We start from the raw sequence: 57,671 nt of genomic DNA on the forward strand, positions 1-57,671 counted from the left end.
AAGCGCACAAGTAATACCTAGCTCTTCTTTATCACCTAATAGACCATCCGGGTCGCGCATCTTAAACGCCAGACCAAGTACAGTCGCAACAGGTGCTAAAGTAATATAACGTTTGTTCCACGTTAGGCTAATACCTAATACTTCTTCACCTTCCCATTCACCTTTACATACCACACCAAAGTCAGGGATAGATGAAGCATCAGAGCCCGCTTCTGGTGACGTTAATGCAAAACAAGGGATTTCATCACCCACTGCTAGACGAGGTAAGTAGTGTTCTTTTTGCTCGTCAGTACCGTAGTGCTGAAGTAGTTCACCTGGGCCTAACGAGTTAGGTACGCCCACGATAGACGAAAGTAAAGTTGATTTACTGGTAAGCTTTTGTAGTACACAAGATTGCGCGTAAGCTGAAAACTCAAGACCACCGTATTGCTTTTTGATGATCATCGCAAAGAACTTGTTGTCTTTTAAGTATTGCCACACGTCTTGCGGTAAGTCAGTCAGCTCGTGTGTTGCTTCCCAATCGTTAAGCATGGCACACACTTCTTCCACTGGGCCATCCAAAAACGCTTGCTCTTCAACGCTCAAGCGTGGCTTTGGAAACTGATGAAGTTTATCCCAGTTTGGGTTACCACAAAATAGATCGGCTTCCCACCAAGTCGTACCTGCATCAATCGCTGACTTTTCGGTTTCTGACATTGTCGGCGTAACTTTTTTGAACGCTTTAAATGCTGGAGCCACGATGTACTGCTGACGCAGGTTCGTTACTGAAAGCGGAATAACAATCGCTAAGAAAATTAACCAAGAGATAATGCCAAACGCACCAGCAAAGGTGCCAACTAGCATTGTAACTGCTGCAATACCTAGAGCGGTATTCCAGCTTGCGCGATGATAGCTTGCTGCACTGAGCAAGGCTAACAACGCGAGAACAAATATAAGTGTCATGTTGTTCTTCCTTATAAGAGGTCTGACCACCCAGTTAGACTAGCTGGTTAACGCTGATATTTCAAGCGTCTTCATACCCTCTATGCGAATTAGTTGATGCCTTGTTGTGACATATTATTTACGTTTGTACTTAATCTGAGTGTTAAATGACTCATGCCTCTCTTGTTGTTAATTTGAAGGTTACTTTGACTAAACCCCATCTACAACCTAAGAGGATTTTCAACGTTATTAATTACTGAACGATATTTAAGTGTAATGAACATAGTGCAATGTGGCGAAACTGCACATGAATTTTCTTTCAGCGAAGTGCCTAATATGTGCATTATAATTGCCAAAACTTCATGTCTGATTTGCATTGAAATACACGTTAATGTTTCTACAATTGGGTTAAGCATAGCGATAAAATGGTGCTTTAAGAATTGCTAAGGAGTAGCAAATGCAGTCCATTTTCTTGGTAGCTATGTGAGTTAGGATTTACCGCCACAACCTAGTGTAGCGGTTGATATTGCTGTCCATGTTAAGGAGAAACAAGATGCAGCAGAGTATTTTTTATCTAGTCACTATTTTGGCCTTTGCGGCTATGTTGTCGGCCTTTCATCTCTTTCCTGAAGCGGTAATTTTTAATGTTTTTAGCAGTTTGTTTGCCGCATTACTTGGCTACCGAGCTTATACCCGTTGGGCTTTATTATTGTGTTGTATTAACGTGTTGGCCATGACGTTTTGTCCTTTGCTTGATTCAGGTGGCTGGTTAAGCCTCAAGGGAGCGGTCGTTTTTGTATGCTGTGTGATGTTTTTTGCAATAGCGCTTGGTTGCAATAAAGCGGTGACACAAAATAAAAGGTTTTATTATTAGTCGCCTACCTTGCCATGTTAAACTCGACTCAGGCGATGTGTTATCGCTTGAGTACTCGAGACAATAGGTGACAGGAAACCCGCATGCGAATATTAGCCGATCAAAATATGCCCTTAGTTGAGTCATTCTTCTGCGAAATTGGTGAGGTAACACGATTTGATGGCCGTAACCTTCAACCTGACGAGCTGAAAAACGTCGATATTCTATTGACTCGCTCAGTCACTAAGGTCAATGAGGCCCTGTTAGCACAAGCCGATAGACTGAAGTTTGTGGGGACTGCGACAATAGGGATTGATCATATTGATAGCTCATTGTTGGCCAGCGCCAATATCTCGTTCAGCAGCGCACCAGGCTGTAATGCGATAGCTGTTGCCGAATACGTGATAAGCGCTCTACTTGCATACGCACAAGAAACCTCCACGGCACTTAAAGATAAAACGATTGCCATCATTGGTGTTGGTAATATTGGCGCGTGTTTAGCATCAAAGCTTAAAGGGCTTGGTCTTACGATATTATTGTGTGACCCAGTCAGGCAGCAAGCAGGGACATTGGATTCACATGTAGCTTTAGATGAAGCCTTGGCTCGCGCGGATATCGTGACATTTCACGTTCCATTAGTTAAGCAGGGCCCGCATAAAACGGTTCATTTACTTGATGCATCGCGGATAGCGGCATTAAAGCCGGGCACGGTGATAATCAATGCAAGCCGTGGAGATGTTATCGATAATCAAGCACTTTTGCATGCGGTAGAGGGTGGGCAAACGCTTGAGCTGATCTTAGACGTTTGGGAAAATGAGCCGAATATTTTGCAGCCATTATTGCAATATACTCGCTTTGCATCTGTGCATATTGCCGGCCATACGCTAGAGGGTAAGGCGCGAGGCACGCAAATGTTATACGAAGCCGTATGCCGAGAATTCGATATACCAGCCAGCAAAACGATTAGTGATTTTCTCCCTAAACCAAGTGTCACTGGCTGTCAGTTGCAAAGCACTGCCAATGAGCAAGATATTGTCAATTTAGCGCATCTTGTTTATGACATTCGTCGTGATGATGGCATCATGAGAAAACAGCTAAACACATTGGGCTTTGATACCTTGCGTAAAGCATATCCCGTGCGTCGAGAATTTAGTACAATTGCAGTCAATAATGACTCACCAATCAGTGAAAAGCTTTACCAACTTGGCTTTTCTGAGCACAAGAGTTAAGTGCTATGGTTGGTATATTACAGAATGAGGAAAAATAATGTCGCAAAAATATAATGTTGCGGTACTTGGCGCAACAGGTCTTGTTGGCAAGCAAATTATCGAATTACTAGCGGAACGAAAATTTCCTGTAGACACATTGTACCCACTCGCGAGTAGCCGAAGCGCGGGTGAAGAGATTGATTTTATGGGTGAAAAAATCGAAGTTCTGGATGTTGAAGAGTTTGATTTTTCTAATGCCCATATCGGTTTGTTTTCAGCGGGTGGTTCCGTGTCGGAGAAATATGCACCAATCGCCGCTGAAGCTGGCTGCATTGTGATAGATAACACCTCACATTTTAGATACGACTTTGATATTCCATTAGTCGTTCCTGAGGTGAATAAAGACAGCCTTGCAGATTTTAGAAATCGTAACATCATTGCTAACCCAAACTGCTCTACAATCCAAATGCTAGTGGCGCTTAAACCAATTTATGATGCCTATGGCATTGACAGAATTAATGTTTCAACATACCAAGCGGTATCTGGCGCAGGTAAAGAAGCGGTAGACGAGTTGGCTAAGCAAACTGCAAACTTAATGAATGCAAGACCGATGGAAAACGAAGTGTTTAGCAAACAAATCGCTTTTAACGTCATTCCTCAAATTGATGCGTTCCAAGAAAATGGTTACACCAAAGAAGAAATGAAGATGGTGTGGGAAACGCAAAAAATCTTGGGCGATTCGAGTGTTTTGGTTAACCCGACTGCGGTTCGAGTTCCCGTGTTTTTCGGTCATGCTGAAGCCATTCATCTTGAAACGCGCATGCCTTATGATCTTGAACATGTTAAGCAGTTACTTGCTGATGCGCCGGGTGTTGAGCTAATTGAAGACGAAAACGATTACCCAACACCGGTAAGTGATGCAAGTGGTAACGATACCGTTTATGTAGGCCGTGTAAGGCAAGATATTTCACATCCATTGGGCTTAAACTTATGGGTGGTATCAGACAACACCAGAAAAGGTGCAGCAACAAATAGCATTCAAATTGCAGAAGCCCTTATAGAAAGCTATCTATAAGCACCCTTTGATATCGCAAAGTAAGCAAAATTTTGCTTACTATTCTGCGTTATAACGGCAAACTTCTGCCAAGAAGTTTGCCGTTAGGTCAAATACTTGACTATTCTTCACCTATATCAACTATTCCAGAATCAGTAAAAAGCATTATAACCATGTTAACTTTCAATACGTTGCAATGGATATTCCAACATATCTGGTTTATAGTTTGCATTTGGAATAGAGCTTGCTTCAAAGCCATAATAATAAAATGTCGTTTAACGGGTGTTAAACATTTGAGTAAAGGATCGGCATGCGCGGTTTAGCCTTATTTAGTATCTTTGTATTCGCACTGATTGCCACACCAGTATATACCCAAGAGGGGGTAGTGCTAAAAGGCCCTAAAGGGGTTGATTATGGGGCTCAAGGTCGGTCAATAGGGCCTATCAGACCCACGGATACATTGTGGCGTATAGCACAAAAAGTGCGACCAGATGACTCGGTCACCATTTATCAGGTGATGAAGGCGCTTTACGATAAAAATCCTAATTCATTTCTAGATAAAAACCTCAACCATATGCAGGATGGGGCGTATTTACGTATTCCTACCATCAATGAAATTCGCAGTGTAAACCCTGAGTTGGCAAAGCAGAAGTCAGATCAAGATGACAAACTTTGGGAAATGAAGCGTAAGGGATTATTGAATCCAAATGCAATAAACGAAGCTGAAAAAAAGGTTACACAAGCTCGTAAAGTCGATGTAGAAGAAGCTAAAGAAGACCTAACTAATCAACTGCGTTCTTTAAAGATGGAACAGGACATGCGCCTGATGGACTTACAAAAAGAGTTCAAATCCTCGGTGCGTAATGTTGAAGAAATCCTATCCGAAAACAATAAATTAAAACAGCAGCTCGGCGCTATTTCTACTGAACTTCAAACGGTTCGTACCCAACTTGGTAAAGACAGCGAAATCCAGCAACAGCTTAAGGCTGTTATTGACTTACAAAATGAAATGATTGACCAGCAGGCAGCTCAGGCAAAAGCGCAAGAAAGTAGCGAGTTAAGCACATTCTTTAGCTCACCAGCTGGCATTGCATTACTTGCCACATTACCAGCGCTACTGGCAATTGCTGGATTAGTAATGTACCTACGCCGAAGAAACCAATCTCAAACGTCGACAGATGACGACGATTTTCTTCCGCAAACACCATCGGTGGCTGCAGGCACTGCGGCGGCGGGAGCTGCAACCGCTGCGACTGCATTTGACCCTGAGCCAGACCCACTTGATATCGGAATGGGCGACGATGAAGACGCACTGGGCGCAAGCGTACAGTTAGATGACGATATCTTACCTGAAGACGATGAGATTACCTTTGACTCACTTGATGACGACTTCGATGAAGGAAGTGATACGTTAGACCAAGATGAATTGGATAGCTTACTAAACGAAGATATTTCGTTTGATGATGATCATGACGAAGACTTTATGCAACAGAGCTTTGACGAGGCTGGTGATGAAGTTTCGCTTGATCTTGATGATGGCCAAGATATTTTAAGTGACAGCGATCTTGATGATTTGTTCAATGAGTCTCAAGATGAAGAAATTGATGTTAGCGATGATGCCCTTGCCGCTCTGAGCGAGGAACTCGCAGATGAGCAAGCGGATGCTGGTGCAAACGATGATGATATCGATTCAATTCTTGATGGTGCGCTAGATGAAGAGCCCGAATTTAGCGGTAATTTTGATAGTGAGAGCTTAGTCGATGCTGATGATATCGATGCGCTACTTGATGCCTCTCAAGATGCTGACGATGATGCATTGCCTGATTTTGAGGAACCAAGCACTGAGCTTGCGGGTGATGATATTGATGCCCTGTTAAATGAAGTGCAAGACGATGCGTTAGCTGAAATTGACGAAGAGTCAGATACGCTCGACGGTGATGATATCGATGCTTTATTGGATGAAGCGCAGGAAGATACGTTGCCGGAATTAGAAGAAGAGTCAGATGCTCTCGCTGGTGACGACATCGATGCTTTATTGGATGAAGCACAGGAAGATACGTTGCCGGAATTAGAAGAAGAGTCCGACGATCTAGCTGGTGACGATATTGATGCTTTATTGGATGAAGCGCAGGAAGATACGTTGCCGGAATTAGAAGAAGAGTCTGATGAGCTCGCTGGTGACGATATCGATGCTTTATTGGATGAAGCGCAGGAAGATACGTTGCCGGAATTAGAAGAAGAGTCTGATGAGCTCGCTGGTGATGATATCGATGCTTTATTGGATGAAGCGCAAGAAGATACATTGCCGGAATTAGAAGAAGAGCCTAGTGATCTTGCTGGTGACGTTACTGATGCTTTATTGGATGAATCGCAAGAAGATACGTTGCCGGAATTAGAAGAAGAGCCTAGTGATCTAGCTGGTGACGATATCGATGCTTTATTGGATGAAGCGCAAGAAGATACGTTGCCGGAATTAGAAGAAGAGTCCGATGATTTAGCTGGTGATGATATCGATGCTCTATTAGATGAAGCGCAAGAAGATACGTTGCCGGAATTAGAAGAAGAGTCCGACGATCTAGCTGGTGATGATATCGATGCTTTATTAGATGAAGCACAGGAAGATACAGTACCTGAGCTGGAAGAAGAATCTGATGAACTGACCAATGACGATCTCGATGCATTAGTTGACGAAACACCAGAAGATGTTTTGCCAGAGCTGGAAGAAGAATCTGATGAACTGGCCGAGGACGAACTCGATGTATTAGTTGACGAAACACCAGAAGATGTTTTGCCAGAGCTGGAAGAAGAATCTGATGAACTGGCCGAGGACGAACTCGATGCATTAGTTGACGAAACGCCAGAAGATATTTTGCCAGAGCTGGAAGAAGAATCTGATGAACTGGCAAATGACGAACTCGATACATTAGTTGACGAAACACCAGAAGATGTTTTGCCAGAGCTGGAAGAAGAATCTGATGAACTGGCAAATAACGAACTCGATACATTAGTTGACGAAACACCAGAAGATGTTTTGCCAGAGCTGGAAGAAGAATCTGATGAACTGACCGATGACGGTCTCGATACATTAGTTGACGAAACATCAGAAGATGTTTTGCCAGAGCTGGAAGAAGAATCTGATGAACTGGCCGATGACGATCTCGATGCATTAGTTGATGAAACACCAGAAGATGATTTTCCGGAGCTGGAAGAAGAATCTGATGAACTGGCAAATAAGGAACTCGATACATTAGTTGACGAAACATCAGAAGATGTTTTGCCAGAGCTGGAAGAAGAATCTGATGAACTGGCCGATGACGATCTCGATGCATTACTAGACGAAACACCAGAAGATGTTTTGCCAGAGCTGGAAGAAGAATCTGATGAACTGGTAAATAACGAACTAGATACATTAGTTGACGAAACATCAGAAGATGTTTTGCCAGAGCTGGAAGAAGAATCTGACAAGTCTGAACTGGAGTCTAAACAGCCTTTAGCTGAGTCTGAGCAAACGGAGTCAGGACACTTGTCGGGTATGTTGGATGAAGAGGATGCTATTCCGGAATCATCTGAAGAACCGGTGGAAGATACATTACAGTCCGATCTAGCCAATGAAGCAGATTTTAGTGATGAAAATGTTCAAGCTGACGAAGACAGCGAATTTGAAGATCCTGATTTAAAAAGTGTTGATGAGCTATTACAGGAGCTTCAAGCCGAAGAACAGTTTGAGTTGGATGCTGAACTTGAAGACGACTTCTCGGATGAAGAAGTTGAAATTGAGCTGGGAGATGATCCACTTAATGACGAAGTGGATTTACTGGCAGAAGAAGAGTTTCTTGACGAAGAAGATCTGCAACCAAGCGCAGAGCTAGAGAGTTACCCTGAGCTGGAGCTCGGCGAAGAACTTGAAACTACTGACTCGCAAAGCGAAACCGAAAAGGCATTATCAGAAGCATTATCCAATGACGCTCAATTTGATATAGAGGACGGGCTTGATGACGATCCTCTCGACGATGAAATCTCTGGCTTTGATGAAGATGATTTGCCTGAATTTAGTGCAGATTTCGACGAAGAGACTTTGCTTGAAGACGAACCAGAAGCACCACTCGACGAAGCTGAAAGTGATGCGCTTGAGTCTGAACCTGAACTGGAAATCGAAGATGAGCTGCCAGAGTTAACTGCAGATTTCGATGAAGAAACTTTGCTTGAAGACGAACCTGAAGCACCGCTCGACGAAGCTGAAAGTGATGCGCTTGAGTCTGAACCTGAGCTTGAAATCGAAGACGAGCTGCCAGAGTTAAACGCAGATTTCGATGAAGAGACTTTGCTTGAAGACGAGCCTGAAGTATCAATCGAAGCAGCGGAAGGTGATACGCTTGAGTCTGAACCTGAACTGGAAATCGAAGACGAGCTGCCAGAGCTAAACGCAGATTTCGATGAAGAGACTTTGCTTGAAGATGAACCTGAAGCGCCAGTCGAAGCCGCAGAAAGCGACACGCTTGAGTCTGAACCTGAGCTTGAAATCGAAGACGAGCTGCCAGAGTTAAACGCAGATTTCGATGAAGAGACTTTGCTTGCTGATGAGCCTGAAGCACCAGTCGAAGCAGCAGAAAGCGATATGCTTGAGTCTGAACCTGAACTGGAGATCGAAGACGAGCTGCCAGAATTAAACGCAGATTTCGATGAAGAGACTTTGCTTGAAGGTGAACCTGAAGCGCCAGTCGAAGCCGCAGAAAGCGACACGCTTGAGTCTGAACCTGAGCTTGAAATCGAAGACGAGCTGCCAGAATTAACTGCAGATTTCGATGAAGAAACTTTGCTTGAAGACGAACCTGAAGCACCGCTCGACGAAGCTGAAAGTGATGCGCTTGAGTCTGAACCTGAGCTTGAAATCGAAGACGAGCTGCCAGAGTTAACAGCAGATTTTGATGAAGAGACTTTGCTTGAAGACGAACCTGAAGCGCCGCTCGACGAAGCTGAAAGTAATACGCTTGAGTCTGAACCTGAGCTTGAAATCGAAGACGAGCTGCCAGAATTAAATGCAGATTTTGATGAAGAGGCTTTGCTTGCTGATGAGCCTGAAGCACCAGTCGAAGCAGCAGAAAGTGATACGCTTGAGTCTGAACCTGAACTGGAAATCGAAGACGAGCTGCCAGAGCTAAACGCTGATTTCGATGAAGAGACTTTGCTTGAAGACGAGCCTGAGCTTGAAATTGAAGAGGCTCTGCCAGAATTAAACGATGAAGATGACTTGGAAACTCTACTTTCTGAGCCACAAACTGAATCTGAATTACCAGAGGTCAATGAAGCCGAGATTGAAAAAGAATTTATGGCTGACTTTACCCAAGCAGACTTCGATGCTCTACTTAGCGAACTGGACGATCCCAGTGACTTTGACGCCGGAAATGCAGAAGATTTTGAAGTCGATTTCGATAGCTTGCTACAAGACGAATTGGTCGCAGGGGAAGCCCAAGCGCTACCTACGGACACCGAAGGTTCAGAAGACTACTTAGAAATTGAAGACCTACTTGAACAAAGCGACGATCTTGATAGCGATGTTGAACCTTACGTTGGCGCAAATATGGACGTTGGGCTTGGCGATTTTGAAGAGCTATTAGCGGGTGAAAATACCACGGATGTTGATTTAGAGGATGAAGGATTCGCCGCTAAATTAGATCTAGCAAAAGCTTACATTGAAATTCAAGATTATGACTCGGCTATATCAACGCTCAACGATGTTATTGAGAACGGCCCAGATTCGGTGCAAGCTGAGGCTAAGTCGCTTAAATCAAGTCTTACAGAGTCTTAATACTCACATCAACGATACCGGCCGAACAAAGTAATTGCCTTGTTTGGCCGGTATCATCATCTACTTCTTAGCTTAAGCGCTTTAATTCACATCGCCAATCGCATAAAATGACGTTTTTGTTATGGGTTGCGATAGAAAAAGTATGCGAGTAGCGTTAGGCATTGAATATAATGGTGCAAATTATAGTGGTTGGCAGAGGCAAAATCATGTCAGCAGTGTCCAAGAAGAAATAGAAAAAGCGCTATCGAATATCTGTAATCATCCCGTTGAGATAACTTGTGCAGGGCGCACTGATGCGGGGGTTCATGCAACGGGTCAACTCGTGCATTTTGACACGGATTCTGCTCGCGATATGAGCGCTTTTACATTAGGAATGAACTCTCAGCTTCCCGACGACATTGCGGTACGATTTGCTAAAGAAGTCGACCCTGAGTTTCATGCTCGTTTTTCTGCGACAGCTCGTCGATACCGCTACGTTATTTATAATCACACCTACAGACCGGGCATTTTACGCAGTGGCGTAACGCATTTTCACCACGAGCTTGATGTTGAAAGAATGAAAGCTGCATGCCCTGTGATGATAGGGGAGCAAGATTTCACTTCTTTCAGGGCGGTGCATTGTCAGTCTAATACACCCTTTCGTAATATCCATCACTTAGAGGTGAAACGCATTGGCAAATATATTGTCATCGATATTAAAGCAAACGCGTTTTTGCATCATATGGTGCGCAATATTACAGGTTGTTTACTTGATATTGGTGTTGGCAAGCAAGAGCCTGAGTGGATGGCGGAACTGCTTGTTGCCAAAGACCGCACCTTAGCAAGTGCTACGGCAAAACCTAACGGATTGTATTTAGTTGATGTGGACTACCCTGAACAATGGCAAATAGAAAAGATGCCGCTTGGGCCTTTATTCTTGCCTGAGGAATTAGTGTAACGGTCATATTTATGTAGTACCTTATACTCTTAAGACCAGTTTTTTATATCACCTATAGCTAAATCATGATTTAATTGGGAAAAGATGTCTGTCTTTGCTGACGGAACAGAATAAAGCACGATAGAGAGTTGCAAATGAGTTGGTTAGAAAAGATCTTACCTAAAACCACTAAATCTTCTGGTAAAAAAGAGATCCCAGAAGGGGTTTGGGCAAAGTGTACAGATTGTGATTCAATCCTATACAAAGCGGAATTAGAAAAGTCCTTAAACGTATGTCCTAAGTGTGATCATCACATGCGTATTACGGCACGTAAACGTCTTGAAAGTTTCTTAGATGATGCAGATCGTCAAGAGCTTGGCACAGAGCATGAGCCACAAGACGTACTAAAGTTTAAAGACTCTAAAAAGTACTCGGATCGTATCGTTCAAGCGCAAAAAGCAAGCGGTGAGAAAGACGCTTTAGTTGCAATGAAAGGTCGCGTAAAGGGTATTCCTGTTGCTGCTGTTGCTTTTGAATTCTCCTTTATGGGTGGTTCAATGGCGTCAGTTGTTGGTGCGAGATTTGTTGATGCAGTTAACGTTTGTTTAGAACATAACATGCCGTTAATTTGTTTCTCTGCATCTGGTGGTGCACGTATGCAAGAGGCACTTATGTCATTGATGCAAATGGCGAAAACAAGTGCTGCATTGGCAAAAATGAGTGACAAAGGCTTGCCATTTATCTCTGTATTGACCGATCCAACAATGGGTGGTGTTTCTGCATCATTGGCGATGCTTGGTGATATCAATGTGGCAGAGCCAAAAGCACTTATCGGTTTTGCGGGTCCACGTGTTATCGAACAAACTGTACGTGAAACTCTACCTGATGGTTTCCAGCGCAGTGAGTTCTTATTAGAACACGGTGCGATTGACATGATCGTCGACCGTCGTGAAATGCGCGATACGTTAGCACGTATTTTGGCGAAGTTTATGGACTTGCCTTCCACTGAACAAGAGCATAGAGTAGCGTAAATTTTTCAAATTGAGCTACTCAACTTATGACGGTTAAACAGCCTAGCCAATCATCAAGCCTTGATGATTGGCTTTGTTATTTAGAAGCAATTCATCCAGCCACCATTGAAATGGGACTTGAGCGTGTAGCACAAGTTGCCGAGCAAGCCGGATTACTTGAGCCTTTCAGTAAAATAATTCTAATTGGCGGTACCAATGGTAAAGGCACAACGGCTAGGTGCTTGGAGTCGTTGTTGCTCGCACAAGGGTTGTCGGTTGGCACCTACGCTTCACCACATTTAGTACGCTACAACGAACGCGTCCGCGTGAATGGGGTTGAGCTCGAAGATCAGTACCATATCGATGCATTTAAATTCCTCGACGACATCCGCAAAGACACTCAGCTAACTTATTTTGAGTTTGGTACGCTTGGTGCGCTCAGTATTTTCAAGCGCTGTAAGGTTGATTATATTTTGCTTGAAGTTGGTTTAGGCGGGCGGTTTGATGCGACAAATATAGTCTCGCCATTTGCCTCTGTTATCACGACTGTCGACTTAGATCATAAAGAGTATCTGGGTGATACTAGAGAACTGGTAGGCTATGACAAAGCTGGCATTTTCCGCAGTGGTAAGCCTGCAATCGTTGGTGATTTAAATATTCCACATACGGTTACGGACTATGGCGACGAAATTGCCGCAGATATGGTGTTATCAAAGCGCGATTTTTATTTTACCCCGCTAGATTCTCAGTTTAGATGGCAATATCTTGATTTTGATTGGCACTTCGACAAACCAGCCATTCCAGCACAAAATGCTGCGACAGCGTTAACGGTATTAGCTAAACTTGAGTTGCTACCTAGCTATGATGCCGTGAAGACTTGTTTGGCAAATTTGCAAGTAGAGGGTCGCTTTCAGCAACTCAATGCCACGCCGTTAGTGTATACAGATGTTGCTCATAATCCAGAGTCTGCAAGATATTTGGCAACTAAGTTACAAGAACTCAAGCAAAAAGGGTTTAAAATTCATGCCTTAGTCGCTATGCTTGCGGATAAAGACAAAGCCAGTGTGCTGAAAGAAGTCACCCAATATGTAGATAGCTGGTGCTTAGCTTCGCTTTCTGGACCTCGTGGAGAGCGTGCGGAAAACCTTAAGCCATTGCTTGACTCAAGTTGCAATGTCACCTTATTCGATAGCGTTACAGCAGCACTTGATACTCAGCTCGATACACTTGCGAGCGAGCAGGTACTAGTGATATTTGGTTCGTTCTTTACCGTTGCTGAGGCAATGGAGTACTGGCGAAAATAGTTATAGATGATTTAATGTAAAGTAGAGAGTAAAGTTGTGAACTCAGTATTTATAAATCGCCTTGTTGGAACAAGTATCGTCGTCGTAGCTGCGGTGATCTTTATTCCAAATATCCTTGATGGTGAAAAGGTCCACTACAAGGAAGGGTTTCAAGCGATCCCTGAAAGACCTGAGTTCAAAACAATTGATCTGCAAGAAAAAGTGGATGCGCAAGCCAAGCTTGCGCCTGAGTTGCCCTCTGAGCCGCTGGAAGATATTGACGCCGATGATGCTAAGCTAGAAGGCACAGAAGAGACAACGCTAGCCAATACGCAGCAATCAGATACGTCACCTACACACGTTGAGGCGAAACCCGTCGCAACGACCGACAAAGTTGAGGTGGCGAAATTAACGCGTCCTGAGACTGCTAACTTTTCAAAAATGGCCTATGTCATTCAGCTTGGTAGCTTTTCGCATAAGTCGAACGTCGATGCACTGACGAAGAAGCTTGCAGATAATGGCTTTAAAACTTTTACTAAACCCGTTAAAACGCCCAATGGTACACTGACAAAAGTGTTTGTCGGACCAGCTTTAAATAAAGCTGAACTTGAAGCTAAGTTACCAGAATTAAAGAAATTAACTAAGTTAAATGGTCGTTTGACACAATTTGAAGTGACAAAATGATCTGGCATTTAGATGCCAAACCTTTTAGAATGCGCCCCACATTAACGACTTATTGGTTACTATGATCTGGGTTGATTACGCCATTCTTGGTATTGTTGGTTTATCGACTATCTTTGGCTTGCTTCGAGGCTTTGTCAAAGAAGCGATGTCACTTGTCGTATGGATCGGCGCTTTTTTCATCTCTAGTATTTTTTACCAATATCTCGCAACCTTCCTAACATTCATTTCAGAACCCCTTTTAAGAAATGCAGCCGCAATTGCCATACTCTTTTTTGCGACCTTGATGTTAGGTGGGCTTGTTAATTATGTCTTGAGTGAACTGGTTCAAAGAACTGGGCTCTCAGGCACCGATAGGATCTTTGGGATTGTATTCGGTGGACTTCGAGGTGTGTTGGTCGTTAGCGCCTTACTCTTTTTCCTTGATGCGTTTACCAGTGCACCAGACACGCAGTGGTGGAAAACATCAAACTTAATTCCTGAATTTGGCTTTGTGATAGAGTGGTTTTTCTCCTATCTTGAACATAACTCGAGCTTTTTAGATTCAGTAAACCGTTAATCGGCGAGGAAATTTTTAATGTGTGGTATCGTTGGGATAGTCGGAACGTCTCCTGTTAATCAGGCGATTTATGACGGCTTAACTGTTTTGCAACACCGCGGCCAAGATGCGGCTGGCATTATTACCATTGACAACAATACGTTTAGCTTACGAAAAGCAAACGGTCTAGTGAAAGACGTATTTCATACAAGACACATGAAACGCCTACAGGGCAACATTGGTCTTGGTCATGTACGTTATCCTACTGCTGGTTCTTCAAGCTCAGCAGAAGCTCAACCTTTCTACGTAAACTCTCCATTTGGTATTGCCCTTGCGCACAACGGCAACTTAACCAATGCAGAAAAATTAAAAGAGCGTTTGTTTACTCAAGCGCGTCGCCACGTTAATACTACGTCTGATTCAGAGATCTTGCTGAATATCTTAGCTCACGAGCTTGGCAAAACAGACAAGATGAAATTAGACGCGGAAGATATGTTTACGGCAGTAACTGAGGTTGTGTCTATTGTTTCTGGTGGTTACGCGAGTATAGCGATGATCATCGGCCATGGTATTTTGGCATTTAGAGACCCTCACGGTATTCGTCCGCTTGTTTTCGGTAAGAAAGAAACTGAGCGTGGCATGGAATACATGTTCGCTTCAGAGAGTGTTGCATTGGCAACGGATGGCTTTGAGTTTGTGCGAGATGTTGCACCAGGTGAAGCTATTTACGTAACCGAAAAAGGTGAGTTTTTCTCTCAGATCTGCGCTGCTAAAACGACGCTTGCACCTTGTATCTTCGAGTTTGTATATTTTGCTCGTCCAGATTCAAACATTGATAAAATGTCTGTTTATGCGACTCGCGTGAATATGGGTACCAAGCTCGGTGAGAAAATCGCAACTGAGTGGGGCGATAAAGATATCGACGTGGTTATCCCAATCCCTGAAACATCATGTGATATCGCACTTGAAATTGCTTCCGTGCTAGGACTTCCTTATCGTCAAGGGTTTGTTAAGAACCGCTACATTGGCCGTACATTTATCATGCCGGGCCAAGAGCTGCGTAAGAAGTCTGTACGTCGTAAACTTAACGCAATTGACAGAGAGTTTGCTGGTAAGAACGTGCTACTTGTCGATGATTCTATTGTGCGGGGCACTACATCAGCGCAAATCGTTGAGATGGCGCGTGAAGCGGGTGCGAAGAACGTGTACTTTGCATCAGCAGCACCAGAGGTAAGATTCCCGAACGTATATGGCATCGATATGCCTTCTGCATCAGAGCTAATCGCTCATGGTCGTGAAGTGGAAGATATCAATGCGAGTATTGGCTCGGACGGTTTGATCTACCAATCCCTAAGCGACTTGATTGCAGCCGTTGGTCAAGAAAACCCAGAGATCGCTCGCTTTGAGACTTCGGTATTTGATGGTCAATACATCACAGGTGATGTTGATCAAAACTACCTCAATCACATTGATGAACTGCGCAATGATTCGGCAAAGTCTAATCGTGAAGCTGCGATGTCTGCAAGCCTTGAGCTACATAATCAAGAAGCGGAAAGCGCCGAAAGCGATTAAACTATTTGATGATGTGCATAAGCATTAAGATAAAAAACCCAAGTTTAACTTGGGTTTTTTATTTAATTTTAACCCGGGCAACAGCCTAAAATTGATAGACTAGGCCAACATAAGCGAGGTCACTGGTGTCTCTGTCTAGCAAAGGACTATTGGCAATTACATCATCGAGCTTAGTTCGTGTTATCCCACCAACCAAACTGAGTTGTGTTTTTAACTGATAATGTGCGGTAAACCCTGCCGAATAATTCACGGCGTCATCAGCAGTTAAATAGCCCACTCGACCACGGCTTATATCGATGTTTTTCCCGCTCACCCCGTAAATATAATTGACGTAATCTGATTGCTGCCACTCTACGTTACCTACTGCCGAGATTTTAAATCCTCGGCCATCGTTGTACAGTGGGATTGATACCGAAAAAGTAGCCGTGGTTGAATCTGAATTATCGGAAATATCACTGTGACCAGCGAGCGTAAACCACAGATAGGTGACGCCATAGTTAACGGTAACATCGCCATCCGGTGCGTCATATCCTTCAAAAACCTCGTCCTCAGATTTCGCATCTCTGAACACGCCGTCATAGCCGTCTTGACGATAGCCCAATCCGGAGTAGACAGATAAATCTTCGGTAATAGGAAAGCGATAGCCAATTAAGCTGTCTTTGTTGATAAACCAGTTTCCTTTTTGGATATCGATAATAGGAATTGAGATCAGCTCACTTTCAATGCCTTTCCACGGCAAATCTGCAGCGGCAGCTCCTCCTCCTAAACGAACTTGCCATTCGTCAGATGACGTTTCAATGGCGTGGCTACAAGAAGCAAAAGCGAGAGTGAAGATGGCAGCAGACGTAAGTGCTGACTTGATGAGATACATACAGAATTCCTTTCGTAAGTTAAAGGTTGCGAGAATTTAGAATGTAAGAAGTTTGTTACAAGACTTGGGAAAGTGCTGTTAGAAAGTGTAATAAATTGTCGGGAAGCGTTGCCTGGTGTGTTAGGAGCTATGTGCCACACTTCCTATCTATTCGCTATTCTATGGTTGTTTGCATAGAAAGTAGCGAATAGAAGAGTGTGAACATAAAGGTCAGCTGGATTGTGTGGGCTCGGAATCAGAAAGCAATAAAGTGAGTCCATCAACCAGCTCAAATAGTTCAGGTTCGATATCACTGAGTGGTTTTTCTTGTTTTAATCCGGTTTCAATGGTTTCAGCCAATTTCTTCAGGGTTGGTACGCCAGTGTAACAACATGCCCCGTGAAACTTATGCACTACTTTGAGCAGCGTTGGGAGATCCTCTGCGTCTTGCGCAGACTCCAACTGCTGCAACGTTTCGGGTACGCTAGAAAGCAGCATGTTGAGCATCTCCAATGCTAAATCAGGTTTATTACCCGCTCGCTGTAACGCTAACCCCCAATCTAACATTTGGCTATTAAATGGCGGCACACTGTGCTGATGACTCTCGATATTTTTTTGTCTCGCGACTGGTGAAGATGCGCTATGGTCGCAAATAATTTGCTTGAGCATATCTTCATCTATGGGTTTAGTCATATAGTTACTAAAGCCATCTTTAAGCAGTTGCTCTTTTTCGCCAGCAAGTGCATGTGCGGTGACGGCGATAATAGGGGTATCCTCATTTAAGGACGAATCTCTTATGCTTCTACAGGCGCTTATACCATCCATTATGGGCATTTGAATATCCATAAATATCAGGTCGTATTTCCTTGATTTACATAAACTGACTGCTTGAGCACCATTGTGTGCGGTATCTATTGCCTCAACCTGTTCATCTAACAAAGTACAGATCAACTTTAAGTTAGCGTCGTTATCGTCCGCAACAAGCACTTTTAGTGGTAAACTTGTGGCTTCTATTTCGTTGGCACTCATGTCTGGGTGGTCTAAACGATAAGGGGCTGCAAGCATTTCGCATAACTTTCTGTGATTAAGTGGTTTGCTTAAACAAGCGTCAGCACCACTGCCAATAAGCGCCTCACGCATATTATGAGACACGGTATTAACCATCAAGTATAAGTAGTCTGCGGAGCCGCGAGCTTGCTTGATGTAACTCTTAACCGTCTGCATTTGATCGACGCTTGCCATAGAGCCGATTAGACAGATATCGTAATTAAAATCCTGCGCCAAGGCTGAATCAAACTCTTCTTCGGTGAGGCAACGAGTCACTTGCATATCCCATGCCTGTAGCTGGGCCATTACAGCGTAATGAGTATGCTCTTGCGGTTCGAAGTAAAGCACGCGCTTATTTTCCAGCGGCTTGCTTGGCAAATCGTCGTTGTAGAGACGATTTGGCAGGGCAAAGACGGCATTAAATGAGAAACAGGTACCATTTCCAGGTGCCGAGTTCAGAGTGATACGGCCATTCATCGCTTCAACAATATGCTTAGTGATGATAAGACCCAGACCTGTGCCGCCAAATTTACGGGTGATACTGGTATCGGCTTGAGCAAACGGCGTAAATAGCGCGTCTTGCTTATCCTGCGCAATACCGACCCCAGTATCGCTGACAGACACTAACAATGAGGATTGAGATTCATCCATCAAGCGATGGTTAATATCCACTTTGACTGAGCCTTTTTCCGTGAACTTGATGGCATTACTAATTAGATTGGTCAATACCTGTTTAAATCGTGTTGGGTCGCCAATTAAGTTGTCCGGCACCTGGCGATTAACAGAAATCGAAAACTCTAGCTGCTTGTCGTGGGCACTTGGCGCTAATAAGGTCATGACTTCATTAACTGCGTCGCGTAATTCAAACTGGATATTCTCCAGCTCCATAGCACCGGCTTCTAGTTTTGAGAAATCCAAGATGTCACTAATGATGGTAAGCAGGCTATTTGCGGATAGCTCTATGGTATCTAAATAATCTTTTTGGTGCTTATTTAATGGTGTTTTATAAAGTTGACGAGTAAAGCCAATGACCCCATTGAGCGGCGTTCTAAGTTCGTGACTCATCTTAGCCAAGAAATCCGATTTTACGCGGTTAGCGTCTTGTGCTTCTTTTTTGGCAATATTGAGCTGAATATTCTGCGTTTCATACTGCTCTAGGGTTTCGCGATAATCACTAGTTGCCTGATCAATGTGCTTTTGCATTTCGTCTTTTTGATTGGCCATCTTTCTGCCAATAACAATCAAGCCTTGGCGCAACAGCTCAAACTCACCCCGCATCGGCTCATTGATAGCGATGTCTTGTTTACCTTCGTTGAGTTTGTCTGTGGCTAAAATCAAACTGGCAATCGGTTTGGTCAGCATACGTGATAATCGCATGGCCAACATAACACTAAGTAAAAAGGAGAAAATAATAACAATAGCACTCAAGATCAGCGCGCGCTGCTGCGATATCAACGCTTGGTCTTTACTGATCTCTACAACTAAAACCGCGAGCGTAGCTGGCTCAGCACTATGCCAATCGGTTTTTTTGGCTAAATGGTTTTTAACTGGTGAATAAAACACAAAGGTATTTTTTAGTGTAGTAACTTCGGTGGTTTGTAGCTTTTGCACTTCACCAAAATAATGTAATTTGTCGAATTCACTATGATAATTACTGGTAAGAATAAGCTGATTTTGGTTATCAAACAGCGCGATACTTTTTACCAGAGGTGCGTGTTTATTGTGTGCTTGGCTTAAAATGCGGTGTAAATGCGCTTTATCTTGTTTTTCTATTGGGTATTCTACTGACATAGCCAGAGAATCTGCAATGCGATTTCCCTGACTTATCAGAATTTCCTCAAGCTCTACGTAGCGATTTATAGTAAAATAACCACCAAGTAGCAAGCCAACCAAAAGGGTTGGCAAAAGAGTGAGTAGTAAAATACTGTCACGCAGGTTTAATTTTGTCATAGGGTCAAAAAAGTGCAGAGAAATCTGTAACTAAGATTATCTTTTACCGACGTGATAAGCAAACAAATGAGGAACCCAATGGCACAGATTTTTCGTGCTAAGAAAGCTGCTAAGCCGTCAAAGCAAATAGAATTAAACATAGAGTCAATGGATCATCAGGGGCGAGGTGTTGCTCGTCATGAAGGTAAGGTCTGTTTTGTGGCTGGTGCCTTGACTGGTGAGCGAGTGAGAGTACAGGTTGTACAGGCCAAGTCTAAACTGTTGGAAGCGAAGATGACCAAAGTACTTAATGCCTCTAATGAGCGTGTTAAGCCGTTTTGCCCGCATTACCAGCAGTGTGGTGGTTGTAGCTTGCAGCATCAAAGTGTTGATGGTCAGCTCAATGAAAAGCAACATGCAGTTGAAAAACTTTTTGCGCGTTTTGCCAACATTAAACACTTACCTTGGCAAGCACCGATCACCTCTATGCCGCTTCATTATCGTCGTGCAGCTCGTTTGGCATGTATTTTTGATAAACAAAGCAAAAGCATGAAGTTAGGCTTTAGAGCAAGTCAGTCGAAGCAGATTATCGAAATAGCGCAGTGTGATGTATTGGTGTCGCCTTTTGATCGTATTGTTAACACGTTAAGTGCGCTTGCACAGTCGCTAAGTGAGTTTAGGCTGATCAGTCATATTCAGCTTTGTCAGGCCGACAACCATAACTATGTGTTGTGTCGTCATACGAAGCCACTGTCCGCTTCGACTCGCGAAACATTACAGAACGCGCTGGAAAATTGTCAGGTCCTGTTTGACGATGGCGAGACGCCAGTTGTGTACTCTCAGTTGCCTTTCTATCACCTTAATGAATTTGGCTTAACACTTGAGTTTAAATTGAACAACTTTATTCAAGTAAATCAATCTGTAAACGAAGCAATGCTGCGCCAAGCGACAGACTGGCTACAGCTGAGTAACGATGAAAGTGTGCTCGACCTTTTCTGTGGGGTGGGGAATTTCTCTTTGGTGCTCGCAAAACAAGCAAAAAATGTGATTGGTGTAGAAGGTGAAGCGCAATCGGTTGCAATGGCTCAGCAAAATGCGCAAACTAATCAAATCAGTAATGTTCAGTTTCACTGTTTTGATCTAACTCAGTCGATTACAGAAGCTGCTTGGTTCGACGCAAATCTGGATGTGTTGGTACTTGACCCATCAAGGCCTGGTGCACTTGAGGTTCTACAACAATTACCGTTGACGCAGTTTACCCGTATTTTATACGTGTCATGTGATCCTGTGACACTGGCGCGTGATGCTTTGGTAATAGCACAGGCAGGCTTTGAATTAGAGAAGCTTGGCTTAATGAATATGTTTGTCCACACGGGGCATATCGAAACCATGGCGCTGTTTAAAAAACAGTGTAAATAACCTGAGCTTTGAGGCCGTTATTGCCCGAGCATTAGGCTAGATAATTTACCCGAAAATGAGGCGGGTAAGTAATTTTAAGGAGGTATCAAAACATGGTTGCTACTCGGCAGTCGCATCAAACCACTTTGCCACTAGAGTTTGATGCGCGACTCACTATCTTAAACTTGTCAGAGGATCAAAGGGACTGGCTGCAAAAGGCCTATGAACTTTGTCCCGCGGATGAGTCAACGGAACATCTCAATAATGCCATCGAAATGGTAGAGATCCTTGCAGACTTAAATTTTGATAGCGAATCTTTAGCAACTGCGTTTTTAACTCCTTATTTTGTTGCTGGAAAGTTGTCCCTTGAGCAAGTAGAGGAAGCGCTTGGCAAAAATATCTCTCTGCTTTTAAGAGGGGTGGAGAATATGGACACCATTAGCACTTTGGCACACCAAAGCTCGGGTAAGGTACAAGTCGACAACATCCGCCGTATGTTACTCGCTATGGTGGAAGATGTGCGTGCCGTGGTGATTAAGCTTGCTGAGCAAATCTGCCATTTACGTGCGGTTAAGAAAGCATCGGAAGAAGAAAGAGTCGTTGCAGCAAAAGCCGCAGCCAATATTTTTGCGCCACTTGCGAACCGTTTGGGGATTGGCCAATTAAAATGGGAACTTGAAGATCTCTCGTTCCGTTATTTGCACCCGGATACGTATAAGTCTATTGCCAAGAAGCTTTCTGATAAACGCCTAGACCGCGAAGCTTATATGGAAAATATGGTTAATTCGGTGGCACAAAAACTTGCGGATGCAGGCATTAAAGCGCAGGTCTACGGTCGCCCTAAGCATATTTACAGCATTTATAAAAAAATGGCGCAGAAAAGCTATGAATTCGAACAGTTGTTCGACATTCGCGCGATGCGTGTGGTGGTAGATGAAATTCAAGATTGCTATGCCGCTTTGGGTATTGTGCACACCAGTTGGCGGCATTTAAACAAAGAGTTTGACGACTATATTGCTACGCCTAAGCAAAACGGCTATCAGTCTATCCACACCGTGGTATTTGGTCCTGAGGGCAAAACGGTAGAAATCCAAATTCGCACTGAGGCCATGCATCGAGATGCAGAGCTTGGAGTGGCGGCACATTGGATGTACAAAGAAGGTGCATTGCCGGGCAGAAACTCAGGATACGAGCAAAAAATTAGCTGGCTACGAAAACTGTTGCAGTGGCAAGAAGAAGTGGTAGATGGCAGTGAAATAGCAGATGAGCTGAAGAATCAGGTTGTCGAAGACCGTGTTTATGTATTCACGCCCAAGGGCGATATCTTTGATTTGCCGCTAGGCTCGACGCCACTCGACTTCGCATACTACATTCATTCCAATGTTGGACATCGCTGCATTGGTGCAAAAGTGTTTGGTAAAATAGTGCCTTTCACTTACACATTGCGCACAGGCGATCAGGTAGAAATTCTTACCCAGAAAAATGCTTCACCAAGTCGAGACTGGTTAAACCCGTCGCTGGGATATATTCATTCTTCAAGAGCGCGCAGTAAGATCCATCACTGGTTTAAGCAGCAAGATAGAGACAAAAATCTTCAAGCGGGTAAGGAAATTTTAGATAGTCATCTGCAAAAACTAGATATTACCTATAAAGATTTAGAACCCGCGATTGACCGTTTTAACTTTAAAGAGCTCGACGATTTAATGGTGGCGATTGGTGCCGGTGATATTCGTATCAACCAATTCCTGAACTATGTACAAGATAAACCTGATGATACACCTAAGTTAAAAATCTCCTCGCCAAAACACACTAAAGGCGACAAAAACGCCGTGGTCGTTGATGGGGTTGGCAGCTTGATGAGTCATATGGCGAAATGCTGTGAGCCGGTACCGGGCGATGAAATTGTGGGTTACATCACGCAAGGGCGAGGTATTGCTGTGCATCGCTCTGATTGTGAGTCGTTTGCTCATATTACGGATGTACATCCAGAGCGTGAGATTGCGGTCAGTTGGTCAGATGATGTTAAAGCGTCGTACGCCATTACATTAAAAATTGAAGCACACGACCGCCAAGGGCTGATCCGAGACATTAGCTCTGTGCTTGCCAATGAAAAAGTCAATGTGCTCAATATGAACGTACAAACACAAGACGATAAAAACGTAGCAGTATTTATGATGAAGGTAGAGGTGGACGACCTTTCTGCTATGCATCGCTTGCTGACTAAATTGATGCAAATCGAAGGTGTTTTTGATGCCAAACGACTCTAAGCCTTCTACAGCAACGGGGATAGAGCAGCTGCTAGAGATTATGTCGCAGCTGCGCGACCCAAGCACTGGATGCGACTGGGATAAAAAGCAAACCTTTAAAACCATTGTCCCTCATACGTTAGAAGAAGCACACGAAGTTGCCGATGCTATCGAGCAAGGCGACTTTGCTCACTTAAAAGAAGAGTTGGGGGACTTGCTGTTCCAAGTGATTTTTTATGCTCAGCTTGGAAAAGAGCAGGGGTTGTTTGATTTTGCTGACATAGTGCAAACTCTCAATAATAAATTGGTGAGACGTCACCCTCATGTATTTGAAAAGCAGAAAAGCTTAAGCGAAGCAGAGCTTGAGCAGCAATGGCACGCCATTAAACAGCAAGAAAAACAGGCACAAAAACAAGGGGCGTTCGCGGCAGATATTCCAAGCAGCTTGCCTGCATTATCAAAAGCCTACAAAATTCAAAAGCAAGCAGCCAAACTCGGATTTGACTGGCCAAGTTACCACGGCGCGTGGGATAAAGTACAAGAGGAAGTCGCAGAGGTGAGCGAGGCGCTGCAAGTTGATCCACGCTCTGAACATACGGCGGAAGAGGTGGGCGACTTGTTGTTTGCAACTGTGAATTTGAGCCGACATATAAAACGAGATCCGGAGCAGCTGCTACGCCAAGCTAATGAGAAATTTAAAAATCGCTTTGTGCAAGTTGAAGCCGTTTTGAATGAGTCCTCACTATCACTTAAAGATGCGAGTTTGGAGGAGATGGATGGTGCTTGGGAGACAGTGAAACGTCGTCACCGCAGTAAAAACAGAGACTGATTTTACGGTTTGTTCGTTACTTAAAACGACCTCCTGATAAAATATATTACCGTGCTAAGTCATTTTTAGCTGGAATGACTTAGGTGCTTTTGCTATACTATCGCCCCGTCTTGATTCTTATTTAAATTCCAATTTTCCTGAAATTTCTAGGGTTCGCATGAGTACAAAATTTATCTTCGTAACGGGCGGAGTAGTATCCTCCTTGGGTAAAGGTATTGCAGCTGCTTCTTTAGCCGCTATTTTAGAAGCACGTGGCTTGAAAGTAACGATTCTAAAGCTGGATCCTTACATCAATGTTGACCCTGGGACTATGAGCCCTATCCAACACGGTGAAGTATTCGTAACCGAAGACGGCGCGGAAACCGACCTTGATCTTGGTCACTACGAGCGTTTTATTCGCACTAAAATGACCAAGCGTAACAACTTTACACAGGGCCGTGTATTTGAAGACGTGTTGCGCAAAGAGCGTAGAGGTGAGTACTTAGGTGCCACTATTCAGGTTATTCCTCACATCACAAACGACATCAAGCGTCGCGTGCTTGAAGGCGCGGAAGGCCATGATGTTGCTATCGTAGAGATCGGTGGTACGGTTGGTGATATCGAGTCACAACCTTTCCTAGAGGCAATTCGTCAGCTAGGCACAGAGCTTGGTCGTGAGAGCGCTTTGTTTATGCACTTGACGCTAGTACCTTTCTTAGGCCCTGCGGGTGAAGTGAAAACTAAGCCAACTCAACACTCTGTGAAAGAGCTTCGTTCAATCGGTATTCAACCTGATATTTTGATCTGTCGTTCAGATCGTAAACTACCAGCGAACGAGCGCGCGAAGATTGCCCTATTCACTAATGTGGAAGAAAAAGCAGTTATCTCGCTACAAGACGTAGACAGTATTTATAAGATCCCTGCGCTATTGAAGTCGCAAGAGCTTGATAACATCATTTGTCGTCGTTTCTATCTTGAACGTCCGGAAGCGGATTTATCTGAGTGGGAACAAGTACTTTATCAAGAGTCAAACCCTACTGGTGAAGTGACAATTGGTATGGTTGGTAAATACATCGAATTACCGGACGCATATAAATCAGTTAACGAAGCATTGAAGCATGCTGGTTTGAAAAACCGTTTAACGGTGAATATTGAATATGTTGACTCTCAAGATATCGAGAGCAAAGGCACTGAGTTACTTGAACACCTTGATGCTATCTTAGTACCAGGTGGCTTTGGTAACCGTGGCGTTGAAGGTAAGATCTTAGCTGCAAAATATGCACGTGAAAACAAAGTACCATACCTAGGCATTTGTTTAGGGATGCAAGTTGCGTTAATCGAGTATGCGCGTAACGTTGCAGGTCTGACTGGTGCTAACTCAACTGAATTTGATCTTGAAAGCCCACACCCAGTAGTTGGTCTGATCACTGAGTGGTTAGATGCAGACGGTAAGATTGAAGTACGTGACCACGACTCTGATCTTGGTGGCACTATGCGTCTTGGCGCGCAGCTTTGCCACTTAAAAGAGGGCTCTAAGGTGCGTGAAGTATACGGTAATGCCGAAATCGTGGAGCGTCACCGTCACCGCTACGAAGTAAACAACAACTATGTTGCTGAGCTTGAAAAAGCGGGTCTGCAATTTACTGGTCTGTCAGAAGACAAGAAACTAGTTGAGATTATCGAGAATAAAGATCACCCTTGGTTTATCGCGGCTCAGTTCCACCCTGAGTTCACGTCAACGCCTCGTGATGGTCACCCATTATTTGAAGGCTTTGTTGCGGCGGCATACAGCCACCAAAAAGCATCTTCGTAATAAGAAAAAGCCGTGCTCTTGCACGGCTTTTTTGTTGCAGAAGGTTTTGCAATAGGCGCTAAGTGTAGTGTTTATCGCCAAACTTTTTCTTATCTGCCGGCGCGTCAATGTGATACGTGTAAATTCTTCACTTTGCGAAGCAACAGAGATAAGGCAAACTTTAAAGCGGGTTTATTGACCCTGAATTCGCCTGCGACAGAAGCAGTGCAACACACACCACTTTGGGAATAAGAGGAATCAAGATGTCAAAAATCGTTAGAGTGATTGGCCGTGAAGTTATGGACTCACGCGGTAACCCAACAGTAGAAGCGGACGTACACCTAGAGTCAGGTGCATGGGGCCGTGCATGTGCGCCATCAGGTGCATCTACGGGTACCCGTGAAGCACTAGAGCTACGTGACGGTGATAAGTCTCGTTACTTAGGTAAAGGTGTATTAACAGCGGTGAACTACGTAAATAACGAAATCGCGGCAGCACTTGAAGGTCAAAACGCGCTAGAGCAACGTGCAATCGACCAAATCATGTTGGACTTAGACGGCACTGAAAACAAAGAAAAACTAGGTGCGAATGCCATCCTTGCGGTATCTCTAGCAACAGCAAAAGCAGCTGCACAAGACAAAGGCGTGGCGCTATACGAGCATATCGCAGACATCAACGGTACAGCAGGTCAGTACTCAATGCCAGTTCCGATGATGAACATTATCAATGGTGGTGAGCACGCGGATAACAACGTTGATATTCAAGAGTTTATGGTTCAGCCTGTTGGCGCAAAGAGCTTCCGTGAAGCACTACGTATGGGTGCTGAGATCTTCCATAGCTTGAAAAACGTACTTAAGTCTCGTGGCCTGAACACTGCTGTTGGTGATGAAGGTGGTTTTGCTCCAGACCTTAAATCAAATGAAGAAGCGCTAGAAGTGATTGTTGAAGCGGTTGCAGCAGCTGGCTACGAAATGAACAAAGACGTAACACTAGCACTTGACTGTGCAGCGTCTGAGTTTTATGTCGATGGCAAGTATGACCTAAAGGGTGAAGGTAAAGCATTCGACTCGGAAGGTTTTGCAGACTTCTTGGCCGATCTTGCAGCACGTTACCCAATTGTATCAATCGAAGATGGCCTAGACGAAAGCGACTGGGCTGGCTGGAAAGTCCTAACAGATAAAATTGGCGATAAAGTTCAGCTAGTGGGTGATGATCTCTTTGTTACTAACACTAAGATTTTAAAGCGTGGCATTGAAGAAAGCATTGGTAACTCAATCTTGATTAAATTTAACCAGATTGGTTCACTGTCTGAAACGCTTGATGCTATTAAAATGGCGCAAGATGCTGGCTTTACTGCCGTTATTTCACACCGCTCTGGTGAAACTGAAGACGCTACCATTGCTGATTTAGCAGTGGCGACAGCGGCAGGTCAAATTAAGACAGGTTCACTTTGTCGTTCGGATCGTGTAGCTAAGTACAACCAGTTACTACGTATTGAAGAAGCGCTAGGTGAAAAAGCGGTATACAAAGGTCGTAGTGAAATCAAAGGTCAGTAATTAGCATTACTTGATGTATTGTAAAAAAACGCCAGTTTAGCTACTGGCGTTTTTTATTGCTAGCGGTCGTCGCCCCAAATCTCACAATTTGCTTGGCCATTTCTAAATGTCCAACAGACTTGAAGTGAATTACAAGCATCATCCATCGTTGCAGGACCATTACCTCCAGCAACAGCCGGCGTCATCTTAGTAGCAAGTGTTTTGTTCACACTAAGTTCTTTAATCGATTTTTTGTTGAACTTTAATTTCATTGTCGTCTCCTTCTATAAAAATATAAATGTTAACCAAATCTATACAAGATGTTGGTTGTGTTACATTTGTACTTTTTGTACAAAAAGTCAACAGTGTTTTTAAGCACCAAACTCTTGCGCTAATATCGATTGAGTGAAATTGATTTTCAAATAAAAACCTCTTGGCAAAGTTTGCACTATTTTACCGTTCGGCCCTATGGCGTCGGTGAGCGCTTTGGCATTTGCCGCCTTTGGCCTTATCTGCATGACTTCGCCAAGATGCCCTGAGATTTGCTCTACTTGACCCGTAGCGATTAACTCGATTTGCTCTTCCCAGTCTCTTTGTAACAACTGTTCTTGATGCGCATCCGGCCGCCATAAGAAGCCGTGTCCAATAACCCTATCTATTAAAGGAATTTCTCGTTCGGCTAATATGGGTAGCCAAAGAACGTGAGCTAATTTCTTTTTAACACTCGACGCTTCCCACGTTAATCCTGTTAACTGAGTCAGCGGCACGACAGAAACATAGGTGGTCTCTAGCGGTTTGCCTTGATAGCTTATTGGCAAAGTCTTGAGTTCAACGCCAATATGCTCAAAATCAGGCACAGGCTTTGAGCCCGCGGTGGCACCTAAGGCTGCTTCTATGAGTTGTCCTACCCAGCCTTTTTCTTTGAGCAAGTCGTGTGGTGTTTTAAACGAGAGCTGCTGAGCGAGTTCACCCAATGTTAAACCGGCTATGTTTTCAACGCGTTGCATAAGTTCGCCCACAGAGTGTGGTGGTGTAACTGGTGGCAAGCGATACTCCTGAGTCTATCCCTTAAAAACACGATTATAAAAGAAATCATGTGGTGAAGTAAGTTGGTTATTTTGCGCTCAACTTAAGTTCGGCTTGTTATTTCACCATATGGTTAAAGTAATAACTTTATTATCTATATGATAAATATGAAGTTATTTTTATTTTGCTACAGACGGAGTGGCTTGAAAATCTTATGGCTTTGGATAAATACAAGACTATAAACATAATTATCCACAGAATATGTGGAAAACCTGAGGTTTTAAGTGTGTAATTGTGGATTTGTTCGTAATTTGAACTGGAAAACACTTAGTTATGCACAAGTTGTGGGTAACTTGAGAGTATGCTGAGATAATTTAGGTATAGAATGGAATTAAATTTGCCGTGACGCGGGAGTTGTGGAACAATCATTAAAAATCGACTTATAAATGAGGCACTAAGGTGATTGATGCCGAAGGGTTTCGTGCCAATGTCGGAATAGTGATTTGTAATAATCAGGGGCAGGTTTTTTGGGCCCGTCGTTACGGACAACACTCTTGGCAATTTCCTCAAGGCGGAATAGATCAAGGGGAAACACCTGAGCAAACGATGTATCGTGAACTTCATGAAGAAGTTGGACTTAGGCCAGAAGATGTTGAAATAGTAGCAAGTTCTAAACATTGGTTACGTTACAAACTACCAAAAAGGTTAATTAGACGAGATTCAAGCCCAGTTTGTATCGGGCAAAAGCAGAAATGGTTTTTATTGAAACTTAGGTGTAAAGATGAAGACGTAGACTTATTACGTACGCATCACCCTGAGTTTGATGATTGGCGCTGGGTCAGCTATTGGTATCCAGTACGTCAAGTTGTATCGTTTAAGCGTGATGTCTATCGTCGAGTGATGAAGGAATTCGCTCCGTTTGCGATGCCATTTGGTAAACGTGAACAGCAAGGGCAAAAGGATTTCTGGCGCACAAAACGATAAAAATAGGAGCAGCAGGTGTTAGCAACGTTAAGATCGATTGCTGAGTCAGTGGCACAGCAAAGTGACCTACAAAGCGCGTTAAATTGCTTTGTTACTATGGTCAAAGATGCCATGCACACTGAATGCTGCTCAGTTTATTTTGCCGATTACAGTCAAGATAACTTTATCTTGATGGCAACGGATGGCTTAAACCCTGAAGCAATCGGAAAGTTCCGAATGGGATTTACCGAAGGCCTAGTCGGTCTTGTTGCCCAGCGTGAAGAGCCAATTAACGTTGCCCACGCCCAATCACACCCAAGATTCAAATTGTCACCTGAGGTTAATGAAGAAGGCTACAATGCTTTCTTGTCAGTGCCCGTTGTACATCAGCGTAAAGTACTTGGGGTTATTGTGGTGCAGCAAAAGATTGCTCGTGTATTTAGCCATGATGAAGAGTCCTTTCTTATTACGCTTTCAGCGCAATTGGCTTCACAGCTTGCCAACACCGAAATTCAAACTTTACTTCAACAAGATGCAAGCAGTCACAGAACCTCAGTGTTAAAAGGGGTATCGAGTGCACCAGGTATTGCCTTAGGTGATGGTTATGTGGTGTTACCCCATATTGATTTTGCGAGTATTGAACCGCAGCATAGTGACAATATTCAGCAGCAAATTCAGCTGTTTCATCAAGCGGTGGCCGCGACTCGGCAAGAGTTTCATATTTTAGCCAAAACTCTGAGTGATGATATTCCAAAAGAAGCGGTAGCTGTGTTTGAGGTTTACCAACAGCTTTTGGATGCCAAGAGTTTAGGTAAACAAGTTGAGTCTGAGATACAACAAGGCTGGAACGCAAAAACCGCGCTAAAGCTTGTTATCGAAAAGCTTGTGGCTCAGTTTGATATGATGAGTGACCCTTATATCAAAGAGCGTGCGATTGATGTTAATGATATTGGCCTGCGCGTGCTCCAACATTTAGTCTCGACTGAGCAAGCTGTTAAACACTATCCAGATAATACGATTCTAATCGCCCATACCTTGACCCCGACTATGTTAGCGCAAGTACCAAAAGAAAAGCTCAAAGGGGTAGTCAGTGTGCATGGCTCGGCCAACTCTCATGCTTCCATTCTGACTCGCGCGATGGGCGTCCCCGCTATTTGGGGCATAGAAGACATTCCATTATTACAGTTTGATGGTAAGTCCATGATCATGGATGCGTATTCTGGGCGGCTTTATATTTCGCCTTCGCAAATGTTGGTCAATGAGTACGTTGAAATCAAACGTAAAGACAACATTCTGCATGATAAGTTTGAAGCGGAACATGATTTGCCGCCTATTACACTCGATGGTGAGCGTATAAATTTACTCTTAAATGCTGGGCTCGATCTTTCGACCGAGACATTAAGCGCCAGTTATTGCGATGGCGTTGGTCTTTATCGTACTGAGTCTTGGTTTATGCAAAAAGGCCAATTCCCAACACAATCGGAGCAAGAAGTCTGGTATCGCGAGGTGCTATCACGTTATCACCCTGAGCCCGTAGTGATGCGGACTTTAGATATCGGTGGCGACAAAATTCTAGATTACTTTGATATCAAAGAAGAAAACCCTTTTTTAGGGTGGCGGGGCATTCGTGTATCGTTGGATCATCCCGAGCTTTTTTTGGATCAAATCAAAGCCATGATCAAAGCAAACGCGGGTCTTGGCAATTTACAGATCATGTTGCCTATGGTGGGCCATAGTGAGGAAATAGATGAAGCGATGGCACTCATTGAGCAGGCTTGTTTTGAGCTGCAAGACGAATGGGCTGATCCTTTTTATACCATTGATCGGCCAGAAATCGGCGTAATGCTTGAAGTACCGTCTAGCGTGTACTTGTTACCTGAGTGGTCGAAAAAAATCGATTTTTGCTCTGTGGGCAGTAATGATTTGACGCAATATTTATTAGCCGTTGATAGAACCAACGCACAAGTGGCGGATCTTTTTGACCCTTATCATCCCAGTGTATTGCGAGTGTTAAACCAGATTGCACAGCAGTGTGAATTACACGAGCTGCCTTTTAGCCTATGTGGAGAGTTAGGCGGTGAGCCTGAGGGAGCAATCTTGCTTATTGCAATGGGGTATCGCCGTTTGAGCATGAATATTTCATCACTGAACAAAGTGAAATGGGTGTTACGTAGATTGAGAGTAACGGATATGGAAGCTTTACTTGAAAATTGTTTAGCACAGCCGTCATCTAAGCAAGTGCGTCGAATTATTAAAGAATTTATGATTGAGCATCATTTTGCAGAATTACTCTATACCAGCCACCAAGCAAAGGGTGCTTCTTAAAGCTATTTACGCTACCATTACGGCGCTATAAGAATAAGAGCTTGTTGATGGAAACTATTATACTCATCGTTGTACTTTGCGCTTTGCTCGGCTGTGCAGTTGGCTTTTTGGCAGGTCTGCTTGGTATCGGCGGCGGGCTGCTGATAGTCCCTATTTTATCTGTCATCTTGACCAAATTTAATGTTATACCCACAGATCAAGTGGTGTTAGTTGCAATCGCGACGTCTCTCGCCTCCATTATTTTCACTTCGACATCTTCAGCCAAAGCGCATCATAAAAATGACAATGTTCCATGGCACATTGCTCCATGGGTGATGTTAGGTGTGGCAGTCGGCGCGTTGGGTAGTGGTTTTGCCGCAGTGATGTTGCCTGAAAAACTGGTCAGAATTATTTTTGTGGTTAGTGTTGTGGGCATTGCATTGAAAATGGCGTGGAGTTCCAGAAGACCGCCACAATCAACCAGAGTTATACCGCAAGGACCGATACTTGCGATGCTAACCTCGGTAACGGGGGCGCTGTCTGCAATGATTGGTATCGGCGGGGGAGCATTAATCGTCCCACTACTGACATTTTTCTCTGTTGATATGAAAAAAGCGATAGGATGTGCGTCTGCCAGTGGTATTGTTATCGCTATCTTTGGCTCCTTTGGCTATATCGCCTCTGGCAGCCAACATGTGGATATTGAACATGGATTTTTAGGTTTTGTCTATTTACCGGCTTTGTTTGGTATAGTGGCAACTTCATGGTTTATGGCGCCTATTGGTGCTAAAGCTACGCACCACTTACCAGTCACAACGATTAAGAAAGTGTTTGCGGCGTTACTCATTGTTATCGCTGGCAATATGTTAATGAATTAAGGAAAGGCTATGGCTTTGCAGTTTCCACAGATAGACCCTGTGATTTTTTCCATCGGACCGTTAAGTGTTCGTTGGTATGGATTAATGTATTTGATCGGCTTTATGTTCGCCATGTGGTGGGCAGGGAAAGAAGCAAAAAAACCAAACTCTGGTTGGAATAAAGACCAAGTTGGCGACCTAGTTTTTTACTGTATGCTCGGCGTGATCTTGGGCGGGCGAATTGGTTACGTGTTGTTTTATCAATTCTCTCATTTTATTGAAAACCCGCTTTATTTGTTTAGGGTGGACCAAGGCGGTATGTCTTTCCATGGCGGCGCATTGGGCGTTATCACGGCGATTATCGTGTATGCGCTTAAAAACAAACGTTCGATTTTATCGGTAGGTGACTTTGTCGTTCCTATGGTGCCTGTGGGGCTTTTTGCTGGTCGTATCGGTAACTTCATTAATGGCGAATTATGGGGTCGCGTAACGGATGTTCCTTGGGCATTTATTTTCCCAACGGGCGGACCACAGCCGCGCCACCCATCACAACTTTATGAAGCGTTTTTTGAAGGGTTGGTATTGTTTGTGATGCTGGTATGGTTTAGGAAGAAACCGCGCCCAGCGGGCAGTGTAGCAGGTCTATTTTTAGCCGGTTACGGTGTCTTCCGCTTCTCAATCGAGTATTTCCGTGAACCAGATGCACATATTGGCTTATATGGTGGCTTTATTTCTCAAGGTCAGATCTTATCTCTCCCTATGGTGATTGCAGGCGCTATCCTTATGGTGTGGGCATATAAGCGAGAAGGTAGCAACCCATCTACCGGGCAAGTTAAAAGTTAAAGAGTAGCGAACAATGAAGCAATATTTAGAACTGATGCGCCATGTGCGTGATAATGGCACAAAAAAAGAAGACCGCACTGGTACTGGTACAGTGAGTGTTTTTGGATACCAGATGCGCTTCAACTTGCAAGAAGGCTTTCCGCTTGTAACGACGAAAAAGTGTCATCTACGCTCGATTATCCACGAGCTACTTTGGTTCTTGCAAGGCGATACTAACATCAAATACCTAAAGGAAAATGGCGTTAGCATTTGGGATGGCTGGGCAACGGATGACGGGGACTTAGGGCCAGTTTATGGCAGCCAGTGGCGCTCTTGGACAGGGCCAAATGGTGAAGTGATAGATCAAATCAAAGATGTTGTAGAGCAAATCAAAACCAACCCTGACTCTCGTCGTCTGATTGTGAGTGCTTGGAACCCTGCGCTTTTGCCTGATACTAACTATTCACCGAAAGAAAACGCAGCGATGGGCAAACAAGCGTTGCCACCTTGCCACACGTTATTCCAATTTTATGTATTAGATGGCAAGCTTTCCTGTCAGCTTTATCAGCGCAGTGCGGATATTTTTTTAGGTGTGCCCTTTAACATCGCAAGCTATGCGCTGTTAACGATGATGATTGCACAAGTTTGTGACTTAGAAGTGGGTGATTTTGTACATACCTTCGGCGATGCCCATTTATACCTAAACCACATGGAACAAGTTGAAGAGCAGCTAAGCCGAGCGCCGTTTGCGAAGCCGCAAATGCAGATCAACCCTCAAGTAAAAGACATATTTGGTTTTAAGTTTGAAGACTTTGAGTTGGTGAATTACGAATGTCACCCGCATATAAAAGCACCGGTCGCGATTTAGGAGCATTTATGAAAGCCGTTATTCCAGTGGCGGGTCTTGGCACTCGCATGTTACCCGCGACGAAGGCCATTCCAAAAGAAATGTTGCCAATTGTCGATAAGCCTCTGATCCAGTATGTAGTAGATGAAGCTGCGGCGGCTGGCGTCAAAGAAATTGTACTGGTAACCCATTCAAGTAAAAACTCAATTGAAAACCACTTCGATAAGAGCTTTGAGCTGGAAGCGACACTGGAAAAACGGGTGAAGCGTCAATTGCTAGAGGAAGTACAATCTATATGCCCCAAAGGCGTTACGCTGATCCATGTGCGTCAAGGTGAGGCTCGAGGTCTTGGTCATGCCATCAATTGCGCTGCCCCTGTGATTGGCGATGAGCCCTTTGTGGTTATGCTGCCTGACGTATTAGTCGATGACGCTGCATGCGATCTAACAAAAGATAATCTTGCTGATATGATCGCGCGTTTTAAAGCGTCAGGTAATAGCCAAGTGATGGTAGAAGCGGTAGCGCCTGAACTCGTTTCTCAGTTTGGTATTGTGGACTTGGGAGGAGCGGCACTCGCGCAAGGAGAGTCAGGCGCGATGCAGTCTATTGTCGAAAAGCCTGAACTGCAAAGTGCACCTTCAAACTTAGCTGTTGTTGGTCGTTACGTGTTAAATAAATCTATTTGGCCACTTTTGGCAAAAACACCGCTAGGTGCTGGTGGTGAAATTCAATTGACCGATGCGATTGCCATGTTGATGGAGCGAGAGCAAGTTGATGCATACTCGCTACGTGGAAAAAGCCATGATTGCGGAAGTAAAATTGGCTATTTAAAAGCGATAGTTGAGCATGCGATGCGAAGAGAAGAGTATTCAACTGAGCTTGCTTCTCTTATCGATTTAATTGCTAAAAGGTAATTACATAAAGTTAAATGTACCGATATTTGCGGTAAAAGCATTTGGTTATTTACCGCGATTTATGTACCATAGCAGAAAATGGATTTTTGTTATAACTTATTGTGGATATTCGGTTTTTTAAATTTTTACTACTCGGCTCTTTAATCACCTTAGGTGGCTGTAGTCATTCATCTAAAGAGCCTTCGCTGTTAAGTGAGCAGCAGCTCAAAAGTATTGAGCGATTGAGCTCGTTAGAGCAGGATCTCACAAACTTGCTGACTTTGTTAGAGTCTCAAGCAAGCGTCAATAATATCCAAGCAACATCGAATACTGACGTAGAGGTTAAGCGTTATTCAGCGAGTAAACAAAAGGCGAATCAAACGACTGGAATTCAACTCAAGTTGTTTCCCCTATCTATCAATTCCATGCCTCAAGTTGAGCAGCATCAAGCGCTATTAGCGGCAGTAAAGCGAAAGTTTCCTAGTATATTTTCTGAGGCAGAATTGCAAATTCAAGCGTTTGAAATGCGAGATTGGGCAACAGTTTCAGGATTAAGATCAACTCAAGAAGCAAAAGTCTACTGTAGACTATTTTCTATCCAAAGCATTGATTGTAGAAGATTAATGCTTTAATTTTTACTAAAGTTTTCCCATTTGGGAACGATAAACAGTAAGTCACCAAAAACGGTATTGCGGTGATGATAAAATGACCTCTAAAGGAATTTAAAGATGAAAACACTGATTAAATCTGCGCTTATTGCAAGCTCTATTTCCGCTGCTTTACTTACTTCTTCAGCAATTGCTAAGGATACTGCTCGTCTTGAAGTAAAAGTAGAAGTTAAAAACTTATTTTCAGCTGAAGCCGGTGATCCGCTTGATTTCGGTATCATTCGAGTGCAGGGCGATGCAGCGGATGTCGCCACTATAAAGATTGAGGCGGATCCAACATTGACCGATCCTGAAATCAAGAATACTGGCGATGCAATAATAAACCTTATTAGTACAGGTGGAGCTGGCTCTATCAATATCACCGATGCCGCGCCAAATACTGAGTTAACGATTACGGTTCCAGCCGCAACTACGGTTGATAGCGTAGGTAATGCCTCTTTTGATTTAAAGGATTTTGAGTTTTATGTGGTAAGCGGTGCGCAGCCTAACAGTGAAGTGACAAACAACAAGTTTAGGGTTGATGCAAATGGTGCCGCAACGCTTTCAGTTGGTGCGACGTTAAGTACGAAAGCACTTTCTGGAACAGACACGTATGGCGGTGGTGTATACACCAGTAAAGTTGATATCGAAATCGCTTACTAAAACATGTGGCGTTACATGGTACTGGCATTGCTTTTTGCCAGTCACTTGGCCAAAGCTCAAGATATATCGGTCGTTAAGAAATTGAGCTTTGGCACTATTGCGATTATTGACCAAAATAGCGTAGGCACAGTGACGATAGAACCTAATGTTAGGCCACAAACCTCAAGCAATATTCTATTCGTAGAGTTTGGTCATGCGGCAGAAATCCTCTTGACCGATTTTCCTCATAATCGCCAAATTAGCGTCCAATCTACCGTTTACAATGACTGGTTTGGCTATTGGAATCTTGGTGCATCCGATGCCTTCCAATTGACTGAGCTATATCACGAGAAGGCGATTTACACCGATAGTGTTGGGTCTGGTGAGTTTAAGGTCGGTGGTCAATTGCGTTTTGCTGGCAACGGTAAATCGCTATCGGATGGGGTGCAAACCTTGAACGTTGAAATAACTTTGTCTTACTAGGGTCTGTTGACCTTTGCTGTTTGATTTTTGTTCCCCTGAGTGGGTTTTGGTCGCGGCGCTCGACTTGCCGCCTAGTAATCTAAGCAAAAGTTGAGCAACAATGAACAAAGCGCACTCAGGGGAACCCAAAGGGCAGTGCTTGATTGGCATTTCTACTGTGTTATCGCCTGACTCACATAGAATAACTATGCTACGCAGGCTCTGCCTTGTATAAATGGCAATCAAACTGCTGCAAAAACAAACTTGAAAGATAAACAGGCCCTAAATTATGAATAAATTAATATTAACGCTGCTTTTGTTTTGTTGCTGTAAAGTAAGCGCCAATCTGATGATCACCCCAACACGGGTTGCTTTCGAAGAGCGTCAGAGAATTGAGAGGGTTACAATCATTAATAATGGTGATGTGACCAAATCTTATCGACTTGAATTTCAAGAGAAGCTAGCACTTAAAGAAGGTGGTTATGCCAACTTTGCCGAGCAAAAAATGAACCCTATGGCTGCAAGCCATTTCATCCGTATTTCACCTAGGCAAGTAACACTGGGGCCTGGTGAGCGTCAGGTAATAAAGCTGGCTGTGCGCAGAAAGGCGAATATGGAACAAGGAGAGTATCGCTCACATTTGCTCTTTAGGGAGCTGCCGAATAATAAAGGCAAGCTGCAAGAAGGTATCAATATTGACGTGCTGATGAGTTATAGCATTCCGGTGATGCTACGAGTTGGTGATGCGAACCCGCAAGTACAGCTTGAGGATGTCATTGTAAGCAACGCAAAAAATGGTCGTCAGGCAATTACGGTACTACTTAATCGAACTGGGAAATATAGTAGCTTTGGCGAATTATCCGCTTATTGGCAGGGGAAAAATGACGTTAAACCAGTGCGGATCGGAGTATTAAATAAGTTTGCCGTATATCCAGAGCTTAATCAAAGGAGTGTAGAATTCTCGATAGACCCTGCAATCAAGCTCGGGCCATCAGGCAAGGTCTTAATCAAGTATGTGGGTGATGATGAGTACACTGACCGCACCTTTGTAGATGATTCGGTATCTTTGTAGTTTAGGGTAAGCGAACGTAATGAGAGCCCACGTTATTTGGCGCGCGTTACTAATAGGCATGCTATGCTATCAACCAGCTATGGCATCGCAGGTTGATACTTTGCAACAGCTATTAGAACGGGTTGAACGAGTGAAAGCAAAACTTGCGATACAGCAAAGTGAGCGGGTGGTCTCTCGGGTTGATGTTGGTACGGAACTGTTTTTATCCGCCTATAAAGGAAATTTATATTTAGGTGAAGTGATCGCGGTGACGTCGGAACAAGGCGTCAATGTGGAACTCTTGAGCTTGTTTTCAGCTTTGGGGTTTGTGGTATCAGAAGATGTATCAGGAACTTTTGATGGCTGGTTCTTCACTCCTGAAAACACCTTTAGTCTTAATGCCAAAGCGCATTTAGTTGAGAGCAAAGGCCAGCGAACGCAATTGAGTGATAAGGACGTTCAAGTTATCAATGGTGAGGTATTTCTCGCCGATTATATCGTTGCGACCTTATTCGATGTGAGCCTGTTTACCGATATACAGGATTTATCTCTTACGGTTAAAAGTAGGCAAATTCTGCCAATAGAAGCACAGCAACAGCGATTAGGAAGAGAGGTTGTCAGTTTTGACCGCAATGCTAGCGCAACATTACCGTGGCGACCAAGTCCTTATCGAAGCATCGGTAAACCAGTGCTGGATGCTCAGATAAATACGCAGCTGACTGAAGACATTCGTCAGACGTCTTATTCCCTTATTGGTTCGCAAGACATCGCCTATTGGCAAGCTCAGTATTTTATTGCTGGTAGAGAGGGTGATGTGATTAATCGCTCACGATTATCCCTCAACCGTGCTTCTAAAAAGGCCGATGTTTTACCGTTTGGGAATTTTACCAAGGTATCGCTCGGTGATGTCCAGAGTGTTCAAGTTGGAGTCGATGCGCTAAATGAAGAAGGGCGAGGAGTGAGCTTCAGTAACGCGCCGCTAGATAGGCGTACGAACCGTCAGCGCATTGTCATCTCAGGTCCAGTTCAGGTAGGGTGGGACGTAGAGCTTTATCGAAATGGATTGCTAATAGGGCAAGAAAATAATGTCCAATCTGGGCGCTATGAGTTTGAAAATATTGATTTACTATTTGGCGAAAATACCTTTGAACTAGTGATGTATGGAGGTCAAGGTCAAGTATCAAAAGAAGTGCAGACCTATTATGTTGAACAGAGCACCACAAACGAAGATGAAGGCTTTTTTGCCGTATCAATTACTGAGACGGGCAAAAGTATACTGGGCGACAAGACCGCAGCATCAGGGAAGTCAAGCTGGCAAGTAAATGGCCGCTTTGACTACGGTCTTACGACAGACTTTGCGGTGTATGCAGGTTTGCAGCATCGTCAAAGTGTGAAAAATAGCGCCTCAGAACAGTACTTTTCTACAGGGTTTAACACCAATATTAATAAACGACTATTACTGGATGTTGACTATAGTAAGAGCGAATTGAACCAGCGTCTCTCTGCAAATACTCGAACCCGTCTATTTGGCCAGCAGGTAGGTGCTAAAGTTGAGCTAAAGGAAGATTTAGAACGGGATGAAAATGCGACCGAGATAAAATTAACGGCGGCGGGAGATTGGTCTCTTTTTGATGCCGCTAAGATTTACTATCGTGCTGAATACTTTCAGCTTAATAGAGCTAATATAGACACCACCGAGCAAGCGTCGCTACTGTTTAGTACGGGTAATTATTGGGGCACTTTCAGTAACCAATTTGTGTGGCAAGAGCAGGCAAATCAAGCCAGCGATGTGAGTGGCTACTTGCGCTGGCAGCGAAGGATTTTTGGGATATATAGTCGTTTTACTACTTGGTATGACATAAAACCTTCTAATGAAATTACAGCCGTTGAGCTAGAGTTGAGCAAAGAGCTAAATCCTGAGCTTGATCTTGGCATTACCTTATACAAAGACTTTGCTGCAGATTACTATAAAACCGAATTCGGATTGAGCTGGAACCATGATAAATTTAGGTTGTTAACAGACTTGCAATACGATAATGATGATAACTGGCAAGTAGGCCTTTCTGGACAAGTAAGTATTGGAGCGGGCGAAACCGTAGATCAGGTTTTTTTAACTGGAAAGCGCTTGTCGCAGTTTGGCTCTTTGATGGTTCGTACTTTTATCGACCAAAATAATAACGGCTATCTTGACGATGGGGAGTTACCGCTGAAGGGGGTAACTATAAAAGCATTACAAAACTTTGCACAAGGTAAAACTGACGACGACGGTGTGGCTCTATTACCCGCAATGGTTAATTACAAACGAACAGATATTATTGTTGACAAAGAAACGATCCCCGAACCTTTTTTAATTCCTGCGAACGATGGCTTTTCATTCACTCCAAGACCCGGTCATATTGAATATGTTGAAATACCATTTGTAAACTCGTCGGAAGTTGAAGGTATTGTTGAAATCAATGAGGGTACTGAGCGCCGACCTGCAGGGTTCACCACCGTGAGTTTACTTGATGAAACGGGTAACGAAGTCGCTCGCACTCAGACAGCATATGACGGCTACTATGTATTTACTAGTTTGAAGCCAGGGACTTACCGTACAGCGATAAGTGATGCGAAAAGGCTCGCGGTAGCTAGTACTCAACAGATAGAAGTGGAGTTAAGTGCAGAGGGAGACTTGCTGCTTGATGTAAATCACGAATTACAACGACAGCGCGCAACCACGCAAGAGTTTGCTGTAGTTGGACGCTTCAAGACATTAACGATATTAAAAGTGTATGCGGCGATTTTGGCTAAGCGTTATCCCGCGTTATTAAGCGGTGGTTTTGGGTATGCGCAAAAAGAAGGCGACGCCACTTATTTACTTATATTAAGAGATGACGCCACACAAAATGCGGCAAATATTTGCCAAAATCTATTTCCCTTCAAAGTTTCTTGCACGGTGGAAGCCTTAACTATTTATGAAAGAGAAAACAATGCAATCAATTAAGTGGCATCTCATTATACTCAGTTTCGTTGCGTTAAGTGGTTGCCAAGCAACTGCGAGCAAGAGTCAACTTGACTCATTACAAATGAAGAAGCAGTTATCTTTACTGGAACAGCAGGTAAGCACCTTACAACAAGAAGTAGAGCAGCTCAGAGCGCTAAAACAGCAGGTTGCTAAGTTTGAAGAAGTGCAGGAAGATTTAGATGTTATTGCGATACAACTATCAAATTCGCTTGCAAAGCAAAAGGATGCCGAGCTTTTAGCAGAGCAACCCGAGCAAGTGATAGAGCAAAAAACAAAGCCTACCGAGAAACAAGAACAGCCTGTAGAGATGGCTGAATTTGCAATTCAATTGGCCTCTACAACGGAATATACCAAGCTTAGGCAAACCTACGAGCAACTCAAGGATAAGTTACCGCAAGACTTTGCAACAAGCGAAGTGAATATCGAGCAAATAGATATTCAAAATACGAAATATTATCGGCTCAAATTAGGTGCGTTTGCAGATAAGGCCTCTGCATACAAAGGTTGCCAGCAGCTTAAGCGTGCAGGTTTAAGCTGTTTGGTTAGCCATTACACCAGTCATCGACTTTAAAACTTGGTGCGTATTTTGCATTTTAACCAATAAGTTTATCGTGGGCTTGGTGAAATGAAATATCTAGCACTCATAGTGATTATGTTGTTGGCGGGGTGTACAAACAGCCAACAGGTTGGCAAAAGAGAAGCGACCCAGCAGCAAGAAATCTTACCTGACTTAGATGGGTTTGGCGCTCAGTTAGCCGCGGAACTTGGGCAGTATGTACGGCCGTTCAAGCCGAATTCAACGCTTGCTGTGACGAGTTTTTTTAAGGCTAATCAGCTGGATGATACCGTTGCTGGGCAAGGTTCAGGCTTGAGCGTGGCCTTGCAAGAATCCCTCATGACCCATTTAAGTCAAATGGGGGCAGATGTCGTGGAATATCGACTCAGAAACGCTTTATCTTTACAAAGTTCTGCCGATAGTATGTTAAGTCGAGAATTGAATGTGCTAAATCAGCGCCAGAAAATTGACCTCGTGGTGGTTGGGACAATCGTAGAAAGTCGAGATACCTATTTGGTCAATGCGAGGCTGGTTGATACCTTACATAATCGAGCCGTCTCAGCCGCATCAATCAGCATTCCTAAAGCTGTGATGTGGGGTACGGAGCGTGTCACAAATCGTGACGGTCAGATTATACGAAGCCAATATTAGTGGAGATGAAAGTAATGAAAAAAGTATTAAGTTTGGTTTTGCCGCTTTCATTGATGGTTGGCTGTGCTCAGAGTAACTTTTTTGCGGTGGATAATGCTCAGGCTGAGCCCGTGCGTAATGGCTTTGAGAAATCTTCGATGTATCAAAGTAATCCAAACGGTATGAAGCAATTTTCTGTTTCTCAGCAAATGGCTGGTAAAAATGTCACTCACTATGTCCAGTCTATTATGCAAGACATGGTTGCAAACTTGAAACACGTGAATGAGAAAACACCGGTAGCAGTGACAAGCTTTGTATTTTTAGATAAAGAATTTGATAAAGGCTCCTTGCTGGGTAATCAGTTGGCTGAAAGCTTTATCCATGAGCTTCATGCGTTTGGGATCCCTGTTGTGGACTTTAAAACAACAGACTATATCCGGGTGACACCTGAAGGCGATTTTATTTTTAGCCGTGACTTTTTAGAGCTATCTGACGACCATCCTTTTTTGTACGTGCTAGGTGGTACTTTGGTGAATCATCAGGGTGGAGTTATGGTTAATGCCAGAGTGGTTGGGCTTAGAAGTAAAAGTGTCGTGGGTTCTGCTCAAGGCTTTTTACCGCAAAACGTAGTTAACGCCCTACAAGATGGTGCGGCATACGATGGCATTCGTATAGAGCGTGCGAACTAATTCGGAGGCGATGATGAAAAATGTAGTGCTATTCGCGACGACACTTGCATTACTCGGTGGCTGCGAAATGACAAAGCAGGCGGCTTCCGAACCTACAGAAACGCAGCAATCCGATATGGAAATATTATATGCCATGATGGAAGAGCAAGAGCGTAATGAAGATTCATACGCCGTGGTATCGCAAGATATTGGCTTCATTAGCTATCGTCATCGCAAAGAAATTGCTAACTACGCCAATCAAATTGCGTTGGAACTGTCAGATACTGTGTTAGGGCAAAAGCCTGAGTCGATAGCGGTAGCCAGTTTTGTCAACTTTAATGAATCATTAAGGGATACAAACCAGCTAGGAAACCAATTGGCTGAGTCTTTAATGCATCAAATGCAAAAGCTGGGTTATCAAGCATTAGACTTTAAAGCATTGGGGAAAATTGAAGTGACATCCAGTGGTGATTTGACTTTTTCGCGTAACGCAAGCCGCTTGAAAAACACGCAATCGCCCAGTCATTTGCTCACAGGCACTATGGTTTATCGTCCACGAGGCGTGGAGGTAAATGCAAGATTGTTAGAGTTTAACACTAACCTAGTGATTGCAAGCACGGTGGTGACCATCCCGTATTTTATCCTTGATGATCAGGCGACCGCTTCAAGGTAGTACTTCAAATAGCGTTTTTTAAAGAAATACCATTTAGGTTTTATTAAACGAAGAACTATCTTACTTCTTATTCACACCTCAAGCAAAGTAACTGATAGCGCAGTAGTGGGTCTTAACTGCTGCGTATTCATCTACTGAACCACCTCATTTATTACCGCGAATAAATTGACTATTAATCTTTAAAAGTTCATTAAGATCAGTATACTAAAGCGAAGTCACTGAGATGCAGTACAACAGAGAATCGACAACTTCAGACTTTCATTGGTATTAAGTACCGCAGATCCCGCTAGTGAAGGTCAAAAAAGGCGATTGTCATCTGACTTTAGAGATTGTCCCCATAGTTTAATGGATAAAACAAGGCCCTCCTAAGGCTTAGATGTAGGTTCGATTCCTACTGGGGACGCCATTGGTATTCATTTCTGCGTGGAATGACCAAAGTAAATGGGTGATGGAAGCATGATGCAGAGGGTGTAAAGTCATCGAAAATCTTGCCTTTTGCTACAGGAAGGCTCAGCACTTACAGTTCAAACTCATTTTCATTTTCTATTTGAATTTCAACCAAATCATTAATTTGCACATTGTGAAGTGGGCGATTGCTGATATTTACTGCAATGGCGTTTTGCGCATTCACTTGGATCACTTGCAGTTTATTGATGGTTTTAATTTGATGCATAAACACTTTACCATCGACATTAGTCAGCGGATTGCTATGCGCTACGTTAAGGATCTGGCCATTCTCTAAGCCATGCATACGGCCTAAATTAATTACGACTTGTTCATCATCGATATGTAGGATTTTGCCATTGGTTGGTAAGCAGGCGACCGCTGCGTTTAAATCAGTTGCGATTTGTGTCAGCGTGGTTTGGATCTCATCAGCATAATCTGTCTGCCAAAAGCGCTCACTGTACACATCGATTAATCTGGTTTTCTTAAACGGCCATACGCCTTGAGTGGCATATTGTTTTTGCCACACCCTTTCATGAGAAAGTGCATCAAACAGCGCAAAGTCTACCTTGAAGCTTCTTAAGTATTTATCGCTTTGCCAAAATGCGAGGTCACTATTAAGTTTATCGACACTAGCAATATCAGTAATTTGACTCAGTAGTACAAATTGGCTGTTGGTATTTGCTGTAATGGTCTCGATTAGCTGCTCATTATAATCAAAACGTTGACTGAAAAAGCGGCTAACATCTATGGTCTGTGCAAAATAGGGAACGGGTTCTATGCTCGACTTTTGTTCAGTCATTGTTTGATATAGGCGCTCGCTCACGGCTTTATTTATGTCAAAAATTTGACCTAAAGTTGCTTGATGTTTATTTTTTAGCTGGCTTTGTGTGACTGCAACCTGTTTATTGTAAGCACTGGTTGGGCACTGAGTACTTTGTGGGGTAATATCGATATGCAATGTTACTTGCCATGAATCACCGACTTTTGCTTCAGCAATCACGTTGGCGCTTTGGATTTCGGCATTTGAGCGGATCTTAAGTTGATCTTGGGTGAGCACACCATCGGTGACGGTTTGTACACTACTCACAGAAGCACCAGAAAACAGCAATGCTTGTGTGATGGCGTCGTTTACGGCCTTTCTTTTGGCTTTTTGATGATCGCCATTTTTAACGTCAGCCATGCCGGTCACTTCAAACCATTCGGCATAAGCTGGATTAGTTAAGGTGATGCACAACAGTGATAGACTGATCGTGAATTGCTTTTTCATGTTTAAATGCCCAGATCAAAAACTACTCTTTAACTCAGCAATACCTGTGCCAAATTTTGGCAAGGTTCGTGCATAATCATAGATCATGAAAGTTAATTTTTATTTATTGCCAATACTCGATGAAACCACAACAACCCTTGCGAGACCACGATGCTGGGGAAGTGTTAAATTTTGATTGGTATTTATTGTAGCGGAGTGTGGTGAAATGCGTATCACTAATTCTATCAGTGCAGTTGTTATGGTTTGTTCGCTAGCGGGACTCAGTGGCTGTTCAAGCCTCGTTGACAAGCACATTGAATATGAAACGGTGCAACCGGAAACCTTTCCTGTTTTACGGGCAGTGGGGTACGCGCCTTTGAGTGCTCAGCCGGGTAAAACTGCGGGTGAGAAGCAGCTGATGGCCATTAAAGTCTCAAAATTAGAAGCCTATCGAGAATTGGCTGAGCAACTCTATGGCCAGAATTTGACATCCACTATTACGGTAAAAGGTGCTATTGCCCAAAACGACGGCCTTAAGAGCCAAGTAAATGGACTCGTACGAGGAGCTAAGGTGCTGAAAAGTTACGCTGTTGGTGATACTTACGCTACGGAATTAGAGCTTGATATGAAACGCGTTTATGATTTGTATATTACTCAAGTCAAGCCGCAGAAAATTAAGAAGATATCTTACAGCTTTAAGTAAGCACCCATCGCATGTTGCTTACTTAATGCGCTTCACTTCGGTTGTTCTTCAAAACTAAAATATGGCTGGCGTGGCTACGCCTTTAGATTACGTACTAACTCACTGTCGCTACTTTTCACACTACCATCCTGACCATATGTAATCGAAGTTGGTGCGCCAATTAAGATCCCTTTTAGTTCACGTGTGCTTACATTGGCCTGATGAGCCGTTTTAGCATTGATTTCATTTTTGGTTTGGCACTCACTGAGTAATGCTCGCACTTTAGCGACGAGCGGGGCTACTTCATTGTGTTCAAAGACGTGAGACTCAGTTTTTGACAATTCATTGTCGAGCTTTTGCAGTTTTGAAATGAGAGTTAGCTTTTCACGAGCGATTTCTTTTAAATTGTCGCCACGTCGGGACGCAAGCTCGTCAAGCTCACGCGCTAGAAGCTGGGTCATCGCTTCTAGCGTCGAGATTTGTTCTGAAAGTTTGTGGTGGCAAAGCCGAACCAAATCATCCATATATTTCGAACTCAAATGCAGCTATGTTTTTGGCGAGTTTTTCCGCGTCAACTTGATACTTGCCTTCTGCTATCGCTTTTTTCAGTTCTTCGACTTTCTTGTCGTCAAAGCCTGATGATTGCTGCGCTTTTTCGTTGACTGTTTTCAGCTGTTGCGCTTGTGGAGTCAGACTGACTGAATCCGCCGCTGCTTTCGGTGTAGCTGGTGATTTAACTGATGCGCTATTGGCATCATTTCTTTGCAATTCAGCTTTCTGTTGCTTAACATTATTAGCAACGGATGTAGACTGATTCTGACCGTTAACTTGATTAACCATGATTGTAGACCCAATAAAATTATACTCTCAGCCTTGTTATCGGCGTTTAGTAGTATTACTTTAGCAAATTTTTTATAAATTCACCTCTACTGTTTCCACTTCTATTACTCTAGCACGTAAGGTTTTGCCAGAGCGAGAGTTTTTAATATTAATAAGTTCACCACGGTTGCCATCTTGCTGTGCTTCTCCTTGAGTTTTTATCACGAGTCCACCTGATTTAGCAATAATCGTCACAGTATCGCCTTTGCAGACCATGCAAATATGGGCTTGGGTAAAGGCTTGGCCCTCTCTTATATTACGTTTGCTGCGACTGCCTATTAGTATTGACTTATCTTCTATATAAGAAACTCTGCGAAAACGTTTTGGCTGATACTCTATTTTTACATCTTCATCTTGAATAATACGGCCTTTTTCTAACATGGTTGCACTAACTAATATGGGGAAGAGGTGATCGATACGTACGTGGACGTATTGAGTCCAGCTGAGGGTATCGTTGCATCTAATTTGAACTGTCACTTGAGTATCAAAAGGTGGAGCCATCGCTGTACTATATTGTAATGGCGATTGACAATCCCGTGCTGGAATTCTTGAATCAAGTGGTATAGCAGTCAGTGACAGCTGACTATCGGGATCTTGCTCTACATTCGGTTCAACAAATTCTATTGCGTTTTGTTCTAAAGTTTTGTTGTCATATTGCTGACAATAACCATAGTCAACGCCTATAAAATAAGCGAACAAACAAAAAAACTGAATGTAATGGGTTTTTTTTAACAAACTCATGATGTTTCGACTATGCTTATGGGGTGAAACAAGGTATAAAGATTCTGCTTTAATAACTGCACCTAATCAAGGGTGGTAAACCATATCAGAGTCGAAGCAAAGATCGTTCCGATTAGCGGTTTATACAGTAGGAGATTGAAATGGCAGGTATTTTAGACTCGGTTAACCAACGTACACAGCTGGTTGGACAAAACCGTCTCGAGCTATTACTTTTTCGACTTCAAGGTCGACAGCGCTTCGGCATTAATGTTTTCAAAGTCCGAGAAGTGCTTCAATGTCCAGCATTGACAAGCATGCCCAAGTCAAACCCGCTTATCCGAGGGGTTGCTCATATTCGAGGCCAAACTATATCCGTAATTGATATGTCACTTGCGGTAGGTGGACCTCCTATTCAAGATATTCGTAACTGTTTTATTGTGATTGCAGAATACAACCGTTCAGTTCAAGGTTTTCTAGTCAGTGCGGTAGAACGCATTGTGAATATGAACTGGGAAAAAATAATGCCCCCGCCATCTGGGGCTGGTCGTTATTCCTATTTGACAGCGGTTACAGAAATTGAAAACGAGCTAGTTGAAATATTAGACGTAGAAAAGATCCTCAATGAAATTTGCCCAATCAACACAGAAGTCAGTGCTGACATTGTATCTGATGGTGAAATGCAAAAAGATTTAGGCGAACGTATTGTCTTTATCGCTGATGACTCCGCAGTTGCTCGTAATCAGGTCAAACGCGCATTGGAGCCATTAGGTGTTCAGACTGAACTTGCGAAGAACGGCAAAGAAGCACTTATCAGGCTTCGTGAAATTGCGGAAATGGACTGTCAAAATAATGTCACTGAGCGAGTAGGGCTATTAATTTCTGACGTTGAAATGCCGGAAATGGATGGTTATACGCTAACGGCTGAAATAAAAGCTGATCCAAAATTAGCGCCATTGCATGTGATACTCCATACTTCACTGAGTGGTGTATTTAATCAGGCCATGATTGAGAAAGTTGGCGCTGATGATTTTATTGCTAAGTTTAACCCAGATGAATTAGCTTCAGCGGTTAAAAAATGGGTTCATTGTGATTAAAGCTGGTGGTAGCACTTGGAAAATAAGCATTTAGAGCAAAAAGAGTACGATCAATTTAGAACCTTTTTGGAGCAACAGTGCGGTATTGTACTGGGTGACAATAAATTGTACTTGGTCAAAAGCCGACTCGCTCCTCTGATGGCTCGCTTTGGTGTGGAAACACTTTCGTCCTTAGTAGCTAAAACACTCAGTCCCCATGAGCGGCAATTGCGTGCCGCTGTGGTGGACGCGATGACAACGAATGAAACGCTTTGGTTTAGGGATACTTATCCGTTCGAGCTAATTAAATCGAAAATTTTACCAGAGTTTAAAGACTTGAGACGTCCAGTTAAGATTTGGTCGGCGGCAAGTTCATCAGGACAAGAGCCATATTCAATCGCGATGTCTGCGAGTGAGTATGTGAGTAAAAGCCCTGGCGCGCTGAAAATGGGTGTGCAGATCGTCGGTACAGACATTTCTAACACCATGCTGGATATGTGTAAGAATGCTGAATATGACGCGCTAGCGTTGGCGCGAGGGTTGTCGCCTGAGCGTAGAAAGAAGTTCTTTATGGATAGTGGCAATGGAATGGCTAAGGTTGTTGAACCGATCCGTAAAATGGTCAGTTTTAGACATTTAAACCTGCTAGATTCTTATGCATTGATGGGTAAGTTTGATGTAATTTTCTGCCGTAACGTCCTGATATACTTTTCACCGGAAGTGAAAGCCAAAATCATTTCGCAATTTGCTCAGTCGTTAAATCCTAATGGTTATTTGTTTTTAGGTGCGTCAGAATCGATGGCGGGTTTAAGTGACGACTTTAATATGATCCGTTGTAATCCTGGTATTATCTATCAGAAAAAGACTTAATATTCACATATAGCGGCAGGGACGTTCGCTATAATTAGGTATTGAATATTTGTACTCAGTCGCAGTTCCAGTGTCTACACTAATTAACCTTGGATTTTCTAAGTTCAACCGCTGACTCTTCAGACGCTTCCTCTTATTTATTTCACTCCTCAATATTGGCTCAAGTTTAATTATTCCAAAAACACAATGTAACACATTGAAATTTAATGAATAAATCTTGTTTTAAAACTGGCCTAAAGATTGCTTTATCATACCTGAGTCAATTTTTTGGAGTCAGATAATGGCAATTAGTTTCGATAAAGCGTTGGGTATACATCAGCATACGATGCTGCTGCGCTCACAGCGCGCTGAAATTCTAGCAAGCAATATCGCAAACGCAGACACTCCAGGATACAAAGCTAAAGATATTGACTTTGCTAGTGCTTTAAAAGCGGCAAAGACAATGCAAAGAAGCGGCAATGATATGGTTAGAACAGATGCAAAACACCTCACTGGTGGTACCAAAATGAGTAATTCATCTGAGCTATATCGTTCGCCAAATCAAGCAGATACAGGTGATGGTAACTCAGTTGATATACAAGTGGAACGAAACTTGTATGTACAGAATGCATTAGAGTACCAAGCCAGTTTGCAATTTCTTGGTGGTAAGTTCAGTAGCCTTAAAAAGGCACTCGGCGGGCAAGGGGCATAACAATGAGTCTATATAACGTTTTCGATATTGCGGGTTCAGGAATGAGCGCACAGAATGTGCGACTTAATACCACCGCAAGTAATATCTCAAACGCAAACTCAGTGAGCTCTAGTCAGGATACTGTGTATCGCGCTAGACACCCTGTATTTGCCGCTGAACTTTCCAAAGCTGCAGCTTCCCAGAACAATGTTGCGGGATCTTCAGTTGGAGTAAAAGTCTTAGGTGTGGTTGAAAGCGACAAGCCGCTTCAAGTTGAGTACAACCCAAACCACCCAAGTGCTGACGCAAATGGCTACATTTATAAACCGAATGTGAATGTGGTAGAGGAGATGGCAAACATGATTTCTGCTTCTCGCTCTTACCAAACCAATGTTCAAGTTGCAGACGCTGCAAAGCAAATGCTTAGTAAAACATTGCAACTAGGCCAGCGCTAAATTGGGAGTAACAGCTGATGAGTAATAATGTAAATGCCACTTCTTCAACGGGTGTAGATTCACTCTACTGGGATAGGCAAAAGCAGGCCGAGGAGAAAAAGCCCAGAGATGAGCTATCGCAAGAAGATTTCTTCTCGCTGCTTACTCAACAGCTCTCTTTCCAAGACCCAAGTAAGCCTGCGGACAACGATCAGATGATCGCGCAGATGACCAGTTTTACCATGGCTGAGGGGATCTCGAAGCTAAATGAGAATTTTGACTCGTTAGCTGCATCAATGACTTCTAACTCAGCGCTTCAAGCATCAACGCTGATTGGTAAAAAAGCATTACTCGAATCAACGACGTTAGAACATGGTGATGATGCACTTACAAAGGGCTCGGTGATTGTCCAAGAGCCTGTGCAGAATTTATCTGTGGGTATTTATGACGAATCTGGAGCGATTGTTAAGACGCTTGAGTTTGGTGAGCAAAGTGTAGGCGCTGTGCGTTTTGAGTGGGATGGTAAGAATAAAGATGGCGAGATGATGCCCCCTGGGGAATACACCATAAAAGCCGAAGGCATGATTGAAGGTGAATATCAGACTTTACCTTCGGCCACATTTAGAAATATTGACAGTGTTAATGTTAATGGTGCTAACGGCATCGTCATTAATACCAAAGAAGGCGCGGTGCGCTTAACTGATATTGCTGAAATAGCATAGTAGTTTTAAAGAATTAACCTTAAGAACTTAGAGGTGAGAGTATGAGTTTCAATATAGCACTGACAGGTATTGCCGCCGCGCAAAAAGACTTGGACGTAACAGCAAATAACATTGCTAACGTGAACACGACGGGTTTTAAAGAATCTCGCGCAGAATTTGCTGATGTTTACGCGTCTTCGGTTTTTAGCTCTGGCAAAACGAAAAATGGTGATGGTGTACAAACTACTATGGTAGCGCAGCAGTTTCACCAAGGGTCATTAAAGTTCACGCAGAACTCGCTAGACTTGGCGATTGAGGGCGAAGGCTATTTTGCCATGTCAAATTCTCTTCAATCACAGGATTTTACGTATTCTCGAGCTGGTGCATTTAAATTAAATAAAGACAACTTTATCGTGAATGCAAAAGGTGACTACTTGCAAGGCTTCCCTGTTGATCCATCAACAGGTGATACAACGTCTTTGAGTCTAAGCACAACATCGCCAATTCAAATTCCAGATGCATCAGGGTCTCCTCGAGCAACATCGCAAATTTATACATCATTTAATCTAGATGCAACGGCGCAGCCACCTACGATTGCATTCGATCCTACGCAAAGTGCATCGTATAACTCAAGAACGGCAATTACGGTATATGACTCACTGGGTGAATCACATACACTGCAGCTATTCTTCAGAAAAACGGCGGATAATGAATGGTCAACTTACGCAACAATGGACGATAAGCCATTTAACCACAATGCGCAGCAAATTGACCCAACCGCTACACCACCTGTGCCATACACTCCAGTAAGCGTATTTCGTTTTGACGCAAGTGGTATTCCTTCACAAACAGCGGATGATCCATCAGCTTCACCACTGACATTTAGTAACAATACGGGTACGACGTTTAACCCGCTTAGTCTTGCAGGTCCTCAAGATGCGGTCGATCCAACTATTGGTATGTCAAACTTGTTAGAAAACGGCGCAACCTTCCCGAATGATATTGTTGTTAACTGGCGTGATGAAGCAAACACGGCTCAGAAGTTACCGACACAATATTCATCAGGTCGATTTGAAGTGAAAGCGCTGGAACAAGACGGTGCAACCGTAGGTCGACTAGCTGGTATTGATATTGGTACTGATGGCAAAGTAGTAGCTTCATACACTAACGGTGACTCGACTTTCCTAGGGCAAGTCGCGCTCGTACGCTTCCCGAATTCTCAAGGCCTCCAAGCGATTGGTAATACTGAGTGGAAGAAAAGTCTATCTTCCGGTGAGCCCCTAGCAGGCGAGCCAAACACAGGTACGCTTGGTGGTATTAGTTCATCGGCGTTAGAGCAGTCGAACGTCAACCTCACAAACGAGTTGGTTGACCTTATCAGTGCCCAGCGTAACTTCCAAGCGAACTCTCGAGCGCTTGAGGTTAACTCAACATTACAACAAAATATATTACAGATCCGATAATATATTATGCCCTCCAAAGGCTGCTACAAAGGCAGCCTTTTTTATGCCCGTCAAAAACATCTCATCACTTTGGCACTGTGTTTGCATTAACTAGATTAAGTTTGAATTTTATAGGTCATCGTCATGGATAAAATGGTGTATATCGCAATGTCAGGCGCTAAGCAGAGCTTACGCGGTGTGGCACTCAAAGCGAATAACCTTGCTAATGCCAACACGACTGGCTTCAAAGCAGATTTTGCTCAAGCGCGTTCAATGCAGGCATTCGGAGAAGGGTTACCCTCTCGGGTTTTTGCTATGCAAGAACGTCCTGGTACGAATATGACCGGTGGTGCAATCGTTGAAACTGGTCGTGAGCTTGATATTGCAGTAGATGATAAGTCGTGGATCAGCGTCGTTGACGCCTCGGGCGAAGAAGCTTACACCAAAGTCGGCACGCTTAATATTCGTAATGACGGTGCGTTAGTCACAGCTCACGGGCGTCAACTTATTGGCGAAGGTGGACCTATTGTTTTACCTATTCCCGTTGATAAAGTGGTGTTTAGTGACGATGGCTCTATTCAAGTGCGTCCACAAGGTGCCCCCGCTAACTTTCTTGAGGTGGTTGATAGGCTGAAAATTATTGAAGCAGATAATAGTAAGCTACAAAAGGGCAATGACGGCCTGTATAGACCAAAAGAAGATAAGCTAGAAGATGGGATCTGTGGCTTTTGTGAAATATCTCCAACTGCAAAAGTAATGAGTGGCTTCTTAGAGATGTCCAACGTCAATCCCGTTCATGAGATGGTGGATATGATCAACCATCAAAGACAATTTGAAATGCAAATTAAGCTGATGAAAACAGCTGAAGAAATAGATGAGCGACACACTTCGCTCCTACGCATAGTTTAAGAGTGAGGTAGAGATTATGAATCCAGCATTGTGGATAAGTAAAACAGGCTTAGATGCTCAGCAAACTGATATTTCAGTTATTTCGAACAACTTGGCGAACGCCAGTACCGTCGGCTACAAAAAGAGTCGGGCGATATTCGAAGACTTGCTGTATCAAAACATCAATCAACCAGGTGGCCGCAGCTCTCAGGATACAGAACTACCATCAGGCTTAATGCTTGGTGCAGGTGCCAAAGTGGTCGCTAACCAAAAGAATTTTTCTCAAGGTAATATGTTAAGTACCGAAAACTCTTTGGATTGGATGATCCAAGGTCCGGGCTTTTTTGAGATTCAGATGCCAGATGGCACAACTGCGTATTCAAGAAACGGTCAGTTCACGACGGATGAAGAGGGACGGATAGTTACTTCTGGGGCGGGTTTTCCTGTGTTACCAGAGATGAATGTGCCCGACGATGCACAGTCAATCACTATTTCTCAAGATGGCGAAGTATCAGTGCGCGTTGCAGGGCAAGCTGAAAACGTTGTCATTGGGCAATTGACGATCAGTGACTTTATTAATCCATCAGGTCTTGAGCCAATTGGTCAAAATCTGTACACAGAAACTGCGGTAAGTGGTGCACCTGTACAAGGTAATCCAAGCGTTGAAGGGCTAGGTAAAGTAGTTCAAGGCGCACTTGAGACGTCAAACGTTAATGTGACCGAAGAGCTTGTAAATCTAATCGAGACACAACGCGTGTATGAGATGAACTCAAAAGTGATTTCAACGGTAGATCAGATGCTGAGCTACATTAATCAACAGTTGTAATTGGGTAGGGGGTATTATGCGTGCATTATATTTAGCCATCGTAACGGTCGCTGCATTATCTGGATGTAGTACAACACAAAATAAAAATGTGGTGCGTGACGACCCGTATTATGCACCTATCTATCCCGAGGATAATCAAGCCCAAATGGTGGCAACAGGGTCATTGTTTAATACGCAGTTTTCCAATGATCTTTATGCTGACAAAAAAGCGTTAAGAGTCGGTGATATTATTACCATTGTACTCAGAGAAACGACCCAGGCGACCAAAGCTGCGAATTCTCAACTTGATAAATCTAGTGACGCTAGTCTTGATCCGATTATTGGCCTTGGTGGCAATGCCATCAATATTGGTAAGGAAGCGATACAATTTGGAGCAAGTTCAAGCTCTTCATTCTCTGGTGATTCTCAAGCCAATCAGTCAAACAGCCTATTTGGTAATATATCGGTCAATGTCACCCGAGTACTTCCAAACGGCAATTTAGTGATCCGTGGCGAAAAGTGGTTAACGCTCAATACTGGCGAAGAGTTTATTCGCTTAGAAGGGTTAGTAAGGCCTCAGGATGTGACCGCAGATAACACCGTTGAATCCAATCGAGTGGCAAACGCTAGAATTCAATATTCAGGTAAAGGCGACCAACAAGAAGTGCAAAGTGCAGGTTGGTTAACGAGTTTCTTTATGAGCGCGCTGATGCCGTTTTAAGGTGCTGAAAATGAACAATATGCTTAAGAATATTTTGCTTATCGGTGCGGCCATTACGTTGGTTGGTTTTTCTTCTTTGGCATCTGCTGAGCGAGTTAAAGATGTCAGTATGGTTGAAGGTGTTCGTTCAAACCAACTGGTTGGTTACGGCCTAGTTGTGGGCTTACCTGGTACCGGTGAGCAAACCAGATTTACCGAGCAAAGCTTTAAAGCGATGTTGAATAGCTTTGGGATCACGATGCCAGCAAGCTTAAAGCCAAAAATTAAAAATGTCGCGGCTGTTGCGGTTCATGCTGACTTACCACCTTTTGTTAAACCCGGTCAAACCATTGACGTTACTGTGTCATCTATTGGTAGTGCTGGTAGTTTGAGAGGCGGCACGTTACTTCAGACCTTTCTTAAAGGGGTTGATGGTAACGTATATGCAATTGCGCAAGGTAGCTTGATTGTCGGTGGTTTGGGCGCTGATGGCGCCGACGGGAGTCGAGTTGTGATCAATACCCCGACAGTAGGTCGGGTGGCAAACGGCGCGACAGTGGAGCGAGCAGTACCAAGTCCGTTTACTCAGGGTGATTACATTACCTTTAACTTGAATAGGCCGGATTTTACTACCGCAAAGCGCTTGGCCGACACTATCAATGGTCTTGTTGGACCAAACAGTGCTAAACCTATGGATGCAGCTTCAGTTCGAGTAATTGCACCAAGAGATCCGTCTCAGCGCGTTGCGTATCTATCTACGCTTGAGAATCTTGAATTCAAACCAGCGGATACCGCTGCGAAGATCATCGTTAACTCGCGCACAGGTACTATCGTTATCGGCAAAAATGTCAAGTTGCAGCCTGCGGCAATTACTCATGGCGGTCTTACCGTAACGATTGCTGAGCAACAAAATGTGTCTCAACCTAATGCGCTGGCAAATGGCGAAACAACAGTGACGCAGCAAAGTATTATCGACGTAAATCAGGACGACTCTCGAGCGTTTGTGTTTGACCCAGGCGTGAGCCTTGATGATTTGGTTAGGGCAATTAACCAAGTTGGCGCAGCGCCTGGTGATTTAATGGCGATCCTTGAAGCGCTAAAAGAAGCGGGCGCAATAAATGGTCAATTAGTCGTCATTTGATGTTCTATTATTAATCAACTAGTTAGCCTCACAATTGTGGGGCTTTTTTTTGGCTCGGATTTTGCATTTCTATTTGTATAGTTATTAACGTCAAACAGTGCTGAGTGTATGAACACCGACCAATTGAAAAATCAAAGCTTTTTTGACCTAGGAAACCTTGATTCTATCCGTAAAGAGGCGCTGAAAGGTGCTGGCGATCAAGGTGCCTCAGATCAGGCATTGAAAAAGGCGGCACAACAGTTTGAGTCTATCTTTACGCAAATGTTGTTACAAAGCATGCGTAAAGCGAATGAGGCGCTAGAGGATAAAGACAGTCCATTTAACTCTAGTGGTGTCAAATTTTTTGAAGAAATGCATGATCAGCAACTTTCGATGCATTTATCTGAGCAGGGCAGCTTAGGACTTGCAGATCTGATTGTGCAGCAGTTGTCTCCTAATTCTGAAAAGTATAAGCCTGCCTCAGTAATGAGAGCTGACGGCGATATTTCCTTTAAAAGACAGGCGACAGCGAGTGAGAGTGTACGTAAACCTGAACCGCAGGCTGTCAATGTTAAGGCAGATACCTCAAGCGATGAACAAACAGGCTTTGGTTCTCCTGAGGAATTCGTCGACAGAATTTGGGAATACGCTCAAACAGCGGCGAAAAAGCTAGGCTTGAACCCTGCGGTAATGGTTGCACAAGCTGCACTGGAAACTGGTTGGGGTAAACACATCATCAGCAAAAAAGATGGTAGTAGCAGTTTTAATCTATTCAATATCAAAGCGGATAGCCGCTGGAGTGGTGAAAGCGCCAGAAAATCGACACTTGAATTTGAGCAAGGGTTACCGGTGCAAAAGCAAGCTGATTTCCGTGCTTATAAGTCGCTAGAACAAAGCTTTGATGATTATGTCAGTTTCCTAAAAGGTAATCCGAGATACGAGCAAGCCTTAAACAAGGCTGGTGATAGTCATGCTTATTTAAGTGAGCTTCAAAATGCAGGCTACGCGACCGATCCGAGTTATGCCAACAAAATTAAGTCAGTTTTAAAGCGTATTGATGTATCCGATTTCTTATCCGGTGCGCTAACAAAGGGAGTCAGATGAGATGTCATTTGATCTATTAAATATTGGTGCAGCAGGGGTTAGGGCTAACTCTGAGTTACTACAAACCACCAGTAAAAACATCGCTAACCTAAATACCAAAGGGTATATCCGTGAACGGACTGAACACGGAACAATGATAGGTGGCATGGTTGGCCGCGGTGAAACCGTGCGTTTGCTCAACCAATTTGCGCAGCAGCAATTAAATCGTGATATTTCTAATCAGTCTTACTACGAGCAGTTTGTCACTGAGGCAAGCCGTGTTGATACGTTGTTTGCACAAGACTCAAACAGTCTGAGCAAAAGCATCAACTCGATGTTTAACAATTTACAAAGCGCGATTAACTTGCCTTCATCGACAACTAACCGCTCTTTATTTATGACGGGCGCTCAAGGTCTTG

At 43.6% G+C, this 57,671-nt stretch carries 52 protein-coding genes and 1 tRNA gene (2 of these 53 running past the window's edge); 44 read left to right on the forward strand and 9 right to left on the reverse strand.

The features are described from left to right. A protein-coding gene (gene fadE / locus MHN30_RS02890; RefSeq protein ID WP_039496080.1) for an acyl-CoA dehydrogenase FadE crosses the window boundary here: on the reverse strand, window positions 1–942 show its start. Its footprint begins 1,512 nt before the window's first position; 942 of the gene's 2,454 nt are visible here — the first part of the coding sequence; it begins with the start codon at window positions 940–942; its stop codon lies beyond the left edge, outside the window. 532 nt (window positions 943–1,474) lie between these two features. Here fadE and MHN30_RS02895 point away from each other — a divergent pair. The 10 genes from MHN30_RS02895 (at window position 1,475) to purF (ending at window position 15,842) form a co-directional block, all read left to right on the forward strand. Beyond that, window positions 1,475–1,795 carry a DUF6419 family natural product biosynthesis protein gene (locus MHN30_RS02895; protein ID WP_130164519.1) on the forward strand — a complete coding sequence of 107 codons (321 nt, stop codon included), beginning with the start codon at window positions 1,475–1,477 and terminating at the stop codon, window positions 1,793–1,795. 83 nt (window positions 1,796–1,878) lie between these two features. Beyond that, on the forward strand, window positions 1,879–3,003 hold the full coding sequence (locus MHN30_RS02900; protein ID WP_239358068.1) for a 4-phosphoerythronate dehydrogenase: 1,125 nt from the start codon (window positions 1,879–1,881) through the stop codon (window positions 3,001–3,003). A gap of 37 nt (window positions 3,004–3,040) precedes the next feature. Then, window positions 3,041–4,057 carry an aspartate-semialdehyde dehydrogenase gene (locus MHN30_RS02905; RefSeq protein ID WP_039496085.1) on the forward strand — a complete coding sequence of 339 codons (1,017 nt, stop codon included), beginning with the start codon at window positions 3,041–3,043 and terminating at the stop codon, window positions 4,055–4,057. 289 nt (window positions 4,058–4,346) lie between these two features. Then, window positions 4,347–9,842, forward strand: coding sequence for a FimV/HubP family polar landmark protein (locus tag MHN30_RS02910; protein WP_239358079.1), 5,496 nt, complete (start codon window positions 4,347–4,349; stop codon window positions 9,840–9,842). A gap of 142 nt (window positions 9,843–9,984) precedes the next feature. Next, window positions 9,985–10,779 (forward strand): tRNA pseudouridine(38-40) synthase TruA, encoded by a 795-nt coding sequence (gene truA / locus MHN30_RS02915; RefSeq protein ID WP_017218112.1) that lies wholly within the window; start codon window positions 9,985–9,987, stop codon window positions 10,777–10,779. Window positions 10,780–10,913: 134 nt separating this feature from the next. Then, on the forward strand, window positions 10,914–11,789 hold the full coding sequence (gene accD, locus MHN30_RS02920; RefSeq protein ID WP_017218111.1) for an acetyl-CoA carboxylase, carboxyltransferase subunit beta: 876 nt from the start codon (window positions 10,914–10,916) through the stop codon (window positions 11,787–11,789). A gap of 26 nt (window positions 11,790–11,815) precedes the next feature. Beyond that, window positions 11,816–13,072 (forward strand): bifunctional tetrahydrofolate synthase/dihydrofolate synthase, encoded by a 1,257-nt coding sequence (gene folC, locus MHN30_RS02925; protein ID WP_239358087.1) that lies wholly within the window; start codon window positions 11,816–11,818, stop codon window positions 13,070–13,072. A gap of 36 nt (window positions 13,073–13,108) precedes the next feature. Then, the gene (locus MHN30_RS02930) at window positions 13,109–13,735 is read left to right on the forward strand and encodes an SPOR domain-containing protein (protein ID WP_039492635.1); all 627 of its coding nucleotides are present in this window, start codon (window positions 13,109–13,111) and stop codon (window positions 13,733–13,735) included. Window positions 13,736–13,796: 61 nt separating this feature from the next. Continuing rightward, window positions 13,797–14,291 carry a CvpA family protein gene (locus MHN30_RS02935; protein ID WP_010369359.1) on the forward strand — a complete coding sequence of 165 codons (495 nt, stop codon included), beginning with the start codon at window positions 13,797–13,799 and terminating at the stop codon, window positions 14,289–14,291. Between the two features lie 18 nt (window positions 14,292–14,309). Then, window positions 14,310–15,842 (forward strand): amidophosphoribosyltransferase, encoded by a 1,533-nt coding sequence (purF, locus tag MHN30_RS02940; protein WP_010369357.1) that lies wholly within the window; start codon window positions 14,310–14,312, stop codon window positions 15,840–15,842. Window positions 15,843–15,927: 85 nt separating this feature from the next. Here the strand turns inward: purF and MHN30_RS02945 are convergent, their stop codons facing one another. After that, window positions 15,928–16,713, reverse strand: coding sequence for a MipA/OmpV family protein (locus MHN30_RS02945; RefSeq protein ID WP_130126609.1), 786 nt, complete (start codon window positions 16,711–16,713; stop codon window positions 15,928–15,930). 210 nt (window positions 16,714–16,923) lie between these two features. Beyond that, entirely contained in the window at window positions 16,924–19,689 is a 2,766-nt protein-coding gene (gene barA / locus MHN30_RS02950; protein ID WP_130164514.1) for a two-component sensor histidine kinase BarA, read from the reverse strand. 78 nt (window positions 19,690–19,767) lie between these two features. Between barA and rlmD the strand changes: the two genes are divergently transcribed. The 5 genes from rlmD to eno all read left to right on the forward strand — a co-directional run bounded on the left by rlmD (window position 19,768) and on the right by eno (window position 27,468). Beyond that, a complete protein-coding gene (rlmD, locus tag MHN30_RS02955; RefSeq protein ID WP_239358096.1) occupies window positions 19,768–21,087 on the forward strand; it encodes a 23S rRNA (uracil(1939)-C(5))-methyltransferase RlmD in 1,320 nt (439 codons plus the stop codon). Window positions 21,088–21,179: 92 nt separating this feature from the next. Beyond that, the gene (gene relA, locus MHN30_RS02960; protein WP_239358106.1) at window positions 21,180–23,333 is read left to right on the forward strand and encodes a GTP diphosphokinase; all 2,154 of its coding nucleotides are present in this window, start codon (window positions 21,180–21,182) and stop codon (window positions 23,331–23,333) included. Continuing rightward, window positions 23,317–24,141, forward strand: coding sequence for a nucleoside triphosphate pyrophosphohydrolase (mazG, locus tag MHN30_RS02965; RefSeq protein ID WP_239358115.1), 825 nt, complete (start codon window positions 23,317–23,319; stop codon window positions 24,139–24,141). The genes relA and mazG overlap by 17 nt, the downstream gene beginning before the upstream one ends. A gap of 157 nt (window positions 24,142–24,298) precedes the next feature. Next, window positions 24,299–25,933 (forward strand): CTP synthase, encoded by a 1,635-nt coding sequence (locus MHN30_RS02970; RefSeq protein ID WP_010369341.1) that lies wholly within the window; start codon window positions 24,299–24,301, stop codon window positions 25,931–25,933. A 242-nt stretch (window positions 25,934–26,175) separates the two neighbouring features. After that, window positions 26,176–27,468 (forward strand): phosphopyruvate hydratase, encoded by a 1,293-nt coding sequence (eno, locus tag MHN30_RS02975; protein ID WP_130164511.1) that lies wholly within the window; start codon window positions 26,176–26,178, stop codon window positions 27,466–27,468. 59 nt (window positions 27,469–27,527) lie between these two features. Here the strand turns inward: eno and MHN30_RS02980 are convergent, their stop codons facing one another. Further along, on the reverse strand, window positions 27,528–27,719 hold the full coding sequence (locus MHN30_RS02980) for a hypothetical protein (protein WP_010369334.1): 192 nt from the start codon (window positions 27,717–27,719) through the stop codon (window positions 27,528–27,530). A 99-nt stretch (window positions 27,720–27,818) separates the two neighbouring features. Next, the gene (mutH, locus tag MHN30_RS02985; protein WP_239358126.1) at window positions 27,819–28,493 is read right to left on the reverse strand and encodes a DNA mismatch repair endonuclease MutH; all 675 of its coding nucleotides are present in this window, start codon (window positions 28,491–28,493) and stop codon (window positions 27,819–27,821) included. Window positions 28,494–28,932: 439 nt separating this feature from the next. Between mutH and rppH the strand changes: the two genes are divergently transcribed. The 16 genes from rppH (at window position 28,933) to MHN30_RS03065 (ending at window position 43,898) form a co-directional block, all read left to right on the forward strand. Beyond that, window positions 28,933–29,457, forward strand: coding sequence for an RNA pyrophosphohydrolase (gene rppH / locus MHN30_RS02990; protein ID WP_010369331.1), 525 nt, complete (start codon window positions 28,933–28,935; stop codon window positions 29,455–29,457). Window positions 29,458–29,472: 15 nt separating this feature from the next. Further along, window positions 29,473–31,761 carry a phosphoenolpyruvate--protein phosphotransferase gene (ptsP, locus tag MHN30_RS02995; RefSeq protein WP_017218101.1) on the forward strand — a complete coding sequence of 763 codons (2,289 nt, stop codon included), beginning with the start codon at window positions 29,473–29,475 and terminating at the stop codon, window positions 31,759–31,761. 47 nt (window positions 31,762–31,808) lie between these two features. Then, window positions 31,809–32,618 carry a sulfite exporter TauE/SafE family protein gene (locus MHN30_RS03000; protein WP_010369329.1) on the forward strand — a complete coding sequence of 270 codons (810 nt, stop codon included), beginning with the start codon at window positions 31,809–31,811 and terminating at the stop codon, window positions 32,616–32,618. A 9-nt stretch (window positions 32,619–32,627) separates the two neighbouring features. Beyond that, window positions 32,628–33,440 carry a prolipoprotein diacylglyceryl transferase gene (lgt, locus tag MHN30_RS03005; RefSeq protein ID WP_017218100.1) on the forward strand — a complete coding sequence of 271 codons (813 nt, stop codon included), beginning with the start codon at window positions 32,628–32,630 and terminating at the stop codon, window positions 33,438–33,440. A gap of 13 nt (window positions 33,441–33,453) precedes the next feature. Continuing rightward, entirely contained in the window at window positions 33,454–34,287 is an 834-nt protein-coding gene (locus tag MHN30_RS03010; protein ID WP_069018731.1) for a thymidylate synthase, read from the forward strand. 8 nt (window positions 34,288–34,295) lie between these two features. After that, window positions 34,296–35,180 (forward strand): UTP--glucose-1-phosphate uridylyltransferase GalU, encoded by an 885-nt coding sequence (galU, locus tag MHN30_RS03015; protein WP_069018732.1) that lies wholly within the window; start codon window positions 34,296–34,298, stop codon window positions 35,178–35,180. 101 nt (window positions 35,181–35,281) lie between these two features. Further along, a complete protein-coding gene (locus MHN30_RS03020; protein ID WP_045989513.1) occupies window positions 35,282–35,791 on the forward strand; it encodes a hypothetical protein in 510 nt (169 codons plus the stop codon). 96 nt (window positions 35,792–35,887) lie between these two features. Continuing rightward, window positions 35,888–36,469: a DUF4402 domain-containing protein gene (locus tag MHN30_RS03025; RefSeq protein WP_010369323.1), complete on the forward strand. Its 582-nt coding sequence runs from the start codon at window positions 35,888–35,890 to the stop codon at window positions 36,467–36,469. Between the two features lie 15 nt (window positions 36,470–36,484). Then, on the forward strand, window positions 36,485–36,931 hold the full coding sequence (locus MHN30_RS03030) for a DUF4402 domain-containing protein (RefSeq protein ID WP_239358142.1): 447 nt from the start codon (window positions 36,485–36,487) through the stop codon (window positions 36,929–36,931). A 268-nt stretch (window positions 36,932–37,199) separates the two neighbouring features. Beyond that, complete coding sequence (locus MHN30_RS03035) at window positions 37,200–37,982, forward strand: fimbria/pilus periplasmic chaperone (RefSeq protein WP_188249491.1); 783 nt, start codon at window positions 37,200–37,202, stop codon at window positions 37,980–37,982. A gap of 19 nt (window positions 37,983–38,001) precedes the next feature. Further along, window positions 38,002–40,944 (forward strand): hypothetical protein, encoded by a 2,943-nt coding sequence (locus MHN30_RS03040; protein WP_239358154.1) that lies wholly within the window; start codon window positions 38,002–38,004, stop codon window positions 40,942–40,944. Further along, a complete protein-coding gene (locus MHN30_RS03045; RefSeq protein WP_130164504.1) occupies window positions 40,931–41,536 on the forward strand; it encodes an SPOR domain-containing protein in 606 nt (201 codons plus the stop codon). The genes MHN30_RS03040 and MHN30_RS03045 overlap by 14 nt, the downstream gene beginning before the upstream one ends. Before the next feature lie 54 nt (window positions 41,537–41,590). Continuing rightward, window positions 41,591–42,172: a FlgO family outer membrane protein gene (locus MHN30_RS03050; RefSeq protein ID WP_010369312.1), complete on the forward strand. Its 582-nt coding sequence runs from the start codon at window positions 41,591–41,593 to the stop codon at window positions 42,170–42,172. A gap of 14 nt (window positions 42,173–42,186) precedes the next feature. Beyond that, a complete protein-coding gene (locus MHN30_RS03055) occupies window positions 42,187–42,840 on the forward strand; it encodes a FlgO family outer membrane protein (protein WP_017218092.1) in 654 nt (217 codons plus the stop codon). A gap of 10 nt (window positions 42,841–42,850) precedes the next feature. Further along, the gene (locus MHN30_RS03060; RefSeq protein ID WP_239358163.1) at window positions 42,851–43,492 is read left to right on the forward strand and encodes a FlgO family outer membrane protein; all 642 of its coding nucleotides are present in this window, start codon (window positions 42,851–42,853) and stop codon (window positions 43,490–43,492) included. Window positions 43,493–43,823: 331 nt separating this feature from the next. Beyond that, a tRNA-Arg gene (locus tag MHN30_RS03065) sits at window positions 43,824–43,898 on the forward strand. Window positions 43,899–44,009: 111 nt separating this feature from the next. Here MHN30_RS03065 and MHN30_RS03070 read toward each other — a convergent pair. Then, window positions 44,010–45,206 (reverse strand): flagellar assembly protein T N-terminal domain-containing protein, encoded by a 1,197-nt coding sequence (locus MHN30_RS03070; RefSeq protein WP_130164503.1) that lies wholly within the window; start codon window positions 45,204–45,206, stop codon window positions 44,010–44,012. A 205-nt stretch (window positions 45,207–45,411) separates the two neighbouring features. On the opposite strand from MHN30_RS03070, the gene MHN30_RS03075 reads away from it, so the two are divergent. After that, window positions 45,412–45,888, forward strand: a complete 477-nt coding sequence (locus MHN30_RS03075; RefSeq protein WP_039492591.1) for an LPP20 family lipoprotein — start codon at window positions 45,412–45,414, stop codon at window positions 45,886–45,888. Window positions 45,889–45,962: 74 nt separating this feature from the next. Here MHN30_RS03075 and MHN30_RS03080 read toward each other — a convergent pair whose 3' ends face one another. The 3 genes from MHN30_RS03080 to flgA form a co-directional block, all read right to left on the reverse strand. Next, entirely contained in the window at window positions 45,963–46,391 is a 429-nt protein-coding gene (locus MHN30_RS03080; RefSeq protein WP_045961738.1) for a flagellar protein FlgN, read from the reverse strand. Next, window positions 46,384–46,707, reverse strand: a complete 324-nt coding sequence (gene flgM / locus MHN30_RS03085) for a flagellar biosynthesis anti-sigma factor FlgM (RefSeq protein WP_010369298.1) — start codon at window positions 46,705–46,707, stop codon at window positions 46,384–46,386. Before flgM ends, MHN30_RS03080 begins: the two co-directional genes overlap by 8 nt. A 72-nt stretch (window positions 46,708–46,779) precedes the next feature. Further along, on the reverse strand, window positions 46,780–47,487 hold the full coding sequence (gene flgA, locus MHN30_RS03090; RefSeq protein ID WP_130164502.1) for a flagellar basal body P-ring formation chaperone FlgA: 708 nt from the start codon (window positions 47,485–47,487) through the stop codon (window positions 46,780–46,782). 140 nt (window positions 47,488–47,627) lie between these two features. Here flgA and MHN30_RS03095 point away from each other — a divergent pair, with 140 nt between their 5' ends. The 12 genes from MHN30_RS03095 to flgK form a co-directional block, all read left to right on the forward strand. Continuing rightward, window positions 47,628–48,560, forward strand: coding sequence for a chemotaxis protein CheV (locus tag MHN30_RS03095; protein ID WP_010606301.1), 933 nt, complete (start codon window positions 47,628–47,630; stop codon window positions 48,558–48,560). A gap of 15 nt (window positions 48,561–48,575) precedes the next feature. Further along, window positions 48,576–49,409: a protein-glutamate O-methyltransferase CheR gene (locus MHN30_RS03100; RefSeq protein ID WP_010369291.1), complete on the forward strand. Its 834-nt coding sequence runs from the start codon at window positions 48,576–48,578 to the stop codon at window positions 49,407–49,409. Window positions 49,410–49,689: 280 nt separating this feature from the next. Beyond that, a complete protein-coding gene (flgB, locus tag MHN30_RS03105) occupies window positions 49,690–50,100 on the forward strand; it encodes a flagellar basal body rod protein FlgB (RefSeq protein WP_017218088.1) in 411 nt (136 codons plus the stop codon). Between the two features lie 2 nt (window positions 50,101–50,102). Beyond that, window positions 50,103–50,534: a flagellar basal body rod protein FlgC gene (flgC, locus tag MHN30_RS03110; RefSeq protein WP_010369286.1), complete on the forward strand. Its 432-nt coding sequence runs from the start codon at window positions 50,103–50,105 to the stop codon at window positions 50,532–50,534. Between the two features lie 17 nt (window positions 50,535–50,551). Further along, a complete protein-coding gene (locus MHN30_RS03115) occupies window positions 50,552–51,235 on the forward strand; it encodes a flagellar hook assembly protein FlgD (RefSeq protein ID WP_010606303.1) in 684 nt (227 codons plus the stop codon). A gap of 41 nt (window positions 51,236–51,276) precedes the next feature. Beyond that, window positions 51,277–52,677, forward strand: coding sequence for a flagellar hook protein FlgE (flgE, locus tag MHN30_RS03120; RefSeq protein ID WP_039492582.1), 1,401 nt, complete (start codon window positions 51,277–51,279; stop codon window positions 52,675–52,677). A gap of 123 nt (window positions 52,678–52,800) precedes the next feature. Continuing rightward, window positions 52,801–53,565 carry a flagellar basal body rod protein FlgF gene (locus MHN30_RS03125; protein ID WP_010369280.1) on the forward strand — a complete coding sequence of 255 codons (765 nt, stop codon included), beginning with the start codon at window positions 52,801–52,803 and terminating at the stop codon, window positions 53,563–53,565. A gap of 16 nt (window positions 53,566–53,581) precedes the next feature. Further along, window positions 53,582–54,370: a flagellar basal-body rod protein FlgG gene (flgG, locus tag MHN30_RS03130; RefSeq protein ID WP_039492578.1), complete on the forward strand. Its 789-nt coding sequence runs from the start codon at window positions 53,582–53,584 to the stop codon at window positions 54,368–54,370. Window positions 54,371–54,386: 16 nt separating this feature from the next. Continuing rightward, complete coding sequence (gene flgH / locus MHN30_RS03135) at window positions 54,387–55,070, forward strand: flagellar basal body L-ring protein FlgH (protein ID WP_010369278.1); 684 nt, start codon at window positions 54,387–54,389, stop codon at window positions 55,068–55,070. Between the two features lie 19 nt (window positions 55,071–55,089). Beyond that, window positions 55,090–56,190 carry a flagellar basal body P-ring protein FlgI gene (locus MHN30_RS03140; protein WP_010606307.1) on the forward strand — a complete coding sequence of 367 codons (1,101 nt, stop codon included), beginning with the start codon at window positions 55,090–55,092 and terminating at the stop codon, window positions 56,188–56,190. 108 nt (window positions 56,191–56,298) lie between these two features. After that, window positions 56,299–57,273 (forward strand): flagellar assembly peptidoglycan hydrolase FlgJ, encoded by a 975-nt coding sequence (flgJ, locus tag MHN30_RS03145; protein WP_239358172.1) that lies wholly within the window; start codon window positions 56,299–56,301, stop codon window positions 57,271–57,273. Between the two features lies 1 nt (window position 57,274). Next, window positions 57,275–57,671 carry the beginning of a flagellar hook-associated protein FlgK gene (flgK, locus tag MHN30_RS03150; protein WP_039492574.1) on the forward strand. Its footprint extends 1,616 nt past the window's final position, so only the first 397 of its 2,013 coding nucleotides appear in the window; its start codon is at window positions 57,275–57,277; its stop codon lies beyond the right edge, outside the window.

The sequence above is a fragment of the Pseudoalteromonas sp. OF7H-1 genome (assembly GCF_022347825.1).
GTDB classification, from domain to species: domain Bacteria; phylum Pseudomonadota; class Gammaproteobacteria; order Enterobacterales; family Alteromonadaceae; genus Pseudoalteromonas; species Pseudoalteromonas maricaloris.

Bases quoted from the DNA above. Each gene is read 5' to 3' on its own strand.
- flgH (WP_010369278.1), top strand. From the start codon at position 54,387: ATGCGTGCATTATATTTAGCCATCGTAACGGTCGCTGCATTATCTGGA.
- MHN30_RS03045 (WP_130164504.1), top strand. From the start codon at position 40,931: ATGCAATCAATTAAGTGGCATCTCATTATACTCAGTTTCGTTGCGTTA.
- MHN30_RS02980 (WP_010369334.1), bottom strand. From the start codon at position 27,719: ATGAAATTAAAGTTCAACAAAAAATCGATTAAAGAACTTAGTGTGAAC.
- MHN30_RS03030 (WP_239358142.1), top strand. From the start codon at position 36,485: ATGGTACTGGCATTGCTTTTTGCCAGTCACTTGGCCAAAGCTCAAGAT.
- MHN30_RS02970 (WP_010369341.1), top strand. From the start codon at position 24,299: ATGAGTACAAAATTTATCTTCGTAACGGGCGGAGTAGTATCCTCCTTG.
- flgC (WP_010369286.1), top strand. From the start codon at position 50,103: ATGAGTCTATATAACGTTTTCGATATTGCGGGTTCAGGAATGAGCGCA.
- MHN30_RS02905 (WP_039496085.1), top strand. From the start codon at position 3,041: ATGTCGCAAAAATATAATGTTGCGGTACTTGGCGCAACAGGTCTTGTT.
- flgA (WP_130164502.1), bottom strand. From the start codon at position 47,487: ATGAGTTTGTTAAAAAAAACCCATTACATTCAGTTTTTTTGTTTGTTC.
- MHN30_RS03055 (WP_017218092.1), top strand. From the start codon at position 42,187: ATGAAAAAAGTATTAAGTTTGGTTTTGCCGCTTTCATTGATGGTTGGC.
- MHN30_RS03000 (WP_010369329.1), top strand. From the start codon at position 31,809: ATGGAAACTATTATACTCATCGTTGTACTTTGCGCTTTGCTCGGCTGT.
- galU (WP_069018732.1), top strand. From the start codon at position 34,296: ATGAAAGCCGTTATTCCAGTGGCGGGTCTTGGCACTCGCATGTTACCC.
- MHN30_RS03125 (WP_010369280.1), top strand. From the start codon at position 52,801: ATGGATAAAATGGTGTATATCGCAATGTCAGGCGCTAAGCAGAGCTTA.
- MHN30_RS02910 (WP_239358079.1), top strand. From the start codon at position 4,347: ATGCGCGGTTTAGCCTTATTTAGTATCTTTGTATTCGCACTGATTGCC.
- MHN30_RS03070 (WP_130164503.1), bottom strand. From the start codon at position 45,206: ATGAAAAAGCAATTCACGATCAGTCTATCACTGTTGTGCATCACCTTA.
- MHN30_RS02935 (WP_010369359.1), top strand. From the start codon at position 13,797: ATGATCTGGGTTGATTACGCCATTCTTGGTATTGTTGGTTTATCGACT.
- MHN30_RS03060 (WP_239358163.1), top strand. From the start codon at position 42,851: ATGATGAAAAATGTAGTGCTATTCGCGACGACACTTGCATTACTCGGT.
- MHN30_RS03075 (WP_039492591.1), top strand. From the start codon at position 45,412: ATGCGTATCACTAATTCTATCAGTGCAGTTGTTATGGTTTGTTCGCTA.
- MHN30_RS02895 (WP_130164519.1), top strand. From the start codon at position 1,475: ATGCAGCAGAGTATTTTTTATCTAGTCACTATTTTGGCCTTTGCGGCT.
- flgM (WP_010369298.1), bottom strand. From the start codon at position 46,707: ATGGTTAATCAAGTTAACGGTCAGAATCAGTCTACATCCGTTGCTAAT.
- MHN30_RS02945 (WP_130126609.1), bottom strand. From the start codon at position 16,713: ATGTATCTCATCAAGTCAGCACTTACGTCTGCTGCCATCTTCACTCTC.
- folC (WP_239358087.1), top strand. From the start codon at position 11,816: ATGACGGTTAAACAGCCTAGCCAATCATCAAGCCTTGATGATTGGCTT.
- truA (WP_017218112.1), top strand. From the start codon at position 9,985: ATGCGAGTAGCGTTAGGCATTGAATATAATGGTGCAAATTATAGTGGT.
- MHN30_RS03010 (WP_069018731.1), top strand. From the start codon at position 33,454: ATGAAGCAATATTTAGAACTGATGCGCCATGTGCGTGATAATGGCACA.
- accD (WP_017218111.1), top strand. From the start codon at position 10,914: ATGAGTTGGTTAGAAAAGATCTTACCTAAAACCACTAAATCTTCTGGT.
- MHN30_RS03035 (WP_188249491.1), top strand. From the start codon at position 37,200: ATGAATAAATTAATATTAACGCTGCTTTTGTTTTGTTGCTGTAAAGTA.
- mazG (WP_239358115.1), top strand. From the start codon at position 23,317: ATGCCAAACGACTCTAAGCCTTCTACAGCAACGGGGATAGAGCAGCTG.
- flgG (WP_039492578.1), top strand. From the start codon at position 53,582: ATGAATCCAGCATTGTGGATAAGTAAAACAGGCTTAGATGCTCAGCAA.
- flgJ (WP_239358172.1), top strand. From the start codon at position 56,299: ATGAACACCGACCAATTGAAAAATCAAAGCTTTTTTGACCTAGGAAAC.
- purF (WP_010369357.1), top strand. From the start codon at position 14,310: ATGTGTGGTATCGTTGGGATAGTCGGAACGTCTCCTGTTAATCAGGCG.
- flgE (WP_039492582.1), top strand. From the start codon at position 51,277: ATGAGTTTCAATATAGCACTGACAGGTATTGCCGCCGCGCAAAAAGAC.
- lgt (WP_017218100.1), top strand. From the start codon at position 32,628: ATGGCTTTGCAGTTTCCACAGATAGACCCTGTGATTTTTTCCATCGGA.
- MHN30_RS03050 (WP_010369312.1), top strand. From the start codon at position 41,591: ATGAAATATCTAGCACTCATAGTGATTATGTTGTTGGCGGGGTGTACA.
- MHN30_RS03115 (WP_010606303.1), top strand. From the start codon at position 50,552: ATGAGTAATAATGTAAATGCCACTTCTTCAACGGGTGTAGATTCACTC.
- relA (WP_239358106.1), top strand. From the start codon at position 21,180: ATGGTTGCTACTCGGCAGTCGCATCAAACCACTTTGCCACTAGAGTTT.
- MHN30_RS03095 (WP_010606301.1), top strand. From the start codon at position 47,628: ATGGCAGGTATTTTAGACTCGGTTAACCAACGTACACAGCTGGTTGGA.
- MHN30_RS03080 (WP_045961738.1), bottom strand. From the start codon at position 46,391: ATGGATGATTTGGTTCGGCTTTGCCACCACAAACTTTCAGAACAAATC.
- MHN30_RS03025 (WP_010369323.1), top strand. From the start codon at position 35,888: ATGAAAACACTGATTAAATCTGCGCTTATTGCAAGCTCTATTTCCGCT.
- MHN30_RS02900 (WP_239358068.1), top strand. From the start codon at position 1,879: ATGCGAATATTAGCCGATCAAAATATGCCCTTAGTTGAGTCATTCTTC.
- eno (WP_130164511.1), top strand. From the start codon at position 26,176: ATGTCAAAAATCGTTAGAGTGATTGGCCGTGAAGTTATGGACTCACGC.
- rlmD (WP_239358096.1), top strand. From the start codon at position 19,768: ATGGCACAGATTTTTCGTGCTAAGAAAGCTGCTAAGCCGTCAAAGCAA.
- flgB (WP_017218088.1), top strand. From the start codon at position 49,690: ATGGCAATTAGTTTCGATAAAGCGTTGGGTATACATCAGCATACGATG.
- barA (WP_130164514.1), bottom strand. From the start codon at position 19,689: ATGACAAAATTAAACCTGCGTGACAGTATTTTACTACTCACTCTTTTG.
- MHN30_RS03040 (WP_239358154.1), top strand. From the start codon at position 38,002: ATGAGAGCCCACGTTATTTGGCGCGCGTTACTAATAGGCATGCTATGC.
- MHN30_RS03140 (WP_010606307.1), top strand. From the start codon at position 55,090: ATGCTTAAGAATATTTTGCTTATCGGTGCGGCCATTACGTTGGTTGGT.